Source organism: Pseudomonas hunanensis (assembly GCF_013393325.1).
Classification (GTDB): Bacteria; Pseudomonadota; Gammaproteobacteria; order Pseudomonadales; family Pseudomonadaceae; genus Aquipseudomonas; species Aquipseudomonas putida_P.
Window position 1 is genome coordinate 57672 of the sequence record NZ_QJRC01000066.1, and the last position, 57671, is coordinate 115342.

Genomic DNA, 57671 nt, shown 5'->3' on the forward strand with positions numbered 1-57671 from the left:
GAAGGTGGAAAAACCACCCGACTCTTCGATATCGGCAATCGACAGGCGCCAGCCAAAGCCATCCAGGCCCTCGCCACTGTCGCGGGTAATTTCTTCGGTGAAACCGCCACCGTTCTTCCACGGCATGCGCGGGTAATCCTGCGCACGCAACAACTGCAGCTGGCTCATTTACTGAAACGTCCTTCCAGGCGATGACGGGAACCGGGGTGGATCAGCCGTGCAGCGGTCACCGGCTGGCGACCGGACCAGGTACGGCGGCGAATCAGCAGGCACGGCTCGCCCCGCTCGATCTGCAGCAGGCGGCACTCTTCCGGCTCGGCCAGAATGGCCTCGACCACGTGCTCACCTTCGGTCAGCGGCGCCACCTGGGACAGGTAGGCGTAAGGCGTCTGCCGGGTGAAGTCCTGCTTGAGGTAGTCGGGGGCAATGGCCGCGTTGACGTAGCGGTCCTCGATCTGCACCGGCACGCCGTTCTCGAAATGCACGATCAGCGAGTGGAACACGCGCTGGCCTTCGCGCATGTCCAGGGCCAAGGCCCGCTCGGAGCCGGCGGCTTCCTCGTTGAGGGTGATCACCTGGCAGCTATGCTGGTGGCCGCGCGCGGCAATTTCGTCGGCAATGTTGTTGACTTCGAACAGCGCCGAACGGCCCTTGGGCTCGGCCACGAAGGTGCCGACCCCTTGCATGCGCACCAGCAGCCCTTCGGCGGTGAGTTCACGCAGGGCACGGTTGATGGTCATGCGGCTGAAGCCCAGCTCGCTGACCAGTTCACTCTCCGAGGGGACCCGGTGATGGGGTGGCCAGCTGCCGTTGTCGATCTGCTGGATGATCATCTGTTTGACCCGGGCGTACAACGGCGCCGGGCCCTCGCCCATCTGGGCAACCAGCGCGGAGACAGGAGGTGTCGGCACGGCGTTGGATCCTTGTGCATATGGAGTGAGCGGTAGCTTGCCGCAGTTTACCCGGCAGGCAAACGGCTGTATATGTATATACAAGTTAACAATAACAGGATTTGCACAGATGTCCGCCTACTTCGCCGAACGCGCCCTGCTCCCCACGGGCTGGGCCAGCCATGTCCGTATCGAGGTCGCCAGCGATGGCCATGTGGCCCGCATCGAGCCCGGCGCTTCGGCCGAAGGCGCCGAGCGCCTGGCCGGCCCGCTGCTGCCCGGCATGCCCAATCTTCACTCGCATGCCTTCCAGCGCGCCATGGCGGGCCTGGCGGAAGTGGCCGGCAACCCCAACGACAGCTTCTGGACCTGGCGCGACCTGATGTACCGCCTGGTCGGGCAGATCACGCCGGACCAGTTGCAGATCATCGCCCGCCAGCTGTACATCGAAATGCTCAAGGCCGGCTACACCTCGGTGGCGGAATTCCACTACGTGCACCATGACCAGGCCGGCAAGCCCTACGCGGACCCGGCCGAACTGTCCTGCCGCATCAGCGCGGCCGCAGCCGACAGCGGCATAGGCCTGACCTTGCTGCCGGTACTGTACAGCCACGCAGGCTTCGGCGGCCAAGCACCGAACGACGGGCAGCGGCGCTTCATCAACTCCACCGAACAGTACCTGAAGCTGCAGGCACAACTGGCCCCGCTGCTGGCCGCGCAACCGGCGCAGCAACTGGGCTTGTGCTTCCATTCACTGCGGGCGGTAACGCCTGGGCAAATCGCCGATGTGCTGGCAGCCAGCGCCCCACAATGCCCGGTGCATATCCACATCGCCGAGCAGCAGAAGGAGGTGGACGATTGCCTGGCCTGGAGTGGCCTGCGTCCATTGCAGTGGCTGTACGAACATGTGGACGTGAACCCGCGCTGGTGCCTGGTGCACGCCACCCACGCCGAGCCGGACGAGGTCACCGCCATGGCCCGCAGTGGCGCGGTGGCTGGGCTGTGCCTGACTACCGAAGCCAACCTGGGCGACGGGATATTCCCGGCGGTGGACTTCCTGGCCCAGGGCGGGCGCATGGGCATTGGTTCGGACAGCCATGTGTCGCTGAGCGTGGTGGAAGAACTGCGCTGGCTGGAGTATGGCCAGCGGCTACGGGACCAGCGACGCAATCGCCTGTATCGTGGCGACCAGCCGATGGTCGGGCGCACGCTGTACGACGCTGCACTGGCAGGCGGCGCGCAGGCGCTGGGGCAGGCGGTCGGGGAGCTGGCCGTGGGCAAGCGCGCCGACTGGCTGGTGCTCGATGGGCAGGACCCTTACATCGCCATGGCGGATGGCGACGCCATTCTCAACCGCTGGCTGTTCGCCGGTGGGGATCGCCAGGTACGCGACGTGATGGTGAACGGACAGTGGGTGGTGCGCCAGGGTCGGCATGCGCAGGAAGCGGAAAGCGCGCAGGCATTTGCCGGCGTGCTGCGCCAGCTCTTGGGTTGAGCGTATTGGGGCTGCAAAGCAGCCCCAAACATCAGTGCATTTTCACGATTTGCTGATCGGACGCTCGCCAGATCAACCGACTGGTGTCATACCCCTGCTGCCGCGCCTTGGACAGCAGGTTCTCGCGCTCCCAGGCCGGCAACGTCGGCGTGCGCGACAGAATCCACAGGTGCTTGCGGTCCGGGCTGCCGACCACCGCTGTGCGGTAGCGATCATCCACGTACAGAATCCAGTACTCACCCCGCGCCACGCCAGGCACCAGCTTGGTGAACCAGTTATCGAACTCTACCCACAGCTTGTCGGTATGCCCCGGCTCCTGGATGCTGGCATGCCCTTCGGCGCGCAGCCATTCATCACCCATGGTACGGCAGCGGTTGAGCACGCCAAAGGTGCCGTCCGGCTTGAGGTTGTAGTGTGCCTCGGACTGCTCGCAGCCGGTCTGGTAGCGCATGGGCAGGCGCGCCAGTTCGAACCATTTGCCCTGGTAGCGCTTGAGGTCGACATTGCCAGCGGTTTTCGGCGCCAGCGGGTCGTGCACGGAGCCTGCGCAACCACCCAGCAGCAACGCCAGGCATACCCCCATCAGCAGGTACAGGCGCCTCATTTGAGGCCCTGCCCGGAGTACATCAGTACCTTGTCAGCCGCGTACTGCACGCTGATGAAGCTCTTCTCGTCCCCCCAAGTGCAGCTGCTCATGCCCAGCGCGCCCGAACACTCGGTCGGCGTGCCGAGCAACTGCTCGACCTCGGCCTTGTTCATACCGGCCTTGATCTTGGAATAGTTTTCCTGATTGATCTTGCTGCAGGCAGTCAGAACGACGCACAGCGACAACAGGGCGAGGGAACGCAACGACATGAAGGACACTCCTGGAAGATGATACAGGCGAGTGGCCTGCAGTGATCTTCGACGGGAAAATCCCTCCCTGGTTCCCTGCCCCACCCCCTTTGCCCCTACACCATTGGTCGGATGGCCATTACTGTGCGATTAATCACAAAGAAATAGTCGTTCGCCCAATAAAAAGGCCGCCCTGAGGGCGGCCTTGCATCGCGATGGCCTGCGCAGCAGGCCCTTCGGGCATCAGAACCTGGAACCAGGCTCCAGCAAAAAGTCCATCTCTTCGCTGGTACTCGGGCGCTCCAGCACCAGGTTGCGGTGCGGGAAACGCCCGAACCGGGCAATGACTCGCTGGTGCTGCTCGGCATAGTCGAGGAAGCCTTCGAACAGCCGGCGGGTAGCCTCTGGCTGCTCATCCAGCAGCATCTGATAGCGCTCGACACACAGGTTCTGCCAGTCCAGCACCTCGGCATGCTCCAGCACCAGCAGTACGAACACCCGCTGGATGGGCAACAGTTGATAGTCCCAGCCCTTCTGCAGCCCCTGCATGGCCACCACCTGGGCACGCCGGTCGCCCTCGAAGGCGCGCGGCGTGTCGCGGTAAATCATGCGCGGCAGCTGGTCCAGCAAGATCAGCAGGCCCAGCCAGCCCTGCGGGCTTTGCTGCCACTCGTCGAGCCCGCCCGCCAGGGCCTGCTCGACCAGGTCGCCAAACAGCGCATGGGCGTCGGCATCATGATGCTTGCCGAACCACAGCGTGCTCTTCTCGTCAGCCACGGCCTGGGCACTGGTGCCCCAACCGAACCACCACTCCAGCAACGGCTGCCAAGGTGCGAGCATGACTTACTCCTTGTGGTAGGCGGTGACGCGCTCGACCTCTTCCTTCGAGCCAAGGATCACCGACACGCGCTGGTGCAGGCTTTCTGGCTTGATGTCGAGGATGCGATCGTAACCGTTGGTGGAAGCGCCGCCGGCCTGTTCGATGATGAACGACATCGGGTTGGCTTCGTACATCAGGCGCAGCTTGCCCGGTTTGCTTGGCTCGCGGGCATCACGTGGGTACATGAACAGGCCGCCACGGGTCAGGATGCGGTGCACGTCGGCTACCATCGAGGCAATCCAGCGCATGTTGTAGTTCTTCTTCAGCGGGCCGGTTTCACCTGCCAGCAGTTCGCCAACGTAGCGTTGTACCGGGGCTTCCCAGTGACGCTGGTTGGACATGTTGATAGCGAACTCGGCGGTGGTGGCCGGCACCTGGATGTTTTCGTGAGTCAGTACGAAGCTACCCAGCTCACGGTCCAGGGTAAAGCCCTTGACGCCGTTGCCCAGGGTCAGGATCAGCATGGTCTGCGGGCCGTAGATGGCATAGCCGGCGGCAACCTGCTCGGTGCCTGGCTGCAGGAAGGCTTCTTCGTTGAGGCTTTCGTTCTGGCTCAGGTACTGGTTAGGGCAACGCAGCACCGAGAAGATGGTGCCGACCGATACGTTGACGTCGATGTTCGACGAGCCGTCCAGTGGGTCGAAGACCAGCAAGTAGGCGCCTTTCGGGTACTTGCCCGGGATCTGGTAGGCGTTGTCCATTTCTTCGGACGCCATGCCGGCCAGGTGGCCGCCCCACTCGTTGGCTTCCAGCAGGATGTCGTTGGAAATCACGTCCAGTTTCTTCTGGACTTCGCCCTGCACGTTTTCAGTGCCCATGCTGCCCAGCACGCCGCCAAGGGCGCCTTTGGAGACGTGATGGCTGATTTCCTTGCACGCACGCGCCACCACTTCGATCAGGAAGCGCAGATCGGCAGGGGTATTGTTGCTGCGGGTCTGCTCAATCAGATAGCGACTCAGGGTAACGCGGGACATGTATGGCTCCGAATGGATGGGGGAGATAAAAAACCCCCGCAGTTTACAGGGAGAGTGGCGGGCTAGCGAGTGATGAGACTCGCCACGGCTCTCAGACGGCACAATAGGTCGGTAGTTCAGCCTTCGCCAGGCCGGTGGTCGGAGTGAGGGCCATTCGCGGGTGAACCCGCTCCCACAAGGATCTACACAGGCCTTGCAGCTGTAGATTTCCCTGTGGGAGCGGGTTTACCCGCGAAGAGGTCAGCACAGGCTTACATCAATCCAGAGCCTTCCAGATCTCGTTGGCATATTCGCGAATGGTCCGGTCCGACGAGAACCAACCCATCCGCGCGGTGTTCAGCACCGCCATGCGCCACCATTCCTGCGGCGTGTGCCACAGGTCTTCGACCCGTCGCTGGGCATCCCAGTAGGCATCGAAATCGGCGCATACGAGGAAACGATCGTAGGCCACCAGGCCATCGATCAACCCGGTGTAGCGTGACGGGTCGTCTGACGAGAACACGCCGCTGCGAATGGCCTGCAACACATCGCTCAAGCGGCTGGAGGCGGCTATGGCGGCATTGGCACCAAAATCACCGGCCCGCTTGCGTGCCTCGACCTGCTGCGCGGTCAGGCCGAAGATGAACATATTGTCGGCCCCTACCTGCTCGCACATCTCTACGTTGGCGCCATCCAAGGTGCCGATGGTCAGCGCGCCATTGAGGCCGAACTTCATGTTGCTGGTGCCAGAGGCCTCGTAACCGGCGGTGGAAATCTGTTCGGAAAGGTCCGCCGCCGGAATGATGCTTTCGGCCAGGCTGACGTTGTAGTTAGGCAGGAACACCACCTTCAGCAAGCCGCGCACGGTCGGGTCGTTGTTCACCACCCGGGCGATGTCGTTGGCCAGCTTTATGATCAGCTTGGCCTGGTGGTAACTGGCCGCAGCCTTGCCAGCGAAGATCTTCACCCGCGGCACCCAATTGGTGCCTGGGTCATTGCGCATGGCCTGGTACAGCGCAACGGTGTGCAGGAGGTTCAGCAGCTGGCGCTTGTACTCGTGAATGCGTTTGACCTGCACGTCAAACAGCGCCTCGGGGTTGACCGTAACGCCAATGCGGTCCTGGATGATGCTGGCCAGGGCGCGTTTGCTGTGCAGGCGCTGGGCCGCGAACTGCTTGCGGAAACCGGCTTTGTCGGCGAACGGCACCAGGCCGGCCAGAAGCGCCTCCGGGTCGTCCTTGAGTTCCGGGCCAAGCGCCTCGACCAGCATCTCGGTCAGCTGAGGGTTGGACTGGTACAACCAGCGGCGGAAGGTAATGCCATTGGTCTTGTTGTTGATCCGTTGCGGATAGAGCTTGTGCAGTTCGGAAAACACCGTGCTCTTCATCAGCTTGCTGTGCAGCGCCGACACGCCGTTGACGCTGTGCGAGCCAAGAAACGCCAGGTTGCCCATGCGCACCCGACGGCCGTTGTCTTCTTCGATCAACGACACCGCGCGCAGCACGTCGAAATCGTGCAGGCCTTTGGCCCGCAAGGCATCGATATGGAAGGCATTGATCAGGTAGATGATCTGCATGTGCCGCGGCAGCATGCGCTCCATCAACGCTACCGGCCAGGTTTCCAGGGCTTCGGGCAACAGGGTGTGGTTGGTGTAGGCGAGCGTACCGACGGTCAGCTCCCAGGCCTTTTCCCAAGGCACTTCGTGCTGATCCACCAGTAACCGCATCAACTCCGCCACGGCAATCGAGGGGTGGGTGTCGTTGAGCTGGATGGCCGCCGCATCGGGCAGGTTGAGCAGGTCCTTGTGCATGTTCAGGTGACGGCGCAGCAAGTCCTGCAGCGAAGCCGACACGAAGAAATACTCCTGGCGCAGGCGCAACTCCTGACCGGCCTCGGTACTGTCAGCCGGGTACAGCACACGCGAGATACTCTCGGCACGCGCCACTTCAGCCACAGCCCCCAGATGGTCACCGGCGTTGAAACGCTCCAGGTGCAGCTCTTCCAGCGCACGCGCACGCCACAAGCGCAGGGTGTTGACGCTGGCTCCGCGCCAGCCGACCACCGGCGTGTCGTATGCCACCGCCCGCACCGTTTCACCCGGCGACCATACCTGACGTGGGGTGCCGCTGGCATCGTGCACGGTTTCGACACTGCCGCCGAAGCTGATCGGGTAAATCACCTCGGCGCGTTCGAACTCCCAGGGGTTGCCGAAATCCAGCCAGTTTTCAGTCTGTTCCTGCTGCCAGCCATCGACCACCGCCTGCCGGAACAGCCCATGCTCGTAGCGGATGCCGTAGCCATGGGCAGCGATACCCAAGGTAGACATGCTCTCCATGAAGCATGCAGCCAATCGGCCCAAGCCACCATTGCCCAACGCAGCATCCGGCTCAAGCAGACGAATACGTTCAAGGTCCACATCCAGCCCTTCCAGCGCATCGCGCGCGATGTCCAACAAGCCCAAGTTGCTCAGGCTGTCGTACAGCAGGCGGCCGATGAGGAACTCCAGGGAAAGGTAGTAGACCCGTTTCTGGCTGCGCCGATAGGCCTGACGCGTATGATCCATCCAGTGATCGACCATGTGATCGCGCGCAGCCAGGGCAATGGCTTCGAACCAGTCATGGTCGAAGGCGTGCTCCGGGTCCTTGCCGACCGCGTAGGTCAGCTTGTTCAGTACAGCAGCGCGAAAATCCGCGACTTCGGCGTCACGAGCTTTAGGTTCCTGGGACATGCGGCATCCTCGGGCAAGTTGACGAAAGCGGAGGGAGATTGATGAGACTAGACCCTTCGACCGGGAGTGACAGTTACGGTTCGCAGTTTTCATGCCGACGCTGCGATTCCGGCAAAAGGTTGTTCATAAATTGAACAATTCCGGTATCATCGCGCGCCCCAAGACCGTGATCCACCCTATAAAGATGAAAACGACCCTGATCGCCGCGGCCGAAGTCGACCGCCTGGAGACCTGGCAGCGCTATACCAGCAACATGTGCCATGGCTGCCATTCGACCTGCTGCACCCTGCCGGTGGAGGTGAAGATCAAGGATCTGATCCGTATCGGCGTGGTCGACGAGTTCGAAAAAGACGAACCGCCGAAGAACGTGGCTAAACGCTTGCAGAAGGAAGGCATCATCGAGCGCTTCAACCAGAAGTCGGGGATTTTCACCCTGACCCGGATGAGCAACGATGACTGCATGTACCTGGATCGTAAAAGCCGCCTGTGCACCATTTATGACAAGCGCCCGGATACCTGCCGCAACCACCCCAAGGTCGGGCCGCGGCCGGGGTATTGTGCGTACAAGCCCAAGGTGGTTGGCCGTTGACGGCCACGCCAAGACTCAATAGACTTTTACTCGTCTTGATGTATACGGAGCTTCCTTCAGGAAGTGTCTAGACGCCGCCACCTGGTTCCGGCCGTGCCGGTTGACGGGAGAAATCCCTAAGGGCATCCGCGATACGACCCCCTTCATTGGGGGTTTTGTGTTTTTACAGCCTGCTTGAAACAAGCTTGAGCTCAACCAGCCTGAAAAAGCTTGCCCCGATGACGTATAGCTACGACCAAAGCCGCGACAGCGAGCCCAAATGACATCAGGCCTGCCAACACCACCTTGAACTTTATTGATTGATTGTTCCAAGCGATGACTTGCTGATGGAATCGATCATCGAAAAGGACACGGCCATCCAAGGTGGCCAGTTCACGCACTTGGCTGCCGTCGTCCAGGCGCTCCACCGTCAAGGATACCTTCTTGTTTATTCGCAGCCCTGACTCCTTGTACAACGCCGGATACGTGTAGATCCCTTTACCATACCGTACTCCATCCAGCGTGTATGCAACTGCGAAATGTATAATCGAACGATTATGCTCCCAAGTGTCCGGGTAACCCGATACACGCCCTTCAACAAACGTCAACCTGGAAAAATCAGGAGCTTTGTATACTTTTAAGTCACTGTAATACAGCGCTGCAAATGACAGCATTGTAACCAAAACAATTGATAGCAATTGAATACGTTTAAACGGAGGGGAGGCTCTGTATATTTTGAAAAAACCAGACATTGAATGCACACCTCCTCCTTATATCTTACCAAAACAATGCAGAACTACGCTCTTCAGTGATACCTGTCAACACCCCAATTACTACCGCCAGGCTCGATAATTTGTATGGGACCAATATCAATATTCCACCCTGGGTACTCTAGAGGACCGACGCCAATACCCCAACCGGAGCCAGTCAGTGGAATGACCTGACTCCCTCCACTGTCACCCTCTATATATCCGCCCCCACTTCCCGCGCTCACTCCAAATATGTAAACGGAGTTACTGCCAAGCGAAACATTATGTGTATCAGGATTCCACTGACTTACCGCAATGCCACCTGAGTAGCTCGCAATTATTTGATCAAGAGATGCCAGTGTCAAGTCCGGTGCAACCCAGTAATCTGGAAACACCGCGCTTGTATCCGCAACAAAATATTTTTCCAGAACAGGGATAATTGCAGAATGATACAATTTCTTCGCCACATCAGAATTAAAAATCCCAAACGCATTAGCCCCTACACCCACAGCTGTGAATGCCACTGCAGCTGAACTTGCACCAGCCAGCAAGGTAATTCCTCCAACAATCCCAGCATCATTCCCAATCAGACTTAAGACATCTCCGGTTTCAAATTCCTGCTTCGTCTTGTACCTCGCTGTAATCTTTAGAAGCACTGTAGTTGCCGCCAGGGTATTCGTTTTTATGTTCAGAAATGGTGTAAAACCCGCTGTCAGCTTTACAATCGACGTGACGCCTGCGACCGCAGCACCTGTCTGCGCACTCTGGTTCACCAAATCGAAACCAGACTTGTCGCTATCGTACTGATCCACTATGGAGGTCGAAGCCGCCCCCACCGCGACGGGTGCATCGACATAGCCCAGGATTATTTCAACTGTTTTAGCCATCTGCCATCACTCCTTTATCATCGTCTTGAAGGCAATACTCATACGCAGACGGTTACAGCTTGCTGCAGGTGCCCGTGCGGCGTGCGGTATCTCGCCATTGAAAACGACAACCCTTCTTGGCTTGGGCTGTACCGACATAATGATGGTCTCCTTGCCGGCGTCGTAGAACATTAACTCGCCTCCCCAGCAAGTGGCCCAATGTTCACTACAGAACAGCATGACAGTTCGTCCCGGCGCCTCCGCAGTATTATCCCGATGTATAGGTCCATCCTGACTGGTGGTTTGCCCGTTCGCGTACACACCCAGCAATACGGCTGAAGGCATGTGAGCGGCTTTAATGCGTGCCCAGATGTCCGCCAGGAAACCCCAGTCCGAGCGCTCACGCAGCTCCTGCTCGCAATCTTCCAACTTGTCTCTGCGAGAGCCGGCTATGAAACTGTGCCAGCAAGGGCGCTCAAGCGGCGAATAAGGATAAGGCCACCCATAGCGCCACACCGAATCAGTAAGGAGCTGCTAGATTTGCGCATGCTCTTTATCGGTAATGCCGTCATCGATAATGCATATATCCTTGCCGACAATCACATCAGACATATTCAGTCCCTCACCCTCAAATAAAGTAGGGAGATGAGACTAATGAATAATCAAACACCCAGACACATGGAGACATTTACTGATACAGTGGCATTTACCAGAAATCCACACACCTGAAATACTAACTTTTGATGAACGCAAGGCAAAAAAAACGCCCCCGGCCTTACGACCGGGGGCGTTTTCATTCAGCCTGAGCTAACTCAGTTCTTGGCTTTCTTGGCAGCGCGGGTACGCTCGCCTTCGTCCAGGATCTTCTTGCGCAGACGGATCGACTTCGGCGTCACTTCGCACAGCTCGTCGTCCTGGATGAATTCCAGGGCCTGCTCGAGGGTGTGGCGAACTGGCGGTACCAGGGCGATGACTTCGTCTTTGCCCGAAGCACGCATGTTGTCGAGCTTCTTGCCTTTGGTCGGGTTCACGCCCAGGTCGTTATCGCGGCTGTTCAGGCCGATGATCTGACCGTTGTAGATCTCCTGGCCGTGTTCAACGAACAGCTTGCCACGTGCCTGCAGGGTTTCCAGCGAGTAGGTCAGCGCCTTGCCGGTCTCGACCGAAACCAGTACACCGTTGAGGCGGCCGGACATTTGGCCCGACTTCATGGTGTCGTAGCGATCGAAGATCGAGGTCAGGATGCCTGCACCGTTGGTCAGGGTCAGGAACTGGTTACGGAAACCGATCAGACCACGGGCTGGAATGTTGTACTCCAGGCGAACACGGCCTTTGCCATCCGGAACCATGTTGGTCAGGTCGCCTTTACGCAGACCCATCTCTTCCATCACCTTGCCCTGGGATTCTTCAGGGATGTCGATGGTGACGTTCTCGAACGGTTCCTGCTTGACGCCGTCGACTTCGCGGATGATCACTTCAGGACGGCCCACAGCCATCTCGAAGCCTTCACGACGCATGGTTTCGATCAGTACCGACAGGTGCAGCTCACCACGGCCCGAAACCTTGAACTTGTCTGGGGAATCGGTTTCCTGAACGCGCAGAGCAACGTTGTACAGCAGCTCCTTGTCCAGACGGTCCTTGATGTTACGGCTGGTGACGAACTTGCCTTCTTTACCGCAGAACGGCGAGTCGTTGACCTGGAAGGTCATCGAAACGGTTGGCTCGTCAACGGTCAGCGGCTTCATCGCTTCTACCGCGTCCGGGGCGCACAGGGTGTCGGAGATGAACAGCTCGTCGAAACCGCTGATGCAGACGATGTCGCCAGCCTGGGCTTCTTCGACGTCGATGCGGTGCAGGCCATGGTGACCCATCAGCTTCAGGATACGGCCGTTACGCTTCTTGCCGTTGGTGTCGATGGCGACAACCGGGGTGTTCGGCTTGACGCGACCACGGGCGATACGGCCAACACCGATAACGCCGAGGAAGCTGTTGTAGTCCAGTGCCGAGATTTGCATCTGGAACGGGCCGTCACGGTCAACGGAAGGAGCCGGTACGTTGTCGATGATCGACTGGTACAGGGCGGTCATGTCTTCGCCCATTTCGGTGTGGTCCAGACCGGCAATGCCGTTCAGGGCCGAGGCGTAGACCACTTTGAAGTCCAGCTGCTCGTCGGTAGCGCCGAGGTTGTCGAACAGGTCGAAGATCTGGTCCAGAACCCAGTCAGGACGTGCGCCCGGACGGTCAACCTTGTTGATCACGACGATTGGCTTCAGGCCGGCTTCGAAGGCCTTCTTGGTCACGAAGCGGGTTTGCGGCATTGGGCCGTCCTGGGCGTCGACCAGCAGCAGCACGGAGTCGACCATCGACATTACACGCTCAACCTCGCCACCGAAGTCGGCGTGGCCGGGGGTGTCGACGATGTTGATGTGGTAGCCGTTCCAGTTGATGGCGGTGTTTTTCGCCAGAATGGTAATACCGCGCTCTTTTTCCTGGTCGTTGGAGTCCATGACGCGCTCGTCGTTGAGCTCGTTACGCTCCAGAGTGCCGGATTGACGCAGGAGTTTGTCGACCAGGGTGGTTTTACCATGGTCAACGTGGGCGATGATGGCGATGTTACGCAGATTTTCGATCACAAGTGTATCTCGATCAGAGGATTCGGTTGCCGCCCAGTGTAGGCGGCCAATATGTACTGTTTAAGGCTCAGCGGGCCCGGCGGTCGGGAGGGCGATGGCGGATACTGCCGCCATACAGCCCCGGCGTCTTATGTCGGACGATAAACACGCACATTGGCATGTCCCTCACTGAGCAGGTGGTGTGCGTGCAAACGGCTCATCACACCCTTGTCGCAATACAGCAAGTACTGGCGCGTGGGGTCCAGGTGCTTGAACTTGCTGTTGATGGCATAAAACGGCATGGCCTGGACTTCGATACCGTCCAGCACCAGAGGTTCGTCTTCCTGGGCATCAGGGTGACGAATGTCGATGACGATCTGCCCCGACAGAGCCTCGGTCACTTCCTCGATTTCGACGTCCTTGCCCAGCTCGTCGATCACATGGTCGATGGAGATGAGCTTGGCGCGTTCCAGGGCGCGCTCCAGCACCGCCATGTCGAACTGCTTCTCTTCATGCTCCATGCGGTGGCGCTTGGCATGGGTGGTCGGGTTCACCGAAATCACGCCGCAGTATTCTGGCATGTGCTTGGCGAAGTCGGCGGTGCCGATTTCGTTGGCCTGGTCGATGATGTCCTGCTTGTGGCTCGCCAGCAGCGGGCGCAGCACCAGCTTGTCGGTGGCCGAGTCGATGATCGACAGGTTCGGCAAGGTCTGGCTGGATACCTGGGAGATCGCCTCGCCGGTCACCAGTGCGTCGATTTCCAGGCGGTCGGCCATGCGCGCGGCACCGCGCAGCATCATGCGCTTGAGGGTCACACCCATGTAGCTGTTGTCGACCTTGTTGAGGATCTCGCCAACCACCTCTTCGAACGGCACGCTGATGAACAGCACGCGCTGGCTGCTGCCGTACTTTTTCCACAGGTAGTGGGCCACTTCCATCACGCCCAGCTCGTGGGCACGGCCGCCGAGGTTGAAGAAGCAGAAGTGGGTCATCAGGCCACGGCGCATCATCTGGTAAGCCGCCACGGTGGAGTCGAAGCCACCGGACATCAGCACCAGGGTCTGCTCCAGGGCGCCCAGCGGGTAACCGCCGATGCCCTGGTGCTGGTTGTGGATGACGTACAGGCGCTGGTCGCGGATTTCGATGCGCACCAGCACTTCGGGCTTCTTCAGCTCGATGCCGGCGGCGCCACACTGCTGGCGCAGCTGGCTGCCGACGTAACGGTCGACGTCCATCGAGGTGAAGTCATGGTGGCCACCGCGCTTGCAGCGCACGGCGAAGTGCTTGCCGGCCAGCAGGTGACCGAAGTGGTGCTTGCACTTGGCGACGATGTCGTCGAAGTCACCCAGCGGGTATTCCTCTACCTGCAGGAAGTGGGTGATACCCGGCGTGCAGGTGAGGCGCTCGATCATCTCGCGCTGGACTTTTTCGTCCTCGATGCGGGTGACCACTTCGAGATTGTCCCAGACACCATCGACCGCGAGCTCAGGATCGAGGTCCTTGAGCACGTTGCGGATGTTCTTGGCGAGCTGGCGGATGAAACGCTTGCGCACCGGCCGGCTCTTGATGGTGATTTCTGGGAAGACTTTGACGATAAGTTTCATTGGTTAACAGCGCGCGCAGGGCCTGCCGAAAATGAGGGGCGCGAATTATATCGGAAATTGCTCAGGATTTGACCAACTTTTGATCAGAAGCTTTGAGATAAATGCATGAGGCGGGTTTTGTGCCGCCTGTTCCGGCCTTTTCGCGTGCAAACCCGCGGAAAGCCCTCAAAGAAAGCACAAAGCCCAAATCGCGCACTGTATTGGTGCGCTAACACCAAAACTCGCATCTAAAGGGTGCATTTTTACCCGCCACCCCTACGCCAAATGCCCACAAACGCCCCCTTTTATCCCGCCTTCGCCATTTTCGGGCACTGGCATGCAATTTGCTCCCTTGTGAGGCAGGTAAGCTTGGCCGACTATCCGCGCCCGGCAACACCCTTTTTCCAGGGCAGCGGCCCACCGCGCTCTAGACCATCCGGAGGACAACATGTCGAAGTCGGTTCAACTCATCAAAGATCATGACGTCAAGTGGATTGATCTGCGTTTCACGGACACCAAAGGCATTCAGCACCACGTGACCATGCCGTCGCGTGATGCGCTGGACGAAGACTTCTTCGAAGTCGGCAAGATGTTCGACGGTTCCTCCATCGCTGGCTGGAAAGGCATCGAAGCCTCCGACATGATCCTGATGCCGGTCGACGACACTGCCGTCCTGGACCCGTTCACCGAAGAGCCAACCCTGATCATCACCTGCGACATCGTCGACCCGTCGAGCATGCAGGGCTACGATCGCGACCCACGCGCCATCGCCAAGCGTGCCGAAGAGTACCTGAAGAGCACCGGCATCGGTGACACCGTCTTCGCCGGCCCAGAGCCTGAGTTCTTCATCTTCGACGAAGTGAAGTTCAAGTCGGACATTTCCGGCTCGATGTTCAAGATCTTCTCCGAGCAAGGCTCGTGGATGACCGACGCTGACGTGGAAGGCGGCAACAAAGGCCACCGTCCAGGCGTGAAGGGCGGCTACTTCCCGGTTCCGCCGTTCGACCACGACCACGAAATCCGTACTGCCATGTGCAACGCACTGGAAGAAATGGGCCAGACCGTTGAAGTTCACCACCACGAAGTGGCGACTGCCGGCCAGAACGAAATCGGCGTCAAGTTCAACACCCTGGTGAAAAAGGCTGACGAAGTACAGGCGCTGAAATACGTCGTGCACAACGTTGCCGACGCCTACGGCCGTACCGCCACCTTCATGCCTAAGCCTCTGTACGGCGACAACGGCTCGGGCATGCACGTACACATGTCGATCTGGAAAGACGGCAAGAACACCTTCTCGGGTGAAGGCTATGCCGGCCTGTCCGACACCGCCCTGTACTTCATCGGCGGTATCATCAAGCACGGTAAGGCCCTGAACGGCTTCACCAACCCGTCGACCAACTCCTACAAGCGTCTGGTCCCAGGCTTCGAAGCCCCGGTAATGCTGGCCTACTCGGCTCGTAACCGTTCCGCCTCGATCCGTATTCCTTACGTCGGCAGCCCGAAAGCCCGCCGTATCGAAGCCCGCTTCCCGGACCCATCGGCCAACCCGTACCTGGCCTTCGCGGCCCTGCTGATGGCTGGCCTGGATGGCATCCAGAACAAGATCCACCCAGGCGACGCGGCCGACAAGAACCTGTACGACCTGCCACCAGAAGAAGCCAAGAACATCCCGCAAGTGTGCGGCAGCCTGAAAGAGGCTCTGGAAGAGCTGGACAAAGGCCGCGCGTTCCTGACCAAGGGCGGCGTGTTCTCCGACGACTTCATCGATGCCTTCATCGAGCTGAAGAGCGAAGAAGAAATCAAGGTCCGCACCTTCGTACACCCGCTGGAATACGAGCTGTACTACAGCTGCTGATCTGATCGGCGCCTCGTGCCGGTGACGTGATCATAACGGCCTCCCTCGGGAGGCCGTTTTCGTTTCTGCACGCCCTGCAGAAGCACCGCCACCCCGCCATCACGCTATGCTCTATCTTGGTGCACAAATTGACACCGTGCCCTCATTTGCTCCCCAATCTGGGTCAAGTTAAACGTTTCATCCAGACTTTCTGGTCCGAAGTTGCGCAGATCCAGGCCTTTATCGGCAAATTCCGCTTCTTTTCGGAGCTTTGGTTTGTTTCTTGCATTTTCTTGCCGAGAGTCTCGCACCAGCGGAACCACCCCGCGTCCGGCCCAGGCCAAAGCAGTGCCGGGCAAGCGCCAAAAGAGGTCAACGACGCCTTATGACCATCAGCGATGCACAGCACCGTCTGCTTCTGGACAACCTGACTACCGCCACGTTGCTGCTCAACGCCGAGCTGCGCCTGGAGTACATGAACCCGGCAGCGGAAATGCTGCTGGCCGTCAGTGGCCAGCGTAGCCATGGGCAGTTCATCAGCGAGCTGTTCACCGAATCGACCGAGGCACTCAGCTCGCTGCGCCAGGCGGTCGAGCAGGCGCATCCATTCACCAAGCGTGAAGCGCAGCTCACTTCGCTGACCGGGCAGACCATCACCGTCGACTACGCGGTAACGCCAATCCTGCATCAGGGCCAGACCCTGCTGTTGCTTGAGGTGCACCCACGCGACCGGCTGCTGCGCATCACCAAGGAAGAGGCTCAGCTGAGCAAGCAGGAAACCACCAAGATGCTGGTGCGCGGCCTGGCCCATGAAATCAAGAACCCCCTTGGCGGCATCCGTGGCGCGGCCCAGTTGCTGGCCCGCGAACTGCCCGAGGAAGGCCTGCGCGACTACACCAACGTGATCATCGAAGAGGCCGACCGCCTGCGTAACCTGGTCGACCGCATGCTCGGCTCTAACAAGCTGCCGTCGCTTGCCATGACCAACATTCACGAAGTGCTGGAGCGAGTCTGTAGCCTGGTCGACGCCGAAAGCCAGGGCTGCATCACTTTGGTGCGCGATTACGACCCTAGCCTGCCGGACGTATTGATCGACCGCGAGCAGATGATCCAGGCCGTACTCAATATCGTGCGCAACGCCATGCAGGCGATCAGCTCGCAGAATGAACTGCGGCTGGGCCGCATTACCTTGCGCAGTCGCGCCTTGCGCCAGTTCACCATCGGCCACGTGCGCCACCGCCTGGTGGCGCGGGTCGAGATCATCGACAACGGCCCGGGCATCCCGCCGGAACTGCAGGACACTCTCTTCTATCCCATGGTCAGTGGCCGCCCGGACGGCACTGGGCTGGGCCTGGCCATTACCCAGAACATCATCAGCCAGCACCAGGGCCTGATCGAGTGTGAAAGCCACGCAGGCCACACCGCCTTCTCGATCTACCTGCCCCTGGAACAAGGAGCCACCGCCTCATGAGCCGAAGTGAAACCGTATGGATCGTCGACGATGATCGCTCCATCCGCTGGGTCCTGGAAAAAGCCCTGCAACAAGAAGGCATGACCACCCAGAGCTTCGACAGCGCAGACGGTGTGATGGGGCGCCTGGCGCGCCAGCAACCGGACGTGATCATCTCCGACATTCGCATGCCTGGCGCCAGCGGCCTCGACTTGCTGGCACAGATCCGCGAGCAGCACCCGCGCCTGCCGGTGATCATCATGACCGCCCATTCCGACTTGGACAGCGCGGTGGCCTCGTACCAGGGGGGGGCCTTCGAGTACCTGCCCAAGCCATTCGACGTCGACGAAGCGGTCTCGCTGGTCAAGCGCGCCAACCAGCACGCCCAGGAACAGCAGGGCCTGGATGTGCCACAGAACCTGGCGCGCACCCCGGAAATTATCGGTGAAGCCCCGGCGATGCAGGAGGTGTTCCGCGCCATCGGCCGCCTCAGCCACTCCAACATCACCGTGCTGATCAACGGCGAGTCCGGCACCGGCAAAGAGCTGGTGGCCCACGCCCTGCACCGGCACAGCCCGCGCGCGGCGTCGCCGTTCATTGCCCTGAACATGGCCGCCATCCCCAAGGACTTGATGGAATCGGAGCTGTTCGGCCATGAAAAGGGTGCCTTCACCGGCGCTGCCAACCTGCGCCGGGGCCGTTTCGAGCAGGCCGATGGCGGTACGCTGTTCCTCGACGAAATCGGTGACATGCCTGCCGACACCCAGACCCGCCTGCTGCGCGTGCTGGCCGATGGCGAGTTCTATCGTGTGGGCGGCCATGTACCGGTCAAGGTCGACGTGCGCATCATCGCCGCCACCCACCAGAACCTGGAGTCACTGGTGCAAGCCGGCAAGTTCCGTGAGGACTTGTTCCACCGCCTGAACGTGATCCGTATCCATATCCCGCGCCTGGCCGACCGCCGCGAAGACATCCCCGCGCTCGCCCGCCACTTCCTTGCCCGGGCCGCTCAGGAGCTGGCGGTCGAGCCGAAGGTCCTCAAGCCTGAGACCGAAGAGTTCATCCGCAACCTGCCCTGGCCGGGCAACGTGCGGCAGATGGAAAACACTTGCCGCTGGATCACCGTGATGGCTTCCAGCCGCGAAGTGCTGATCGGCGACCTGCCGCCCGAGCTTCTGAACCTGCCACAGGACGCCGCACCGGTGACCAACTGGGAGCAGGCCCTGCGCCAGTGGGCCGACCAGGCGTTGGCGCGCGGCCAGACCAACCTGCTGGACAGCGCGGTGCCGAGTTTTGAACGGATCATGATCGAGACGGCGCTCAAGCACACCGCCGGTCGGCGCCGGGATGCGGCGCTGTTGCTGGGTTGGGGGCGTAACACCCTGACGCGCAAGATCAAGGAGCTGGGGATGAATGTGGCGGGTGGGGATGATGAGGAAGGTGAAGACCACTGAGTTCTGAGTAAACCCTCAAGATCCCGGGGGCCGCTTTGCGGCCCTTTCGCGACACAAGGCCGCTCCCACAGGGATAGCGCCGCCTCTGAACGGAGCGGCGTCCTGTGGGAGCGGCCTTGTGTCGCGATAGGCCTGCGAAGCAGGCCAGGCTTTTTCAGCCCCGATGCACCGATCCTGTGCCCGATGCACCTCGCGAAGGCACAAATCCCCTCAAAACCCGGCCAATTCCCCCTCAAAGCCCAACATTCACGGGCTTTGCAAAACTGGCACGCCCCCTGCAATAGCTAATACATACCCAGTTTCGGGGGCCCTGGTACAGGCAGGCCGGGTGAACCCCTCTTTTATTCGCAGCATCGCCCGTTTTGGGGACCTCGGTACAGGCAGGCCGGGAAATCCCCCCTTTATACGCAGCACCCCTTTTGGGGACCCTGGTACAGGCAGGCCGGGAAATCCCCTCTTTTATTCGTGCAATTTCACCTGCACACGCCAGCGCCCGTCGTCCTCTGCACCGCTCCACTCGCCGTGCAGGGGGCGCGCGGCCACCACCGTCAGCAACAACCCTTCCTGGCTGTTCTGTACCCGCCAGCTCACCGGCTTGCCCTGCAGGCTCAGTTGCCCCTGCTGGGCCTTGCCCTGGGCCTGGAACAGCAATGCCACTGTACCTTCCACGTTCTCGCCGTGCAGCTTGGGCTCTTCGTTGAACCACAGCTGCAGGCCGTCCTGCACCACTTGCACCTGTTGCAGCTCACGCTCGTCGGGCGTAGTCAGGCGACCGATCATCAGCCCCACCATCAAGCCGACGATCGCCAACGACAGCATCACCCGTGGGAAGGCCTTCGAACGCACGTCCGGTTCAGGGGTAGAATGCCCGTCATCTTCACGCTTGGAGCCGTGCATGTTTCACGTCATCCTTTTTCAACCAGAAATTCCGCCGAATACCGGCAACATCATTCGCCTGTGCGCCAACAGCGGCTGCCACCTGCACCTGATCGAACCCATCAGTTTCGAACTGGATGACAAGCGCCTGCGCCGCGCGGGGCTGGACTACCACGAGTATGCCACGCTCAGGCGCCACGAGAGCCTGGCCGGATGCCTGGAAAGCCTGGGCAACCCGCGACTGTTCGCCTTCACCACCAAGGGCTCGCACCCCTTCCACGAAGTGGCTTACCAACCGGGCGATGCGTTCCTGTTCGGGCCAGAGAGCCGCGGGTTGCCGGCCGAGGTGTTGGACAGCCTGCCGGCCGAACAACGCCTGCGCCTGCCGATGCGGCCGGGGTGCCGTAGCTTGAACCTGTCCAATACCGTGGCGGTGACGGTGTACGAGGCATGGCGGCAGAACGGGTTCGCTGGTAGCTGATCGCCCTTGCAGGCAACAAAAAAGCGCCCCTAGAGGCGCTTTTTCGATACCGGCAGAATTACTGCACGGTCGGCACTTCGCCCGCTTCCTGCATGCGCTGCATTTCTTGCGCGTACAGGGCATCGAAGTTGACAGGCGACAGCATCAGCGCCGGGAACGAACCGCGGGTCACCAGGCTGTCCAGGGTTTCACGGGCGTAAGGGAACAGGATGTTCGGGCAGAACGCGCCCAGGGTGTGGCTCATCGAAGGCGCATCGAGGTTGGCGATCAGGAAGATACCGGCCTGCTGCACTTCAGCGATGAAGGCCACTTCGTCACCGTTCTTGACGGTTACCGACAGGGTCAGCACCACCTCGTGGAAGTCGCCTTCCAGGGCTTTCTGCTTGGTGTTCAGGTCCAGCGCAACGCTCGGCTCCCAAGTCTGGCGGAAGATCTGCGGGCTTTTCGGGGCTTCGAACGACAGGTCACGCACATAGATGCGTTGCAGGGAGAACTGAGGGCTGTTGTCTTCTGCAGCAGCGCCGTTGGTCTGTTGGTCAGTCATGGCAGATCCTTATCCTAATGTTTTTGAATGCAGTGCAAATCAGGCCGCCAGCAGCGCGTCGAGCTTGCCGGCGCGCTCCAGGGCATAGAGGTCATCGCATCCACCGACATGGGTGCTGCCGATCCAGATCTGCGGCACCGACGTACGGCCGGCCTTCTGGCTCATCTCGGCGCGAACTTGCGGCTTGCCGTCCACCTTGATTTCCTCGAAGGCCACGCCCTTGCTCTCGAGCAGGTACTTGGCGCGCATGCAGTAGGGGCAGTAGTCGCTGGAATAGACGATGACGGGCTTCATATCACTTCACCAGGGGCAGGTTATCGGCTTTCCAGCTGGAAACGCCACCGCTCAGTTTGGCGGCGGTGTAGCCAGCCTTGAGCAGTTCGCGGCAGTGGGTGCCGGACTGCTGGCCCATTGCGTCGACGACGATCAGGGTCTTTTCTTTGTGCTTCTCCAGCTCGCTCATGCGGGCGGCCAGTTTGTCCTGCGGAATGTTGATCGCACCGACGATGTGACCGGCCGAATATTCCTTGGCCGGGCGAATGTCGACCACCAGGCCCTTCTCGGCATTGACCAGGGCCGTCAGCTGGCCATTGCTCAGGCTCTGGCCGCCGCGACGGATTTCGTTGATCAGCAGCAGGACCAGCAGAATGAGGAAGATCGCAACCAGGATGTAGTGATCTGTCGCGAATTGAATCAGGTGAGCAACCATCAGCGGTGTTCCAGGCGATTGAAAATGCCGGCCAGTATACACAGCCCCCCAGTGCCACCAAAGCCCGACGGGCCGGCCGGAAAGGTACCTTCATGTTGCCGCATTGGCCGCGCTGGTCAGGGAACAGGACGAATATTCGCCGCAGGTGGCGTATTTGCCCTAAAATGCGTGTCTTTATCATCTTTGAACAACCGTGAGTTTGATTGATGACGAGTACGCCCAAACCCCTGGTCCTGATCATCCTGGATGGCTTCGGCCACAGCGAAGTCCCCGAACACAACGCCATCTTTGCCGCCAATACGCCGGTCTATGATCGCCTGCGCGCTACCTTGCCGCATGGCCTCATTTCCGGCTCGGGCATGGATGTCGGCCTGCCGGACGGGCAGATGGGCAACTCCGAAGTCGGTCACATGAACCTGGGGGCCGGCCGCGTCGTCTACCAGGACTTCACCCGCGTCACCAAAGCCATCCGCGATGGCGAGTTCTTCAAAAACCCGGTGCTCACCGGTGCCGTGGACAAGGCAGCCAGTGCCGGCAAGGCCGTGCACATCCTCGGCCTGCTGTCCGATGGTGGCGTACACAGCCACCAGGACCACCTGGTGGCCATGGCCGAACTGGCTGCGCAGCGCGGAGCGGAAAAGATCTACCTGCACGCTTTCCTCGATGGCCGCGACACCCCGCCACGCAGCGCACAATCGTCGATCGAACTGCTCGACGCCACCTTCGCCAAACTGGGCAAGGGCCGCATCGCCAGCCTGATCGGCCGCTACTACGCCATGGACCGCGATAACCGCTGGGACCGCGTCAGCGCCGCCTACAACCTGATCGTCGACAGCACAGCCGAATACACGGCCGACACCGCCCAGGCCGGCCTGGAAGCGGCCTACGCCCGTGACGAAAGCGACGAGTTCGTCAAAGCCACGCGCATCGGCGAAGCGGTCAAGGTTGAAGACGGCGACGCCGTGGTCTTCATGAACTTCCGCGCCGACCGTGCTCGCGAGCTGTCCCGTGCGTTTGTCGAGCCGGACTTCACTGAGTTTGCCCGCGCGCGCCTGCCGAAAATGGCGGCCTACATCGGCCTGACCCAGTACTCGGCAAAAATCCCGGCACCGGCAGCCTTTGCGCCCTCCAGCCTGAACAACGTGCTGGGCGAGTACCTGGCAAAAAACGGCAAGACCCAACTGCGCATCGCCGAAACCGAGAAGTACGCCCACGTCACCTTCTTCTTCTCCGGCGGCCGCGAAGAGCCGTTCGAGGGCGAAGAGCGCATTCTGATCCCGTCGCCGAAGGTCGCCACCTATGACCTGCAGCCGGAAATGAACGCACCGCAAGTGACCGATCGCATCGTCGAAGCCATCGAGCAGCAGCGCTTCGACGTGATCGTGGTCAACTACGCCAACGGCGACATGGTCGGCCATACCGGCGTGTTCGAAGCTGCGGTCAAGGCCGTCGAAGCACTCGATACCTGCGTCGGCCGCATCGTCGATGCACTGGAGAAAGTCGGCGGCGAAGCCCTGATCACCGCCGACCACGGCAACGTCGAGCAGATGGAAGACGAATGCACCGGCCAGGCGCACACCGCGCACACCACCGAGCCGGTACCGTTCATCTATGTGGGTAAGCGCAACCTGAAAGTGCGCGACGGTGGCGTACTGGCCGACGTGGCGCCGACCATGCTGCAACTGCTGGGGCTGGAAAAGCCGGTGGAAATGACCGGTACTTCGATTCTGGTCGACGCCTGATCCCAGGCGCTGGGGCTGCCATGCAGCCCCAATGGCACATGAATTCCGGACAAACGCCCCTCTGCACCCGCAGCGAGGCGTTTTTTTTGCCGGCCCAGGCGGGCATACTAGGCCAGTCTCCATCCTTGGTACGCCAAACCCCATGCTTCGCGCCCTGATTCTCCTAGCCCTGTCTTGCCTGCTCAGCCCGGCTTTTGCCGATGAGCGTGCGCAGACCCAGCAGCAACTGGACGCCACCCGCCAGGACATTGCCGAGCTCAAGAAGACGCTGGGCAAGCTCCAGGAAGAAAAGGCCGGTGTGCAAAAGGACCTCAAAGCCACCGAGACCGACATCGGCAACCTCGAAAAGCAGGTGGAGGCCCTGCAGCAAGAACTAAAAAAGACTGAAGGCGAGCTGGAGCGCCTTGATACCGAGAAAAAAAAACTCCAGAGCGCCCGCGTTGAACAACAGCGGCTGATCGCCATTCAGGCCCGTTCGGCCTACCAGAACAACGGTCGCGAGGAATACCTCAAACTGCTGCTCAACCAGCAGAACCCCGAGAAGTTCGCCCGCACCCTCACGTATTACGACTACCTGAGCAAGGCGCGCCTGGAGCAATTGCGCACCTTCAACGAGACCTTGCGCCAACTGGCCAACGTCGAGCAGGACATTGCCAGCCAGCAACAACAGCTGCTGGCCCAACGCGCTGACCTCGACAGCCGTCGCCAGGCCCTGGAAACCGAGCGCAGCAAGCGCCAGCAGGTACTGGCCAAGCTCAACAGCGATGTCAAGGACCGCGACCAGAAGCTGCAATCGCGCGAACAGGACCAGGCCGACCTGGCCAAGGTGCTTAAGACCATCGAGGAAACCCTCGCTCGCCAGGCCCGCGAAGCCGAAGAAGCACGCAAGAAGGCCCTGTTGGCGCAGCAGGAAGCGGAAAAGCGCCGCCAGCAGGAAGCGCTGGCCGCCGCCGCCGCCGCACGCGACCGAGCCCGTGAGCCTGCAGAGCCTGTGGAGCCGCCGAAAAAAGCCCGCACCACCCTCGGCCCGCTGGTTTCCAGCGATGGCGCGAACTACGGCGGCGCTTTTTCTGCCGCGCGGGGCAAACTTCCATGGCCAGTCAATGGTCGACTGCTGGCACGCTTCGGTGATGCCCGTGGCAGCGATGCCCGTGCCAAGTGGGACGGGGTGATGATCAGCGCCAACCCAGGCACCCAGGTACGTGCGGTGCACGGCGGGCGCGTGGTATTCGCCGACTGGTTGCGCGGCGCCGGGCTTCTGGTCATTCTCGACCATGGCAACGGTTACCTGAGCCTGTACGGCCACAACCAGAGCCTGCTCAAGAGCGCCGGTGATATCGTCAAGGCTGGTGAAGCCATTTCCACCGTTGGCGACAGCGGTGGCCAGGACGCGGCAGGCTTGTACTTCGCCATTCGCCAGCAGGGTCGGCCTACCGACCCCTCGCAGTGGTGTCGGGGCTAGTCAAATTTCTACGGCGTAGCCTGAGTGCTGCGCCGATGCTCCCCAGGGAGCGCTTACAGGATCAGGAGTTCGTTCGACATGCTGCACTCGCCTCGTCTCACCCAGCTGGCCCTGTCCATCGCCCTGGCGGTCGGCGCGCCCCTGGCCACTGCCGCCGAGCCGGCCAAGGCTGCCGCAGTGCCCGCCACCGAGGTGACCGCCAAGGCACCACTGCCGTTGGAAGAACTGCGCACCTTCGCCGAGGTCATGGACCGTATCAAGGCCGCCTACGTCGAACCGGTAGACGACAAGACCCTGCTGGAAAACGCCATCAAGGGCATGCTCAGCAACCTGGACCCGCACTCGGCCTACCTTGGCCCCGAGGACTTCCAGGAGCTGCAGGAGAGCACCAGCGGCGAATTCGGCGGGCTGGGCATCGAAGTGGGCCAGGAAGATGGCTTCATCAAGGTGGTGTCGCCGATCGACGACACCCCGGCCTCACGTGCCGGCGTGCAGGCGGGTGACCTGATCGTCAAGATCAACGGTGCCCCGACACGCGGCCAGACCATGACCGAAGCGGTCGACAAGATGCGCGGCAAGGTCGGCGAAAAAATCACCCTGACCCTGGTGCGCGATGGCGGCAACCCGTTTGATGTGACCCTGGCCCGCGCGGTCATCCAGGTCAAGAGCGTGAAGAGCCAACTGCTGGAGAACGACTACGGTTACATCCGTATCACCCAGTTCCAGGTCAAGACCGGCGACGAAGTGGGCAAAGCCCTGGCCAAGCTGCGCAAGGACAACGGCAAGAAGCTGCGCGGGGTAGTGCTGGACCTGCGTAACAACCCAGGTGGCGTGCTGCAGTCGGCCGTGGAAGTGGCCGACCACTTCCTGACCAAGGGCCTGATCGTCTACACCAAGGGCCGTATCGCCAACTCCGAGCTGCGCTTCTCGGCCGACCCGGCCGACGCCAGCGAAGGCGTACCCCTGGTGGTGCTGATCAACGGTGGCAGTGCCTCGGCGTCGGAAATTGTCGCCGGCGCACTGCAGGACCAGAAGCGCGCCGTGCTGATGGGGACCGACAGCTTCGGCAAAGGCTCGGTGCAGACTGTGCTGCCGCTGGCTAACGACCGTGCCCTGAAACTCACCACCGCCTTGTACTACACCCCCAACGGCCGCTCGATCCAGGCCCAGGGCATCGTACCGGACATCGAGGTGCGCCCGGCCAAGCTCACCGCCGAAGTCGACACCGAAAACTTCAAGGAAGCCGACCTGCAGGGCCACTTGGGCAACGGCAACGGCGGCGCCGACCGCCCGACGGGCAGCAGCAAACGCAAGGAACGTCCGCAGGACGATGACTTCCAACTGAGCCAGGCGCTGAGCCTGCTCAAAGGGCTGAACATCACCTCGGGCAAATGATTCACGCGATGCGTTACCTGCTGTGTCTGTTGTTGTGCCTGTTGGCCGGGGTCGCGCAAGCGGCGCCGGCCGCCAAGGCCTACCTGAGCATCATCATCGACGACCTGGGCCAGAGCAGCGAGCGCGACAACCGCACCCTCGCCCTCCCCGGCCCAGTCACGATGGCGATCATGCCCGACACCCCCCACGCCAGCGATTTCGCCCGCCAGGCCCACAAGGCCGGCAAGACGGTGATCCTGCACATGCCCATGGACCCGGCCACCGGGCCCTACGCCTGGCACCCCGGCGCGCCATTGCCGGAACTTGCCAGCCGCTTGCAAGCCGCCCTGGCCAAAGTCCCCTACGCAGCGGGCATCAACAACCACATGGGCAGCCGCATGACGGCACAACGTGAACCCATGGCCTGGCTGATGGGCGAACTGCAGCAACGCCACCTGTTCTTCGTCGACAGCCGCACCAGCGCCGCCACCGTGGCGGCGGCCGAGGCCCAACGCATTGGCCTGGCGCACGTGTCGCGGGATGTATTCCTGGACGACGTGCGCACCCCGGAGGCCATCGCCGCCCAGTTGCAACAAGGCGTCGCGCTCGCCCGCAAGCAGGGGTCGGCTGTGCTGATCGGGCATCCCTACCCGCAGACGCTGCAAGTGCTGGAAAGCGCGATGCCTGGTCTCAAACACCAAGGCATCGAGCTGATCCCACTGCGCCAGATGATCGCCGAACGCAGTAACAAGGCGATGCCGGCACATGGCCGACAGGGCGTGTATCAGAACCGCTGAAGGCCGGTAGCACAAGCACTTGCCTGCAGTAAGTGCGCACCAGCTCTTCACTCGAAGGGAATCAGACCCTCGACATCCGCCCAGCGCAGATTACCGCGATAAATGGCCAGCAGTTCACCGGCGCTGGCAGCAGCGCGCAGCTGTGCCTCCCGCCCCAGCGTGCGCTGCGCCCACAGTTTGAGATGTCCCTTGCTGAACTGCCGCACAGGCGTGTCGGCGGCCGGGTAGTGGAAGTGTGCTTCCCATAACCCCGCACCCTTGGCCTTGCCGGGCGCGGGCACGCGTCGAATCTCGAACACATCGAGAAAATCACCGGCGCCCAGTGGCGTGCGGGTCACGGTCCGAGTGATCCGGACCTGCTCCTGCTCCACCAGAAACCGGAGGCTGTTGGCCGAAGGATGGCTGGTCGAGGTGTAAGTGGAAATCAGGTAATCCCGCTGCACCGATTCCAGGCGCTCGATGTCGTCGGCCAGGCGACTGCCAAACTCGCTTTCGATGCCAGCCCGCTTCAGCAGCTTCCCAGCCTCCTCCAGCTGGCTGACATGATGGTCGATGATGGTACGGATACCAAACGGGTCTTCTGCCTTGGCATACTTGCGCACAAGACGAATCACACCATCGACCTGCTTCAGCGCGGCCCTGGCCTTACCCCTGGCGAGCCCTGCATTGACGGCTGCTTCGGTGCCTTGCTCCTCCGCCACCGCAGGACGTTGCTCAACGAACCTATCGCCGTCCTGGCGGAACGTGCGCAGCACCTGACCCGTGACATCATGCTGCTGAACAACCCGCTCGCCAGAAACCTCGACTTCCTCGCCCACTACACTGCGCCCGTCATAGGTACGCGCTATGCGCAAGGTGCCAGGGCGCTGGGCATACAGACGCGTCTTGGGCTGCGCCGGAGTCGATAGCTCAAGCTCGCGCACCACCTGCGCAAGCAGCTGTTCGGCCTGGCTGGTCAGCCTGTGCAGCACGTCCTTGTATTGCGCGACCTTGGCCTCTACCAACAGCTCGGGAGATGTTTCGGCCAGATAATCCAAGCGTGCCCGGGTGCTCTGGTAGGTATCCAAGGTACTGCTCAGTACCTGCTGTTGAGTGGTCAATGGCAGGCCGTCGGCGGTGATCAACTCTTCATGGGCGGCGCCTGCACTCTTGAGCTCGTCACCAGCCAGATAATCCAGCGCCTGAATCAATTCCCGCTCGTCCACCGGGGCCTCACGCGTCAGGCTCAGTTCACCAAGGTCCAGCAAGCTCCGCAGGCGCAAGCCGATACCGCTGAGCTTGCGGCTATCCTGCAGAAACTTCAGGACGGCACGCTTCTCCACCCTCGTATCGAGCACCGCGTCCCATAGCACGAGACCGTCGCTCTGCAAGCTCTCGATCAGCACATCCAGCACCTCGGACACTTCGATCAGATCCAGCTGCCAGCTCAGCACCTTTTCCAAATTCGCCCTGGCAAATCGATAATGATTGAGCTCTTCGGCACTCTCCGGCTTGGCGGCCATGCCATTGAGCACATCAGGCAGATCCGCCTCGTTCACCTGCATCACGGCTTCGTTGTAGAACCCCACGCCGTAATCGATCAACTCATGACGTATGATGCCCCGCTGACGGGGCAGCACAGCGAACAACGCCTGAGACGCAAAGCGCTGCTCACTCATTGAAGTCATCACGTCATCCAACCTTATGGTGCAGTCCACCATCTTCTTGAGGTCATCCAGGGAAAGCGCCTTCGCAATGGCAACTTCCCCCTGGACGCTGGCAATCCGCTCATCGAACTTCGCTGCCAGGCTCGAATCGGTGATCGACTGGGCATGCTGGCGCAGCCGATCGAGCTCTGCTTCCTTGGCCTTGACCTTGTCCTTGCTCGCCTCGAAGAAATTGCCCAGGGTGTTGCGCTCTGCAAGCAACTCGTTCTGGCGCTGGTTCAACTGCTCGAAATCGCTCTTGTTCTTCCTTTGCGCCAGCTCCAGGCGACTCTTCGGCCCGCCCCCCACCAGTCTCAGCGCGGTATCGATGCGCCAGTTTCCCTGGCCCCGGACAAGCCAGGGCCCATGCGCATCCTGCGGCCCAACGATGCGTGCAGCGCTTCCCTGCAATTCGACCTGGTAGGTATCACCGGCAAGGATGACGTATTGACGGCCCTGCACCTGATAGACCCCCAAGGCATCCGGCGACACCCCCGTCAGTTCCACGGCCGAAGCCAGACGGCGAAGCGATGTGCGCTGCTGGGAGGTCAGTACATTGACCCCCTGTGCACCTCGCCAGGAGAAATCCAGCACCTGACTGGTACGATTGGCCAGCTGAGACGCCTCGCCTTGTACGGGCATTACCGCCAGCGCGCTGTCCGTGCTGGCCATGGCAAGCCGTGGCAGTGGTTTTGTCATGCGCGTCGGCCCGACAGGGTCGACCGATGGCAAGCGTACATGCACCAACGCCATGCCCAGATTCAGCAGCGCATCCACCACCGCCGCGCTGCGCTCGAATGCGCTGCCCTCGGAGAATGCCTGCGCATCGCGCATAGCCCCCAGCACCGACTGCGCCAGCCAGGCGACCGTGGCAATCGGCCCGCGCAGCAACAGTGTGGCCACATCGAACAACAGCCAGGCGCCCTGCTGTAACAGGGCCCAACGGCTTTGGCGAGTAGAGACCGATTGCCGGCCGGCCAACTCGACCAGCAAGCGGCGATTGCCGTCGTACATCAGCCGGTCGACTTCCGCTACCCAGGGCAGTTGGATTAAGGTCGGTGGATCTGCCCGGCCCGGCAACAGCGAAGTATCGATGATCGGCGCCCCCAGGTGTGGCTCGAAGAATCCACCATGGTCGTATACCGCGCGAGCCTGGGGATCGAGCCATTGCAGGACACTTTCGCGCAGCGCCTTATTGTCGCGAACCGCCTCCATCAGCGCCTCGAACCCCGAAAACTCGGTCAAGCCCTGCTGGCCGTACAGCGGCCGATAAAGTACCAACGAATACGGCTCGACCGAGTACAGCACGAACATGCCCATGACCAGATCCGGGGCCGGATGATCCACCGCACGCTGAAACGCCAGCGGCATGAGCGTGGTTCGGGGGCGCTGGGCATCCAACCGTCCGGCACAGTAGTCGACGATAGCTTGCAGACCTACCTCACTCAGCGTGCCGCCCAGCTTGGCGCTGAGGGCGCTGAACAGCAGGGAGCAGCGCCACTCGCGGGCAAAGCGGGTGACCCGCTCTGGCTGCAGGGCGGGGTCGAGCTGCTCGGATACATAGGTGGGATAGCGGCCGCCAATGTCTACACGCTCGACCAGTGATCGTAGATAGTCGCCGGTCAACCAGGGGGCGATCAGTTGCTCGTCACGATGCTCGATTTTCGTGATCACCGCATCGCCCAGCACGCTCAGGTTGCCGATGGCAAATTCGGTCAGCGTGATGCTGCGGGTTTCGATGACGCCATCCCCAGGCCCCACACCCACCCCTCCGGGCACGCCCCGCGCTGTGGTCAGGGTCAGCAGCAAATCGGCGGCGTAGTAGTTCGCTTCATCGGGTTGATCCCGCAGCATCTGCTGCCTGAGCTGCGCATCAGTGTAGCTGTGCAGGTCCTCGACACCCTCGAGGGCAGAGCTGCCTAGCGACTCGGCCTGCGCCAAAGCCAGCTCGAACAGCCCGCGCTGGAACGCGAATTTATCTTGTGCCTGTGCGCGGTAGAGCCCCAAAGGGGTCGAAACGTCGGCCTCGTCCGCAGCGTGATAACCCGCGATGAACCACTGCGCGGGGTCGCTGGCGCTCGAATAGAAATGCTCCAGCGACGCCACATCATTGAACGTCGAAACCTGCCAGCAATCCACCTGGCCCAGCATGCGCTCAAGCAACAGGGTGCACTGCACGGAAAACACGTCGCCAGTGCATTCATGGCGGCGCCAAGTCAACGAGGTAAAACGCTGGGTCTCGGCCAACTCATCGCGCAATGCGGTGGCGAAGGCATCGTAGCCGGAAAACCCTTTGACCACCCCACTGGGGGCACACCACAGCACCTGCTCGCCTTCGTCCCACTCACCACGCACAAGCAGTTGCGTCTGCAGCTGGGTGACGCTGTCAGCGCCATCATTCAGTTGCACCTCGACGCTGAACACCGAAGGTAGCTGCGCTCCACCCTTGAGCAGCCCCAATACGCAGTCACGTTGCTGGGCATCGAGGTCTTGCAGGGGCAGGCTTTGCAGCAGGGTCGACTTGATGACCTGCGCAAGCCAGCGATCCCGGCTAACGCCATGGAAGCCGACGTTCGCCCAATAGTCGACCTGGGCCTGGCGAAACCGCTCTGGCAGTGTCGACACCAGTCGGTTCAGCTCAGCCAGTACGCCGTCCGCAGCTACCGAGGTAAATTCCAACGGCTCGCCGGCGGTATTACGCATAACGTACGGCAGTGCAACCCGGACAGAGAAAGTTCCACCTGCCAGCCCCATCGCCTCCAACGTGCAGCCCTGGCGCAGGGCATCGAGCAAGGCATCGACCAGTGGCCGCGAAAACCAGGAATCATAAGGGCGGTACTGGCCAGTGACAGCCCCGTCGTAGGGGATATCCAGGATGACAGGGCCTGCATCCGGTAACTCGGCAGCGGCAATGCTACCTAGATGCGCAGCCAGCACTTGCAAGGCCTGCTGCGAGGCCAGCTGGCGCAGGGTCGGGCGATCAGCGAACGCCAGCGACACCGCGCGCTGGTAGTCCGGTGTGGTTCTGGTTTCGATTGGCATGCGAGGTCACCCTGGGTGATGAATGAATCACCCAGGGTGCGTTTTCGCGAAAGGCGGGAGGCACTAATTAATGCTGCACAAGTCATTCACCCGGCTCAACGATCACCTGCAGGAAACAAAAGAGGCCCGATTCCTTCGAACCGGGCCTCTGCCTCACAGCAACAGCAATCAGCTGTACACACGCCCCAGCAACTGGCGGTGGCTTTCGAACTGATCCAGCACATCACGCACGATTTGTTCGCGAGTGAAGCCCATCAGGTCGTATTCCTGGCTGCCGTCGTGCAGGTACACCTCGGCGCGGTAGAAGCGCTGCTGCACCTCCGGCTCGCCTTCGACCGGCGCCTCGCTCGGCGCGGCCAGGTAACCGTCCAGGCTGGCTTCGTAGACGAAGGGGTTACCCTCTTCCATCATCACCCGCAGGCCCATCATGTTGCGCGACTGGCCAACCCGGGTTTCTACCTCGAAGCCCAGGGTCTGCAGCTGTGCGGCCGCTTCTTTCAGCGCCGGGCTGACCTGCTTGTCCATGAACCGCTGCACCACGGCCTGGGTGGGCTGCAGTTCCAGCTGGCTCAGGCGCTCGCTGAAGCCGCGGCGACCGCGGGCGGCCAGCTCGGCACGCTCCTGCTCGACTGCCACGTCCTGCTTCATGGCCTTGTACAACCCGAACATGAACAGTACCAGCACCACCGAGAACGGCAGGCCCGCCAGCACCACCATGGTCTGCATGGCCTCGAAGTTACCGGCGAACAGCAGGCCGATGGTGACCAGGGTGATAACCACCGACCAGAACACCACCATCCAGTGCGGGGCGTCTTCGTCGACCTTGCCGCCTTTGCACGACAGGTTGGCCATCATCACCGCACCGGAGTCGGCCGGGGTAAGGAACAGCACGAAGCCGACGAACACCGCCACACCAATCACGATCTTGGCTGCCGGGAAGTATTCCAGCAGTTGGTAGATCGACATCGACGGCTGTTCCAGCGCAGTCTTGCCCAGCTCCACGGCGCCCTGGTTGATCACCAAGTCCAGTGCGGTGTTGCCGAAGATCGACAGCCACGCCAAGGTGAAGCCCAGCGGGATCAACAGCACACCCATCACCAACTGGCGCACGGTGCGGCCCTTGGAGATACGGGCAATGAACATACCGACGAATGGGCCCCAGGAGATCCACCAGGCCCAATAGAACACGGTCCACAGGCCCAGCCAGCGCTCGGACTTGCCGGCTTCGCCTTCGTACACATACAGGTCGAAGGTTTTCAGCACGATGCCGTTCAGGTAGTCGCCGACGTTCTGCACGAAGCCGTTGAGCAGGTGCAGGGTTTCACCGCCCAGCAGCACGAAGATCAGCAGGCCGCTGAACAGCATGATGTTCAGGTTGGACAGGCGGCGAATGCCGTTTTCCACACCCGACACCGCAGCCACGGTGGCCACACCGGCCATGACCAGGATCACCACCAGCAGGTTGGTCTTGCTGTGGTCCATGCCGAACAGGTATTCCAGGCCCGAGGATACCTGCATCGAGCCGATACCTAGGTTGGTCACCAGGCCCAGCAGGGTGACGAACATGCCAAAGATGTCGACGGCGTTGCCGGCAGCACCCTTGACCCAACGCTCGCCGACCAGCGGGTACAGCGCCGAACGCAGGGCCAGCGGCTGGTTGTGGCGGTAGGCGAAGTAACCCACGGCCAGGCCGACCAGGGCATAGATCGCCCAGCCGTGCAGGCCCCAGTGCAGGAAGGTCAGCTGCAGGCCCTGGCGCGCGGCCTCGAGGCTGGCCGGGGTGCCTTCCGGTGGGTTGAAGTAGTGGTCCAGCGGCTCGGAAGCGCCGAAGTACAGCAGCGAAATACCGATACCGGACGAGAACAGCATGCCGGCCCAGGCGCCATAGCTGAAGTCAGGCTGGTCATCCTTGCCACCCAGCTTGAGGCTGCCGTAGTCGGAGAAGGCCAGGTAGACGACGAACAGCAAGTAGCCGCAGATGACCAGCATGTAGTACCAGCCAAAGGTACGCGTCAGCCATTTCTGGGCCACGCCCAGCACTTGGCCTGCGGTTTCGGGTACAGCGATCAGCAAGGCAGTCAGAACAAGGATCATCAGCGCGGAGGTGAAGAACACCACGCGGTTGACCCGTACCCTCTCGGCGGGGGGCTTGGTAAGTGAGGCAGAACTCATTGCACGAATGCTCCGGGCAGTACGGCTGTGGAGGCTAATCAGTCTTTCCCGAGCAATTGGTGGAATATCCCCACTGCGTCAGGTGTTATAAAAGCACCCTGGAAACCGTGATCCCGAATCGATACGTTGCAAAAAAACAGACAGGTGGCCTGCTGAAAATGCCACGCATCCGCAGAGGTGCGCGCATTCGTCACAGATCACCCCGCCCGCTCCAAGGGCCTGCCGCAGGGCCAAAAGCCGCGCGGCAGAATCTGCATTTCGCATCGCTCATGCCCGTCAACGCCTTGTATTCCGGGGGTTACGCGATTTCCTGGGGTGTCAATCCGTGCCTTCTCGACCGCCTGAAAAACTGTCAATGGCACAAATTGTCGCAGAGCTTATTCTTTATTGATTGAACGTTCAATCAAAACAAAATAGACTGGCCTTCGCCGAGTCAGCCGCCTGTCGTCTGCTCGCAGGCCTGAGGAGATAGCAAGATGCCCAAGGTCGGTATGCAACCCATCCGCCGCCAGCAGTTGATCGAAGCCACGTTGCAGGCGGTCGATCAGGTCGGTCTGGGGGACGCCAGCATTGCGCTGATTGCCCGTTTGGCCGGTGTGTCGAACGGCATCATCAGTCACTACTTTCGGGACAAGAATGGCCTGATCGCAGCGACGATGGGTTACATCATGAGCATGCTCAACGAAGGCGTTAGAGCACGTCGCCAGGCCCTGACGGACGACAGCCCGCGTGCCCACCTGAAAGTGATCATCGAGGGCAACTTCGATGCCAGCCAGGTGAACGGCCCGGCAATGAAAACCTGGTTGGCCTTTTGGGCTTCCAGCATGCACCAGCCCGATTTGCACAGGTTGCAGCGGATCAACGACCACCGCTTGTATTCCAACCTGTGCTGCCAGTTCCGCCGCACCCTGCCGCTCTACCATGCGCGCAAGGCAGCCCGCGGCCTGGCGGCCTTGATCGACGGCTTGTGGCTGCGTGGTGCCCTGTCGGGTGATGCATTCGACACCGACCAGGCAATACGGATTGCTTACGAATACATGGATCTACAACTGGCTAAACAGCACACCCTGGGCACAAACGACCAGGCCGCTGAACAAGCGCGCACGGCCCTTGCCAACCCGGCAGGAGCGTGACGCGCTAGCCAAACCACACACTGCACTTGCGAGGACACTATGGCCCGTTTCGGAACGCAAAAACTCTACATTGATGGCGCTTACGTCGACGCTGGCAGCGATGCCACTTTCGAAGCCATCAACCCGGCCACTGGCGAAGTCCTCGCCCACGTACAGCGTGCCACCGAGGCCGACGTCGAGAAGGCCGTGGAAAGCGCCGAGCGTGGCCAGAAGGTCTGGGCTGCGATGACCGCCATGCAGCGTTCGCGCATCCTGCGCCGCGCTGTCGACATCCTGCGCGAGCGCAACGATGAACTGGCTCAGCTGGAAACCCTGGACACCGGCAAGTCGTACTCCGAAACCCGCTACGTCGACATCGTTACCGGCGCCGATGTGCTGGAATACTACGCAGGCCTGGTACCGGCCATCGAAGGCGAGCAGATCCCGCTGCGCGAATCGTCCTTTGTCTACACCCGCCGCGAGCCGCTGGGCGTGACCGTGGGTATCGGCGCCTGGAACTACCCGATCCAGATCGCCCTGTGGAAATCCGCCCCGGCCCTGGCCGCTGGCAACGCGATGATCTTCAAGCCGTCGGAAGTCACCTCGCTGACCACCCTGAAACTGGCCGAGATCTACACCGAAGCCGGCCTGCCGAATGGCGTGTTCAACGTGCTGACCGGCAGTGGCCGCGAAGTCGGTACCTGGCTGACCGAGCACCCACGCATCGAAAAAGTGTCCTTCACCGGCGGCACCACCACCGGCAAGAAAGTCATGGCCAGCGCCTCCAGCTCCTCGCTGAAGGAGGTCACCATGGAACTGGGCGGCAAGTCGCCACTGATCATCTGCGCCGACGCCGACCTGGACAAGGCCGCCGACATCGCCATGATGGCCAACTTCTACAGCTCGGGCCAGGTGTGCACCAACGGCACCCGCGTGTTCATCCCAGCTGAAATGAAGGCTGCCTTCGAAGCCAAGATCGCCGAGCGCGTTGCCCGCATTCGCGTTGGCAACCCGGAAGACGAAAACACCAACTTCGGCCCGCTGGTCAGCTTCGCGCACATGGAAAACGTGCTGAGCTACATCGCCAAGGGCAAAGAAGAAGGTGCCCGCGTCCTGTGCGGCGGCGAGCGTCTGACCGAAGGCGAATTCGCCAAGGGCGCCTTCGTGGCCCCGACCGTGTTCACCGATTGCAGCGACGACATGACCATCGTCAAGGAAGAGATCTTCGGCCCGGTCATGAGCATTCTGTCCTACGAGACCGAAGAAGAAGTGATCCGTCGCGCCAACGACACCGAGTACGGCCTGGCTGCCGGTGTGTGCACCAACGACATCACCCGCGCCCACCGCATCATCCACAAGCTCGAAGCCGGTATCTGCTGGATCAACGCCTGGGGTGAATCGCCGGCCGAAATGCCGGTCGGTGGCTACAAGCAGTCGGGCGTTGGCCGTGAGAACGGCGTCAGCTCGCTGGCTCAATACACTCGCATCAAGTCGGTCCAGGTTGAGCTGGGCGGCTACAACTCGGTTTTCTAAACCCTGTCTAGCCACGCCCGTGCCGCTGTGCACGGGCGTTCCCGCTCCCTGATCACCGCCAACACGAGGGTACTTTCATGTCCCAAGAATTCGATTACATCATCGTCGGTGCCGGCTCGGCCGGTAACACCCTGGCTACCCGCCTGACCGAAGACGCCGGCGTCACCGTCCTGCTGCTTGAAGCCGGTGGCCCTGATTACCGCTTCGACTTCCGCACCCAGATGCCAGCTGCCCTGGCCTTCCCGCTGCAGGGCCGCCGCTACAACTGGGCCTACGAGACCGATCCCGAGCCGCACATGGACGGCCGCCGCATGGAATGTGGCCGTGGCAAAGGCCTGGGTGGCTCGTCGCTGATCAACGGCATGTGCTACATCCGTGGCAACGCCATGGACTTCGACGGCTGGGCAGAACTGCCAGGCCTGCAAGACTGGACCTACCTGGACTGCCTGCCGTACTTCCGCAAAGCCGAAACCCGCGACATCGGCCCGAACGACTACCACGGTGGCGAAGGCCCGGTCAGCGTCGCCACGCCGAAGGCTGGCAACAACCCGTTGTTCCACGCCATGGTTGAAGCCGGCGTACAAGCCGGTTACCCACGCACCGAAGACCTCAACGGCTACCAGCAGGAAGGCTTCGGCCCGATGGACCGTTCGGTCACCAAGAACGGCCGCCGTTCCAGCACCGCCCGTGGCTACCTGGACCAGGCCAAGAAGCGCCCGAACCTGACCATCGTCACCCACGCTCTGAGCGACCGCGTGCTGTTCGACGGCAAGCGCGCCGTAGGCGTGACCTATCTGGTCGGCGACAGTGAAGAGCGCGTTGAAGCCCGCGCCCGCAAGGAAGTGATCGTCAGCTCCGGCGCCATCGCCTCGCCGCAGCTGCTGCAGCGCTCCGGCGTTGGCCCGCGCGCCCTGCTGGAAAGCCTCGACATCCCGGTTGTGCACGATCTGCCGGGCGTTGGCGAAAACCTGCAGGACCACCTTGAGCTGTACCTGCAGTACGCCTGCACCCAACCGGTATCGCTGTACCCATCGCTGCTTTGGTGGAACCAGCCAGCCATCGGTGCAGAGTGGATGTTCAAAGGCACCGGTATCGGCGCCAGCAACCAGTTCGAGGCCGGTGGTTTCATCCGTACCCGCCCTGAGTTCAAGTGGCCGAACATTCAGTACCACTTCCTGCCAGTCGCCATTAACTACAACGGCTCCAATGGCGTGAAGGAACACGGCTTCCAGGCGCACATGGGCTCCATGCGCTCGCCTGCCCGCGGCCGCATCCAGGCCAAGTCGAAAGACCCGCGCCAGCACCCAAGCATCCTGTTCAACTACATGTCCACCGAGCAGGACTGGCAGGAGTTCCGCGATGGTATCCGCCTGACCCGCGAAATCATGGCCCAGCCGGCGCTGGACCCGTACCGTGGCCGCGAAATCAGCCCGGGCGCCGACGTGCAAACCGACGAGCAGCTGGACAAGTTCATCCGCGAGCACGCCGAAACCGCCTTCCACCCGTCCTGCTCGTGCAAGATGGGCACCGACGACATGGCAGTGGTCGATGGCGAAGGCCGCGTGCATGGCATGAAGGGCCTGCGTGTGGTCGATGCGTCGATCATGCCGCTGATCATCACCGGCAACCTCAACGCCACCACGATCATGATCGCCGAGAAAATTTCGGACAAGATCCGCGGCCGCAAGCCGTTGCCGCGCAGCACCGCCAAGTACTATGTGGCGGGTGATGCACCGGTGAAAGGCAAGCCGATGCGTGAAGTGAAGCAGGCGTAAACCTGCACCGGCCTTTTCGCGGGTAAACCCGCTCCCACACGGACATCACAAATCTCAAGTATTGTGAAAATCCTGTGGGAGCGGGCGTGCCCGCGAAGAGGCCCGCCCAGGCAACACACGGAAAGGCACCCACTGCGGTGCCTTTTGCACATCTGCAGAAACGCTTTACATGCTGCCAATTCATCAGGTTAGAATCGATTGGCACGCGACCTGCTAGCGACACGCTATCAAGCCTCCTCCCGCCCGTTGTCCCGGAGTACCTGCCTTTGGATGCAAGCACCATCAACAGCCTGTTCCTGATCGGCGCATTGCTGGTGGGCGCAAGTATCCTGGTCAGTTCGCTGTCGTCGCGCCTGGGTATCCCTATTCTGGTCATCATCCTCGCGGTCGGCATGGTCGCCGGTGTCGATGGTGGCGGCATCATCTTCAACAACTACCCAACCGCCTACCTGGTGGGCAACCTGGCACTGGCCGTGATCCTGCTTGACGGCGGCCTGCGCACGCGGGTGGCAAGCTTCCGCGTGGCACTGTGGCCGGCGCTGTCGCTGGCCACGGTCGGGGTGATGATCACCACCGCCCTCACCGGCCTGGTTGCCGCCTGGCTGTTCAACCTGAGCTTGATCCAAGGCCTGCTGATCGGCGCCATCGTTGGCTCCACCGACGCCGCTGCGGTGTTCTCGCTGCTGGGCGGCAAAGGCCTGAATGAGCGGGTTACCGCCACCCTGGAGATCGAGTCGGGCAGCAACGACCCGATGGCGGTGTTCCTCACCGTTACCCTGATCGACATGATCGCCAGCGGCCAGACCGGCCTGCACTGGAGCCTGCTGGGCCACTTGCTGCGCGAGTTCGGCATCGGCGGGCTGTTGGGCCTGGGCGGCGGCTGGCTGATGCTGCAACTGGTCAACCGCATCAACCTGGCCGGCGGCCTGTACCCGATTCTGGTCGTGGCCGGCGGCCTGGTGGTGTTCTCGCTGACCAACGCCTTGCACGGCAGCGGCTTCCTCGCCGTGTACCTGTGCGGCCTGGTGCTGGGCAACAAGCCAATTCGCAGCCGCCACGGCATTCTGCACATGCTCGACGGCATGGCCTGGCTGGCCCAGATCGGCATGTTCCTGGTGCTGGGGCTGCTGGTCACCCCGCACGACCTGCTGCCCATTGCCCTGCCGGCATTGGGCCTGGCGCTGTGGATGATCCTGGTGGCGCGGCCACTGTCGGTGGTCGCTGCACTGCTGCCGTTCAAGGCCTTCCATGGCCGCGAAAAGGGCTTTATTTCCTGGGTTGGCCTGCGCGGCGCGGTGCCGATCATTCTGGCGGTGTTCCCGCTGATGGCCGGCCTGCCGGACGCCCAGCTGTTCTTCAACCTGGCATTCTTCATCGTGCTGGTGTCACTGCTGGTACAAGGCACCAGCCTGCCGTGGATGGCCAAGCTGCTGAAAGTGACCGTACCACCAGACCCGGCACCGATCTCCCGCTCCGCCCTGGAAGTGCACGTCACCAGCGAATGGGAGCTGTTCGTGTACCGTCTGGGCGCCGAAAAATGGTGTATCGGGGCCGCCCTGCGCGAGCTGAAAATGCCCGAGGGCACGCGTATTGCCGCCCTGTTCCGCAACGAGCAATTGCTGCACCCGTCGGGCAGTACCGTGCTGGAAGTTGGCGACATGCTCTGCGTGATCGGCCACGAGCACAACCTGCCAGCCCTGGGCAAACTGTTCAGCCAGGCGCCACAGCGTGGCCTGGACCTGCGTTTCTTCGGCGACTTCGTGCTCGAAGGCGATGCCGAACTGGGTGCGGTGGCAGCGTTGTACGGCCTGAAACTCGATGGCCTGGACGCGAAAATGCCGCTGGCGCAGTTCATCCGACAGAAGGTCGGAGGCGCTCCAGTAGTAGGTGACCAGGTCGAATGGCATGGCACGATCTGGACCGTGGCGACCATGGACGGGAACAAGATCCAGAAAGTAGGCGTCAGATTCCCCGAAGGAACGCGACCCGGACCAGGATTGTTCCTCTAAACTTCGTTTCTGCCGGATCCACAAGTAGTCTGCCTATGTCCCTGCGCGCGTACCTTCGCACAGCCCTGCTCGGGCTGTGCCTGTCTCTTCCTTTTGCGGCCTACGCGGCAGAAGCCCCGACCACCGCCAGCATTCAGAACAGCCTCGACAAGATCGCCGAGCGCAAGCTGCCCGAGGCCGACCAGAAAGCCCTGCAGCAGGTGCTCGAACAAACGTTGAGCCTGCTCGCCAGCAAGGAAGACAACGAAAAGAAGCTTGCCGCGCTCAAGCAGCAACTGACCAGTGCGCCGAAAGAAACCAGCGACAACCAGAAAGAACTGGCCAGGCTCAAGGAAAGCAAAGCCCTGCCTGTCGCGCAGCGTTACGCAACGCTGACCGTGCCACAGCTCGAACAGATGCTCAGCGAGCGCAACACCCAGCAGGGCGAGCTGCAAAAGGCGCTGTCCGAAGCCAACAGCCTGATCATCAACTCGCAAACCCGCCCCGAGCGCGCCCAGGCCGAAATCAGCAGCAGCCAGACCCGCACCCAGCAAATCAACAACATCCTCAAAACCGGCAAGGACGGAGGCAAGTCCATCAATGCCGACCAGCGCAACCAACTCAATGCCGAGCTGGCCTCGCTCAACGCACTGACGCTGCTGCGCCGCCAGGAACTGGCTGGCAACAGCCTGCTGCAAGACCTCGGCAATGCGCGTCACGACCTGCTGATCGAGCGCGCCGCGCGCCTGGAGCAGGAGATCCAGGACTTGCAGACGCTGATCAACGACAAGCGCCTGGCTCAGTCCCAGGAGGCGGTCACCCAGCAGTCGATCGAGGCGCAGAAGGCCGGCGGCAGCAGCCTGTTGGCCACCGAAAGCGCGGTCAACCTCAAGCTCTCCGACTACCTGCTCAAGAGCACCGACCGCCTCAACGAGTTGACCCAGCAGAACCTGCGCACCAAGCAGCAGCTCGACAGCCTGACCCAGGCCGACCAGGCGCTGGACGAGCAGATCAACGTGCTCAAGGGCAGCCTTTTGCTGTCGAAGATCCTCTACAAACAGAAGCAGACCCTGCCGCACCTGAAGGTAGACCGCGACCTGGCCGACCAGATCGCCGACACCCGCTTGTACCAGTTCGAGGTCAACCAGCAACGCGAGCAGATGAGCAGCCCGGTCACCTACGTCGACAAGCTGCTGGCCGCGCAACCGCAGGAAGATGTGACTCCGCAGCTGCGCAAGGCCCTGCTGGAAGTGGCCATCACCCGCAGCGACCTGCTGGAGCGGCTGAACCGCGAGCTGTCGGCGTTGCTCAATGAATCGATCACCCTGCAGCTCAACCAGAAGCAGCTGCTGGGCACCGCGCAGAGCCTGCGCACCACCCTCGACGAACAGATGTTCTGGATCCCCAGCAACAAGCCGCTGGACTGGGACTGGCTGCGTTATGTGCCGGAGCGTCTTGCCGACCAAGTTGCCAACCTGCCGTGGGGCTCGGGCCTGAAGGAACTGGCCGACGGCCTTAGCCAGCGCCCACTGTTGTTCCTGCCACTGCTGCTGGTGATCGGCGCCCTGCTGTGGCGGCGCAAGTACCTGTACCAACGGCTGGGCAAGGTGCACCAGGACATCGGCCACTTCCGCCGTGACAGCCAGTGGCACACGCCCCAGGCGATTCTCATCAACATCCTGCTGGCGATGCCGGTCAGCCTTGGCCTGGCACTGTGCAGCTACGCTTTGCAGATCGACGCCCGTGGGCAGAATGCCAACCTGGGCGCCGCGCTCTGGCAACTGGCCCAGGCCTGGCTGGTGTTCTACACCGCCTACCGCATTCTCGCCCCCGGTGGCGTGGCAGAAATTCACTTCCGCTGGCACAAGCCACAGGTCGAGTTCCTGCGCGGCTGGGTACGCCGCCTGGGCACCGTGGTGCTGGCGCTGGTTGGCGTGGTGGCAGTGGCCGAGCACCAGCCGTCGGCGCTGGCCGACGACGTGCTGGGCATCGGCGTGGTGCTGACCTGCTATGCGCTGATGGCCTGGCTGCTCAGCCGCCTGCTGCTCAGCAGCCCCGCGCACCGTGACACCTCGTTGTTCCGCAGGGCCGTGGGCGTAGCGTTCACCGCCCTGCCCATCGCCCTGTTCGTTGCCGTGTGCTTCGGCTACTACTACACCGCGCTGAAGCTCACCGACCGGTTGATCTACACCCTGTACCTGCTGCTGTTCTGGCTGGTGATCGAGGCCGCGTTCGTGCGTGGCCTGTCGGTAGCGGCACGGCGCCTGGCCTACCAGCGTGCGCTGAGCAAGCGTGCGGCGGCCAAGGAAGGGCTGGACGGCGAGGTCATCACCGAAGAGCCAACGCTGGACATCGAACAGGTCAACCAGCAGTCACTGCGCCTGATCCGCCTGGCCCTGCTCGGCGGCTTCATCGCCGGCCTGTACTGGGTGTGGTCAGACTTGATCTCGGTGTTCGCCTACCTCAACAACTTCGTACTGTACGAATACACCAGCGGCACCGGCGCGGCCGCCAGCATGGTGCCTATCAGCCTCGGCGACCTGCTGGGCGCGCTGGTGATCGTCGGCATCACCTTCGCCCTGGCCGGCAACTTGCCAGGCCTGCTGGAAGTACTGGTGCTGTCACGCCTGAACCTGGCCCAGGGCAGTGCCTACGCCACCACCACGCTGCTGTCGTACACCATCGTCGGTGTCGGGATCGTCAGCACCCTGTCGACCCTGGGGGTGAGCTGGGACAAGCTGCAGTGGCTGGTGGCCGCGCTGTCGGTGGGCCTGGGCTTCGGCATGCAGGAAATTTTCGCCAACTTCATCTCCGGCATCATGATCCTGTTCGAGCGCCCGGTGCGAATTGGCGACACCATCACCATCGGCAACCTGTCCGGCACGGTGAGCAAGATCCGCATCCGTGCCACCACCATCACCGACTTCGACCGCAAGGACATCATCGTCCCCAACAAGACCTTCATCACCGGCCAGCTGATCAACTGGTCGCTGACCGACACGGTCACCCGGGTGACGCTGAAGCTGGGCATCGACTACGGCTCCGACCTCGACCTGGTGCGCGAACTGCTGCTCAAGGGCGCACACGAGAACCCACGAGTGCTCAAGGACCCAGAGCCGATCGTGTACTTCCTCAACTTTGGCGAGAGCTCGCTGGACCACGAGTTGCGCATGCACGTACGTGACCTGGGCGATCGCAACCCGACGCTGGACGAAATCAACCGTTACATCAACCGCGAGTTCAAGGCACACAACATCAAGATCTCGGTGCGCCAGGTCGAGGTGTTCCTGATGGACCAGAAGGGCGGCAAACAGCAGCTTATTCCGCTGGAGCAACCTAAGCCGGATGGCACTGCACAGGCCTGAGTGGGCTCGAATGCTTTATTCTGTGCTGAACCCCAGGAGCAGCCCGTGAAAGCCCTCGACCAACTCAGCTTCGACAACCGCTTCGCCCGCCTGGGCGACGCGTTTTCCACCCAGGTGCTGCCTGAGCCCATCGCCGAGCCGCGGTTGGTCGTGGCAAGCGAATCGGCCATGGCGCTGCTCGACCTCGACCCCGCTCACGCCGAGCTTCCGGTGTTCGCCGAGTTGTTCAGCGGGCACAAGCTGTGGGAAGAGGCCGACCCTCGGGCGATGGTCTATTCCGGCCACCAGTTCGGCTCGTACAACCCGCGCCTGGGCGACGGCCGTGGCCTGCTGCTGGCCGAAGTACTGAACGATGCAGGTGAACACTGGGACCTGCACCTCAAAGGCGCCGGCCAAACGCCGTACTCGCGCATGGGTGACGGCCGTGCCGTGCTGCGCTCGTCGATCCGCGAATTTCTCGCCTCCGAAGCCCTGCACGCCCTCGGTATCCCCACCAGCCGGGCGCTGTGCGTGATCGGCTCCAGCACCCCGGTGTGGCGCGAAACCCGCGAAAGCGCCGCCATGCTCACGCGCCTGGCACAGAGCCATGTGCGCTTCGGTCATTTCGAATACTTCTACTACACCAAGCAACCCGAGCAGCAGCGTGTGCTGATCGACCATGTACTGGAGCAGCACTACCCCGAATGCCGTGATGCCGAGCAGCCCTACCTGGCCATGTTCCGCACCATTGTCGAGCGCAACGCCGAACTGATCGCCCGCTGGCAGGCCTACGGCTTTTGCCACGGGGTGATGAACACCGACAACATGTCGATCCTGGGCATCACCTTCGACTTCGGCCCGTATGCCTTCCTCGACGACTTCGATGCCAACTTCATCTGCAACCACTCCGACGACCGAGGCCGCTACAGCTACGCCAACCAGGTGCCCATCGCCCACTGGAACCTCAGCGCGCTGGCTCAGGCATTGACCACGGTGATCGAGGTTGAGCCACTGAAGGAAACGTTGGGGCTGTTCCTGCCGCTGTACCAGGCCCATTACCTGGACCTGATGCGCCGACGCTTGGGCCTGACCACTGCCGAAGAAGACGACATGGCGCTGGTCGAGCGACTGCTGCAATGCATGCAGCGTGGTGGCGTGGACTACAGCCTGTTCTTCCGCAAGCTGGGCGAACAGCCGGCGGCAGACGCACTCAAGGTGGTGCGCGACGACTTTATCGACCTGGCCGCTTTCGATGCCTGGGGCGCGGACTACCTGGCCCGTTGTGATCGCGAACCCGGTAATGCCGAAGGCCGCCGCGAGCGGATGCATGCGGTGAACCCGCTGTACGTGTTGCGCAACTACCTGGCGCAGAAAGCCATCGAAGCGGCAGAAGCGGGTGATTACAGTGAAGTGCGTCGGCTGCATCAAGTGCTTAGCCACCCCTTCGAAGAACAACCCGGTATGCAGGCCTACGCCGAACGGCCACCAGAATGGGGCAAGCACCTGGAAATCAGCTGCTCCTCCTGATTAACGCCAAACCCTGTGGGAGCGGCCTTGGGTCGCGATGGGCTGCAAAGCAGCCCCCAAAATATCAAGGAAACAACATGTCCGAACCGCTGGTAGTCCCCTGCCCCCACTGTAACGGCCTCAACCGCCTGCCCGCCGAGCGCCTGGGCGATACACCAAAATGCGGCCGCTGCAAACAGGACATGCTGCTGAGCACCCCTTTCGAGCTGACCGAAGCCAGCTACGCCAGCCAGATCAAGGGCGACCTACCGCTACTGGTCGACATCTGGGCCGACTGGTGCGGCCCGTGCAAGTCCTTTGCCCCCACCTTCGAACAGGCCGCCCGCCAGCTGACCGGCCGCTGCCGCCTGGCCAAGCTCGACAGCGAAGCCAACCGCAACCTTGCGGGGCAACTGGGCATTCGTTCGATCCCCAGCCTGCTGCTGTTCAAGAACGGCCGCGAAGTCAGCCGCCAGGCCGGGGCGTTTCCACTCCAGACGTTGCTGGAGTGGGTGCGTAGCCAAGGGGTTTAAGCGTTCTCTTCGAGCAACGAGTGCAACTCGACAAACTGCTGGGTCAGCTTGTGCTTGGGCTCCAGGTGAATCAGCGGCAGGCTGGCGTGGTGCGATTCACGCATCTTCACCGAGCTGCCCAGGTACACCGGCAGCACCGGTAACCCTTCGGCCAGCAGTTCGTCGAGCATCTGCTGTGGCAGGCTGGCACGGGACTGGAACTGGTTGACCACGATGCCTTCGACCATCAGGTCTTCGTTGTGGTCTTCCTTGAGGTCTTCGATCTCGGCCAGCAGGCCATACAGGGCCTGGCGCGAGAAGCTGTCGCAGTCGAAGGGAATGAGCACGCGATCAGCGGCAATCAACGCGGAAACCGCGTAGAAGTTCAGCGCCGGTGGGGTATCGATGTAGATACGCTCGTAGTCCTCGTCCAACTCGTCGAGCAGCTTACGCAGCTTGTTGATCTTGTGCTTGGCCTCAAGCTTGGGCTGCAGGTCGGCCAGCTCGGCGGTGGCGGTGACCACGTGCAGGTTGTCGAACGGCGTTTCGTAGATATCGACCTTGTTCTTCTTGCTGAACGGCCCGCTGGATAGGCTTTGCTTGAAAAAGTCGGCGATACCCATGGGGATGTCCTCGCCGGTCAGGCCAGTGAGGTACTGGGTCGAGTTAGCCTGGGCATCCAGGTCGATCAGCAAGGTCCGGTAGCCTTCATTGGCACTGACCGCCGCCAGGTTGCAGGCGATGCTCGACTTGCCCACGCCACCTTTCTGATTGAATACCACGCGCCGCATGATTGACCTCCGTGTTTCAACGAATGCCCGAGTATGTGGTGACGCTGCGGCAATGGCCAGTGCCATTTGACCGGCATCAGCCCTGGCCGACCACTTGCCCCGTCAACAGCTCGGCAAACGCTTTGGCCATCACCGAATTGCCGCGCTCGCGTTGCACCAGCCACACCGCCGACATCGCCCCTTCATCCAGCAGCGTGCGGTACACCACGCCTTCAATGCGCATGCGCTGGAACGACGCCGGCAACACCGACACGCCCAACCCCGCCGACACCAGGCCAATGATGGTCATCGCCTCCCCCGCCTCTTGTGCGAAGTGCGGGCTGAAGCCCGCCTGTCGCGCCAGGCTCAGCAATTGCGCATGCAGGCCGCTGCCATAACTGCGCGGGAAGAACACGAACGGTTCATGGGCCAGTGCCGCCATGTAAACACCCTGCTCAGTGCCCTCGGCCAGCGGATGCGAGGCATTGATCACCGCCACCAGCGGCTCGCGGAACAACTCGGTGGCCACCAGCCCTTCCGGTAGCGGCATCGGCCGCATCAACCCCACTTCGATCGATTCATCGAACACCCCTTCGGCAACATCACGGCTGCTCAGTTCCTTGAGGTTCAGGTGCACCGACGGGAAGCGCTGACGGAAGGCATGGATCGCCTTGGGAATTTTCGAGGTGAACGGAGCCGACGAGGTGAAGCCTATTTTCATCTCGCCCAGCTCTCCCAGTTGCGCACGCCGGGCCACATCTGCCGCCTTTTCTACCTGCGCCAGCACCTGCCTGGCCTCTTCAAGGAACAGCCGCCCCGCCTCGCTCAGCTCGACCCGACGATTGGTACGGTCGAACAGACGCGCCCCCAGCTCTTGTTCCAGCGCCTGGATCTGCTGGCTCAAGGGTGGCTGTGAAATACCCAGCTGCTGGGCGGCGCGGCCAAAGTGCAGCTCTTCGGCCACGGCGATGAAGTAACGCAGATGGCGCAGTTCCATGATGGGCTCCAAACAGGTCGTAAAACATCTTAAATAGGTCGAACAATATATTGGATCTAATCATTAGCCAGCTATATGCTTTTTTCATTGCGCCAGAGGTACCCGCCCGTGAAAACTGCTGTAGCCCCCCTTCCTGCCGAGCCCGAACCTGCCACCCTGAACGACATGTGGATCGAGAAAGGCACCCCCGCCTTCATGAAGACCGTGCTGGCCCTGTTCAGCGGCGGCTTCGCCACCTTCGCCCTGCTGTACTGCGTACAGCCGATGATGCCGCTGCTGTCCAAGGAATTTGCCATCAACGCGGCGCAAAGCAGCTTGGTGCTATCGGTGTCCACTGCCATGCTGGCGTTCGGCCTGCTGATCACCGGCCCCATTTCTGACCGCATCGGGCGCAAGCCGGTGATGGTGTTCGCCTTGGTCTGCGCCGCCCTGTCCACCCTGGCCAGCGCAGTGATGCCGAGCTGGGAGCTGGTACTGGCCACCCGTGCGTTGGTCGGCCTGTCGTTGAGCGGCCTGGCTGCGGTGGCAATGACCTACCTGAGCGAAGAGATCCACCCGCAACACATTGGCCTGGCAATGGGTCTGTACATCGGCGGCAACGCGATTGGCGGCATGAGTGGGCGGCTAATCACTGGCGTCCTGATCGACTTCGTCAGCTGGCACACGGCGATGCTGACCATCGGTGGCCTGGCCCTGGTAGCCGCACTGGTGTTCTGGAAGGTACTGCCCGAATCGCGCAACTTCCGCCCGCAGATGATGAGCCCGCGCAGCCTTCTGGATGGCTTTGTCATGCATTTCAAGGATGCCGGCCTGCCCTGGCTGTTCCTCGAAGCCTTCCTGCTGATGGGTGCGTTCGTCACCTTGTTCAACTATATCGGCTACCGGCTGCTGGCCGAGCCTTACCACATGAACCAGGCGCTGGTGGGCTTGCTGTCGGTGGTTTATCTGTCGGGCATCTACAGCTCGGCGCAAGTCGGTGCCCTGGCTGACAAGCTGGGCCGGCGCAAGGTGTTCTGGGCCAGTATCGTGGTGATGGCCGGCGGCTTGCTGATGACCCTGGCCAGCCCGCTGGCCATGGTGATCGTGGGTATGCTGGTGTTCACCTTCGGCTTCTTTGGCGCACACTCGGTGGCCAGCAGCTGGATCGGACGCAGAGCGCTGAAGGCCAAGGGACAGGCGTCGTCGCTGTACCTGTTCAGCTACTACGCAGGGTCCAGCGTGGCCGGTACGGCGGGCGGGGTGTTCTGGCACCAGTGGGGCTGGAATGGCATTGGGCTGTTCATTGGCAGCTTGCTGGCGGTGGCGTTGCTGGTGGCGTTGCACCTGAGCAAGTTACCCCCTAAATCGAGCTGACCCAGGGGCCGCTTTGCGGCCCCAAAATCTCAGATCAGTTGATGATCTCGACAATATCCACATCCACTTCACGGCTCATCAGGTGCTTCTCCACCTCACCGGTCAGCTTGACCTTGGTCTTGTCGTTGAACGGCGTCGGCGGCAGGTCTTCGTCATCGATCTCGACGGTAATGGTGCCGGTGTTGTCCTTGAACTCGTACTTGTCGTCGTTGTTGATCTTCTTGGTCACGAAGCCCTGCAGCACCACCGGGGTGTCATCGGCAGCGTCGTTGGCAGCGGCGACGGTGGTGACCGACTGGGCACCGGGGCCGGTATAGCCAGCAGCAAGTGCGGCAGTGCTGAACAGCGGGGCGAGGATCAGGGCGAGATAACGGGTTTTCATGAGGATCGGGTCCTGTTTCGGTTTCGATGGGACCAGATTAACGACGTTCGCTGAATTAAAACTTAATGCAACAAAAAGCCCGGCACAGGGCCGGGCTTTGCTTTCCAGCAATCAACTCACTGGTGGTACTGCGCCGACAGTTCATGCACGGCATTGATGAACACGCCAGCATGCTCCGGGTCGACTTCCGGGGTAATGCCATGGCCCAGGTTGAATACGTGGCCTGTGCCTTGGCCATAGCTGGCCAGGATGCGCGCCACTTCCTGGCGGATGGCCTCGGGCTTGGCGTACAGCACGGTCGGGTCCATGTTGCCTTGCAGGGCCACCCTGTCACCCACGCGGCGGCGGGCGTCGCCGATCTCGCAGGTCCAGTCCAGGCCCAGTGCATCGGCACCGGCTTCGGCGATGCTTTCCAGCCACAGGCCGCCGTTCTTGGTGAACAGGATCACCGGCACCTTGCGCCCTTCGTGCTCGCGGATCAGGCCGCTGACGATCTTGCGCATGTAGGCCAGGGAGAATTCCTGGTAGGCCGCCGCCGACAGGTTGCCGCCCCAGGTATCGAAAATTTGCACAGCCTGAGCACCGGCCAGAATCTGGCCGTTCAGGTAGCTGGTGACCGACTGGGCCAGCTTGTCCAGCAGCAGGTGCAGGGCTTGCGGGTTGTCGTAGGCCATGGCCTTGGTCTTGCGGAAGTCCTTCGACGAGCCGCCTTCAACCATGTAGGTGGCCAGGGTCCAAGGGCTGCCGGAGAAGCCGATCAACGGCACGCGGCCGTTAAGCTCGCGACGGATGGTGCTGACCGCGTCCATCACGTAGCCCAGATCTTTTTGCGGGTCGGGGATGGGCAGTGCTTCGATGTCGGCCGGGGTGCTGATGACCTTCTTGAAACGCGGGCCTTCGCCGGTTTCGAAATACAGGCCCAGGCCCATGGCATCAGGGATGGTGAGGATGTCCGAGAACAGGATCGCTGCGTCCAGCGGGTAGCGGTCCAGCGGCTGCAGGGTGACCTCGCAGGCAAACTGCGGGTTCATGCACAGGCTCATGAAGTCACCGGCCTTGGCGCGGCTGGCGCGGTACTCCGGCAGGTAGCGGCCGGCCTGGCGCATCATCCACACCGGGGTAACGTCTACGGGTTGCTTGAGCAGAGCACGCAGGAAACGATCGTTCTTCAGGGCAGTCATGTCGGCATCCGGAAAAATAGTGCGGGCATTTTCTCAGACGCACAAAGAAAAGGCACGGCTGTTTGCCGTGCCTTTTCTCTATGGGTATGTCTTGGATCAATAGATTTTGTATACAAAATCTAAAACAGTCAGACCTCGAGGTAGTCCAGAATGCCTTCGGCAGCTGTACGTCCTTCGAAAATAGCCGTCACTACCAAGTCCGAACCACGCACCATGTCGCCACCGGCAAACACTTTCGGGTTGCTGGTCTGGTGCTTGAACTTGCCCTTCTCCGGTGCCACGACACGGCCCTGACTGTCCAGCTGAATGCCATGCTGCTCGAACCACGGCGCCGGGCTCGGGCGGAAGCCGAAGGCGATCACCACGGCATCGGCCGGCAGGATCTCTTCGGAGCCCGGGATCGGCTCGGGGCTGCGGCGGCCACGGGCATCCGGCTCACCCAGGCGGGTCTCGACCACTTTCACGCCTTCGACCTTGTCCTCGCCGACAATGGCGATTGGCTGACGGTTATAGAGGAACTTCACGCCCTCTTCCTTGGCGTTCTTCACCTCTTTGCGCGAACCCGGCATGTTGGCTTCGTCACGGCGATAGGCACAGGTCACTGCCTTGGCACCCTGGCGGATCGAGGTGCGGTTGCAGTCCATCGCGGTGTCACCACCGCCCAGCACCACGACCTTTTTGCCCTGCATGTCGACGAAGTCTTCCGGCGACTTCTCGAAGCCCAGGTTGCGGTTGACGTTGGCAATCAGGAAGTCCAGTGCGTCATGCACGCCCGGCAGGTCTTCGCCCGGGAAGCCGCCCTTCATGTAGGTGTAAGTACCCATGCCCATGAACACCGCGTCGTACTCGGCGAGCAGCTGCTCCATGGTCACGTCCTTGCCCACCTCGGTGTTCAGGCGGAACTCGATACCCATGCCGGTGAACACTTCGCGGCGGTTGCTGAGCACGGTCTTTTCCAGCTTGAACTCGGGGATGCCAAAGGTCAGCAAGCCGCCGATTTCCGGGTTCTTGTCGAACACCACCGGGGTTACGCCAGCGCGCACCAGCACGTCAGCACAACCCAGGCCGGCCGGGCCGGCGCCGATGATGGCGACGCGCTTGCCGGTTGGCTTGACCTTGGACATGTCCGGGCGCCAGCCCATGGCGAAAGCGGTGTCGGTGATGTACTTCTCCACAGAACCGATGGTCACTGCGCCGAAGCCATCGTTCAGGGTGCAGGCCCCCTCGCACAGGCGGTCTTGCGGGCACACGCGGCCGCACACTTCAGGCAGGGTGTTGGTCTGGTGCGACAGTTCCGCTGCAGCCAGGATGTTGCCTTCGGAAACCAGCTTCAACCAGTTGGGGATGAAGTTGTGCACCGGGCACTTCCACTCGCAATACGGGTTACCGCAGCCCAGGCAGCGGTGTGCCTGCTCCACGGACTGCTGCGGCTTGAACGGCTCGTAGATTTCCACGAACTCCTTCTTGCGCTGGCGCAGCAGCTTTTTCTTCGGGTCCTTGCGGCCCACTTCGATGAACTGGAAGTCGTTGTTCAGACGTTCAGCCATTTTTCAAAACCTCTTTACCGCAGTTGCCAGCCCTAGGCTGCAAGCTGCAAGACGATCACTTGAGCACGACGGACCCCGCGCACGGGGCCGTCACTTGCAGCTGTTCTTACTGCGGGTTGGCACGGGTGCTGGACAGCAGTTGCTTCAGGTTGGCTGCCTTCGGCTTCACCAGCCAGAAGCGCCGCACGTAGTCGTCCAGGTTCTCCGAGAGCTCACGCCCCCACTCGCTGCCGGTCTCTTCCACGTACTCGGCAAGGACGCGCGCCAAGTGGCTGCGGTAAGCCTCCATCGCTTCACCACTGATGCGCTGAATTTCCACCAGCTCATGGTTGAGTTTGTCGACGAAGGTGTTGTCCATGTCGAGCACGTAGGCGAAGCCGCCAGTCATGCCAGAACCGAAGTTGTAACCGGTCTTGCCCAAGACGCAGACAAAGCCACCGGTCATGTACTCACAGCAGTGATCGCCAGTGCCCTCGACAACAGCGTGGGCGCCGGAGTTACGCACAGCGAAGCGCTCGCCCGCGGTACCGGCGGCAAACAGCTTGCCGCCAGTGGCACCGTACAGGCAGGTGTTGCCGACGATGGCGCTGTGCTGGGTTTCGAACGGGCTGCCGGCTGGCGGCACGATGGTGACCTTGCCACCGGTCATGCCCTTGCCGACGTAGTCGTTGGCATCACCTTGCAGGTGCAGGTTCAGGCCGCCGGCGTTCCATACGCCGAAGCTCTGGCCCGCAGTACCCTTGAAGCGGAAGGTGATCGGGTTGGCGGCCATGCCCTGGTTGCCGTACAGCTTGGCGATTTCGCCAGAGATACGGGCACCGATGGAACGGTCGCAGTTGCAGATGTCGAGGTCGAACTCGCCACCGGCCTGGTCGCGAATCGCTGGCAGGGCCATTTCCACCATTTTCTCGGCCAACTCGCCCTTGTCGAACGGCGGGTTCTTGTCGACTTCGCAGAACTGCGGCTTGTCTGCCGGAATGTGCGAGCTGCCCAGCAGCGGCGACAGGTCCAGGTACTGCTGGCGCTCGGTGTCGCCTGGCAGTACGTCGAGCAGGTCGGTACGGCCGATCAGTTCGCCGAGGCTGCGCACGCCCAGCTTGGCCAGCCACTCACGGGTTTCTTCGGCAACGAAGGTGAAGAAGTTGATCACCATGTCGACGGTGCCGATGTAGTGGTCCTTGCGCAGCTTGTCGTTCTGGGTGGCTACGCCGGTGGCGCAGTTGTTCAGGTGGCAGATACGCAGGTACTTGCAGCCCAGGGCGATCATTGGTGCGGTGCCGAAGCCGAAGCTTTCGGCGCCGAGGATGGCTGCCTTGATCACGTCCAGGCCAGTTTTCAGGCCACCGTCGGTCTGTACCCGTACCTTGCCGCGCAGGTCGTTGCCGCGCAGGGTCTGGTGGGTTTCAGCCAGGCCCAGTTCCCATGGGGCGCCAGCGTACTTGATCGAGGTCAGCGGCGACGCACCAGTGCCACCGTCGTAACCGGAAATGGTGATCAGGTCTGCATAAGCCTTGGCCACACCAGCGGCAATCGTACCGACGCCAGCCTCGGCCACCAATTTGACCGACACCAGCGCCTGCGGGTTGACCTGCTTGAGGTCGTAGATCAGCTGGGCAAGGTCTTCGATCGAGTAGATATCGTGGTGCGGCGGCGGTGAGATCAGGGTCACGCCAGGTACCGCATAGCGCAGCTTGGCGATCAGGCCGTTGACCTTGCCGCCCGGCAGCTGGCCGCCCTCACCGGGCTTGGCGCCCTGGGCAACCTTGATCTGCAGCACCTCGGCGTTGACCAGGTATTCCGGGGTCACACCAAAGCGGCCGGTGGCCACCTGCTTGATCTTCGAGCTCTTGATGGTGCCGTAGCGCGACGGGTCTTCACCGCCCTCACCGGAGTTGGAACGCGCACCCAGGCGGTTCATGGCTTCGGCCAACGCTTCGTGGGCTTCCGGCGACAGTGCGCCCAGCGAGATACCGGCGGAATCGAAGCGCTTGAGGATAGCCTCCAGCGGTTCGATCTGCTCCAGCGCCAGTGGCTGGTCGGCCACTTTCACTTTCAGCAGGTCGCGGATCATCGATACCGGGCGCTGGTCGACCAGCGTGGTGTATTCCTTGAACTTGGCGTAGTCGCCCTGCTGCACAGCGGCTTGCAGGGTGTTGACCACATCCGGGTTGTAAGCGTGGTATTCGCCACCGTGGACGAACTTCAGCAGGCCACCTTGCTGAATCGGCTTGCGCGCGCTCCAGGCTTCGGCCGCCAGCAGCTTCTGGTCGCTTTCCAGGTCAACGAAACGCGCCCCCTTGATGCGGCTGGACACACCCTTGAAGCTCAGACCGACCACTTCTTCGGCCAAACCGATGGCTTCGAACAGCTGCGCACCACGGTACGAGGCGATGGTGGAGATACCCATCTTCGACAGGATCTTCAGCAGGCCTTTGGAGATGCCTTTGCGGTAGTACTTGAAGACTTCGTCCAGGTCGCCCAGCACTTCGCCGGTGCGGATCAGGTCGGCCAGTACTTCATACGCCAGGTACGGGTAAACGGCCGAGGCACCGAAGCCCAGCAGCACAGCGAAATGATGCGGGTCACGGGCGGTGGCGGTTTCCACCAGGATGTTGCTGTCGCAACGCAGGCCTTGCTCGGTCAGGCGGTGATGCACCGCACCAACGGCCAACGACGCATGCACAGGCAGCTTGCCTGGGGCGATATAACGGTCGCTCAGCACCAGCTGGGTCTTGCCCGCGCGCACAGCCTCTTCGGCCTGGTCGGCGATGTTGCGAATGGCCGCTTCCAGGCCGATGCCCTGCTCGTAATTGAGGTCGATCAGCTGGCGGTCGAAGCCTTCGCGCTCCAGGTTCATCAGCGAACGCCACTTGGCGGGCGAAATGACCGGCGAGCTGAGGATGACCCGCGATGCGTGCTCCGGGGACTCCTGGAAGATGTTGCGCTCGGCACCCAGGCAGATTTCCAGCGACATCACGATCGCTTCACGCAGCGGATCGATCGGTGGGTTGGTCACCTGAGCGAACTGCTGGCGGAAGAAATCGTACGGCGACCGCACACGCTGCGACAGCACGGCCATTGGCGTGTCGTCACCCATCGAGCCAACGGCTTCCTGGCCCTGCTCACCCAGCGGGCGCAGCACCTGGTCACGCTCTTCGAAGGTGACCTGGAACATCTTCATGTATTGCTTGAGCTGGTCAGCGTCGTAGCTGGCCACACCCTGGTCGTCGGTCAGCGTCGCCTGAATGCGGGTAGCGTGCTGACGCAGCCAGCGCTTGTACGGGTGACGCGACTTAAGGCGGTTGTCGATGGCGTCGGTGTCGAGGATCTGGCCGGTTTCGGTGTCCACGGCAAGGATTTGACCTGGGCCGACACGGCCCTTGGCCAGCACCTCCTCAGGCTGATAGCCCCAAACGCCGATTTCCGAGGCGATGGTGATGTAGCCGTTGGTGGTGGTTACCCAGCGCGCCGGGCGCAGGCCGTTGCGGTCGAGCAGGCACACCGCGTGGCGGCCTTCGGTCATGACGATACCGGCCGGGCCATCCCACGGCTCCATGTGCATGGAGTTGTATTCGTAGAAGGCGCGCAGGTCGGCGTCCATGGTCTCGACGTTCTGCCAGGCTGGCGGTACCAGCATGCGCACGCCGCGGAACAGGTCGATGCCACCGGTGACCATCAACTCCAGCATGTTGTCCATGCTCGACGAGTCGGAACCGACGCGGTTGACCAGCGGGCCAAGCTCTTCGAGGTCGGGGATCTGGTCGTTGGCGAACTTGGTGCGACGGGCCATTGCCCAGTTGCGGTTGCCGGTGATGGTGTTGATCTCGCCGTTGTGGGCGAGGAAGCGGAACGGTTGCGCCAGCGGCCATTTCGGCAGGGTGTTGGTGGAGAAGCGCTGGTGAAACACGCAGATCGCGGTTTGCAGGCGCTCGTCACCCAGGTCTGGATAGAACGCCGCGAGATCGCGCGGCATCATCAGGCCTTTGTAGATGATGGTCTTGTGCGAGAAGCTGCAGATGTAGTGGTCGCTATCGTGGGCGTTGGCCACCGACGAACGGCGACGGGCACTGAACAGCTTGATGGCGAATTCCTGGTCGCTCAGGCCTTCACCGCCGATGAACACCTGCTCGATCTGCGGCAGACGCTCCAGGGCCAGGCGGCCCAGCACGCTGGTGTCGATCGGCACCTTGCGCCATCCGACCAGCTTCAGGCCAGCGGCGAGGATTTCGCGGTCCATGTTAGCGCGAGCCGCTTCTGCTTTGACCGGGTCCTGGTTGAAGAACACCATGCCGACGGCGTATTGCTTGGGCAGCTCGACGGCGAAGTGTTCCTGGGCCACGGCACGCAGAAATTGATCGGGCTTCTGCATAAGCAGACCGCAACCGTCACCGGTCTTGCCGTCGGCGTTGATGCCGCCGCGGTGGGTCATGCAAGTCAGTGCCTGCATGGCGGTTTGCAGAAGGTGGTGGCTCGGTTCACCCGTCATATGGGCGATCAGGCCAAAACCACAGTTGTCCTTGAATTCTTCGGGATGGTACAGACCTGTTTTCATAGACACATTCTCACCAGGTTCACCTCTCAACGGAGGCAAATCTCTTTTTTAACAACCACTTACCATCCACGCCGATCAAACGCCAGCTTTTTTGCGGTGGCCATGGAAAACCATTGTTGCACAGCGACAGCGATGCCCACAAATTTTCATGTCTCACCATTGAAAATTTATGTCGCAATTTTGAATGTTTTTGCGCCATGCGCCGTGATAGCGGCTTGGCTTGAGTCTGAAGCGTTTCAGCCATGACTGCAACTAGGGGCTTGTGGCCGGCAGTCTGGGACAGAAAAGCCTGCCGCGCTCGGGCGCAGCAGGCTAGTCGAAAGCTAGAATTCGCTTAGCTACAGGGCGGCGGGGTGATGCCGCCCGGAAGGTATCAGCGGGCCGTGGCCAGCTCTTGTTGGACGCTGCCCACGGTACGTGGCCAAGGTTTACCAGCCTGGACCTTCGCTGGCAAGTTCTTGATTGCTGCAACCGCTGCGTCGCGGTTGGCGAAGCTGCCGTAAGTGACTACATACAGTGGCTTGCCCTGCAGGTTTTTCTTGAAGTAGCGATAGTCGCTACCCTGGGCCTTGACGTATGCCTGGGCCGAAGCTTCGGAGCTGGTGCCGAGGATCTGCACCACATAATTACCTGGCTTCTGCCCCGCGTACCAACCACCACTGCCACCGCCAGCGGCCGCTGGTTTCTCGGCAGGTTTGGCGGCCGGCTTGGCCACGGCAACCTGGGTCGGCGCGGGAGCAGGCTTGGCAGGCGCAACCGGTTTTACGGATTGGGTTGCAACAGGCTTTGGCGCAGGTGCAACCGGCTGCACAGGCGCACTGGCGACTGGCTGAGCAGGCGCGGGGGCCGGGCCTGCCGGCACACCTTGCGGCGGCGCGATGGTAGTCACGGTAGGTGGTGGGTTGCCAGGCTGCAGGGCGGTATCACCTGCCGGGCTGCCTTCTTCGCCCTCGCCCATGCCTGCGGCCTGGGCCAACGGCTCGCGCATCACCGGCTGCGACTGGCCAACCAGCGGCAGCGGCATGGGCTGGGACGAGCCAGAGAACTCGATGGCAGCACCCTGCTTGCCGTCGCCCAGTGGCAACTGAGCCTGGGCGGCTGGCGCTTCGGCGGGGGCCTTGTCGCTTTTCTTGGGCATCAATACTGCAGCCGCAACGGCGACCACGACCACAGCGGACAGCGCGAGCACATGTTTTTTAGGCATCTTGAACCCCATGGATGGTCGCTTGGCCGTCGAGCGGCTGGCGATCATGGCTTCGATCAAAGTGTCACGGGCGACCTGGTTGATATTGCCAGGCCAACCGTCGGAGTTTTCATGGATATCGGCGATCTGTTCACG

44 protein-coding genes (2 of these 44 cut by a window edge) are annotated in these 57671 nt (G+C 61.7%); 18 read left to right on the forward strand and 26 right to left on the reverse strand.

All coding sequences use genetic code 11. The features are described from left to right. Together DM807_RS02985 and hutC are read right to left on the reverse strand one after the other, a co-directional pair. Window positions 1-168, reverse strand: partial view of a HutD/Ves family protein gene (locus tag DM807_RS02985; RefSeq protein ID WP_012274590.1) — the start only. It extends 405 nt beyond the left edge of the window; 168 of the gene's 573 nt are visible here — the first part of the coding sequence; it begins with the start codon at window positions 166-168; its stop codon lies beyond the left edge, outside the window. Next, window positions 165-875, reverse strand: coding sequence for a histidine utilization transcriptional repressor HutC (gene hutC, locus DM807_RS02990; protein WP_171577230.1), 711 nt, complete (start codon window positions 873-875; stop codon window positions 165-167). The genes DM807_RS02985 and hutC overlap by 4 nt, the downstream gene beginning before the upstream one ends. 145 nt (window positions 876-1020) lie before the next feature. Here hutC and DM807_RS02995 point away from each other — a divergent pair, with 145 nt between their 5' ends. Beyond that, window positions 1021-2385 (forward strand): formimidoylglutamate deiminase, encoded by a 1365-nt coding sequence (locus tag DM807_RS02995; protein ID WP_012274592.1) that lies wholly within the window; start codon window positions 1021-1023, stop codon window positions 2383-2385. Window positions 2386-2416: 31 nt separating this feature from the next. Here DM807_RS02995 and DM807_RS03000 read toward each other — a convergent pair whose 3' ends face one another. The 5 genes from DM807_RS03000 to DM807_RS03020 all read right to left on the reverse strand — a co-directional run bounded on the left by DM807_RS03000 (window position 2417) and on the right by DM807_RS03020 (window position 7780). Continuing rightward, complete coding sequence (locus DM807_RS03000; protein ID WP_012274593.1) at window positions 2417-2989, reverse strand: lipocalin family protein; 573 nt, start codon at window positions 2987-2989, stop codon at window positions 2417-2419. After that, window positions 2986-3240, reverse strand: a complete 255-nt coding sequence (gene bamE / locus DM807_RS03005; RefSeq protein WP_003249234.1) for an outer membrane protein assembly factor BamE domain-containing protein — start codon at window positions 3238-3240, stop codon at window positions 2986-2988. Before bamE ends, DM807_RS03000 begins: the two co-directional genes overlap by 4 nt. A 222-nt stretch (window positions 3241-3462) precedes the next feature. Further along, a complete protein-coding gene (locus tag DM807_RS03010; RefSeq protein WP_012274594.1) occupies window positions 3463-4059 on the reverse strand; it encodes a DUF924 family protein in 597 nt (198 codons plus the stop codon). A 3-nt stretch (window positions 4060-4062) separates the two neighbouring features. Then, a complete protein-coding gene (locus DM807_RS03015; protein ID WP_012274595.1) occupies window positions 4063-5073 on the reverse strand; it encodes a class 1 fructose-bisphosphatase in 1011 nt (336 codons plus the stop codon). Between the two features lie 256 nt (window positions 5074-5329). After that, complete coding sequence (locus tag DM807_RS03020; RefSeq protein ID WP_012274596.1) at window positions 5330-7780, reverse strand: glycogen/starch/alpha-glucan phosphorylase; 2451 nt, start codon at window positions 7778-7780, stop codon at window positions 5330-5332. Window positions 7781-7964: 184 nt separating this feature from the next. Here DM807_RS03020 and DM807_RS03025 point away from each other — a divergent pair, with 184 nt between their 5' ends. Beyond that, the gene (locus tag DM807_RS03025; RefSeq protein WP_003249225.1) at window positions 7965-8369 is read left to right on the forward strand and encodes a YkgJ family cysteine cluster protein; all 405 of its coding nucleotides are present in this window, start codon (window positions 7965-7967) and stop codon (window positions 8367-8369) included. A gap of 191 nt (window positions 8370-8560) precedes the next feature. Here DM807_RS03025 and DM807_RS03030 read toward each other — a convergent pair whose 3' ends face one another. From DM807_RS03030 to thiI, 5 genes are all read right to left on the reverse strand, one after another. Continuing rightward, a complete protein-coding gene (locus DM807_RS03030; protein ID WP_012274597.1) occupies window positions 8561-9100 on the reverse strand; it encodes a hypothetical protein in 540 nt (179 codons plus the stop codon). A 53-nt stretch (window positions 9101-9153) separates the two neighbouring features. Continuing rightward, window positions 9154-9984, reverse strand: coding sequence for a hypothetical protein (locus DM807_RS03035; RefSeq protein WP_179027037.1), 831 nt, complete (start codon window positions 9982-9984; stop codon window positions 9154-9156). A gap of 6 nt (window positions 9985-9990) precedes the next feature. Continuing rightward, window positions 9991-10308, reverse strand: a complete 318-nt coding sequence (locus DM807_RS27630; RefSeq protein ID WP_041166802.1) for a 2OG-Fe(II) oxygenase — start codon at window positions 10306-10308, stop codon at window positions 9991-9993. A gap of 467 nt (window positions 10309-10775) precedes the next feature. Next, entirely contained in the window at window positions 10776-12596 is a 1821-nt protein-coding gene (gene typA, locus DM807_RS03045) for a translational GTPase TypA (protein ID WP_012274600.1), read from the reverse strand. 128 nt (window positions 12597-12724) lie between these two features. Then, complete coding sequence (thiI, locus tag DM807_RS03050) at window positions 12725-14179, reverse strand: tRNA uracil 4-sulfurtransferase ThiI (RefSeq protein WP_179027038.1); 1455 nt, start codon at window positions 14177-14179, stop codon at window positions 12725-12727. Between the two features lie 427 nt (window positions 14180-14606). Here thiI and glnA point away from each other — a divergent pair, with 427 nt between their 5' ends. The 3 genes from glnA to ntrC all read left to right on the forward strand — a co-directional run bounded on the left by glnA (window position 14607) and on the right by ntrC (window position 18896). Beyond that, window positions 14607-16013, forward strand: a complete 1407-nt coding sequence (glnA, locus tag DM807_RS03055) for a type I glutamate--ammonia ligase (RefSeq protein WP_012274602.1) — start codon at window positions 14607-14609, stop codon at window positions 16011-16013. Between the two features lie 364 nt (window positions 16014-16377). After that, window positions 16378-17463 (forward strand): nitrogen regulation protein NR(II), encoded by a 1086-nt coding sequence (gene glnL / locus DM807_RS03060; RefSeq protein WP_003249215.1) that lies wholly within the window; start codon window positions 16378-16380, stop codon window positions 17461-17463. Continuing rightward, complete coding sequence (gene ntrC / locus DM807_RS03065; protein ID WP_012274604.1) at window positions 17460-18896, forward strand: nitrogen regulation protein NR(I); 1437 nt, start codon at window positions 17460-17462, stop codon at window positions 18894-18896. The genes glnL and ntrC overlap by 4 nt, the downstream gene beginning before the upstream one ends. A 459-nt stretch (window positions 18897-19355) precedes the next feature. Here the strand turns inward: ntrC and DM807_RS03070 are convergent, their stop codons facing one another. Continuing rightward, window positions 19356-19793, reverse strand: coding sequence for a hypothetical protein (locus DM807_RS03070; RefSeq protein ID WP_041166611.1), 438 nt, complete (start codon window positions 19791-19793; stop codon window positions 19356-19358). Between DM807_RS03070 and trmL the strand changes: the two genes are divergently transcribed. After that, the gene (gene trmL, locus DM807_RS03075) at window positions 19792-20253 is read left to right on the forward strand and encodes a tRNA (uridine(34)/cytosine(34)/5-carboxymethylaminomethyluridine(34)-2'-O)-methyltransferase TrmL (RefSeq protein WP_060514974.1); all 462 of its coding nucleotides are present in this window, start codon (window positions 19792-19794) and stop codon (window positions 20251-20253) included. The genes DM807_RS03070 and trmL overlap by 2 nt on opposite strands. A gap of 58 nt (window positions 20254-20311) precedes the next feature. Here trmL and secB read toward each other — a convergent pair whose 3' ends face one another. From secB to DM807_RS03090, 3 genes are read right to left on the reverse strand one after another with little or no spacing between them, the layout of a single operon-like run. After that, a complete protein-coding gene (gene secB / locus DM807_RS03080; RefSeq protein ID WP_012274607.1) occupies window positions 20312-20797 on the reverse strand; it encodes a protein-export chaperone SecB in 486 nt (161 codons plus the stop codon). Between the two features lie 39 nt (window positions 20798-20836). Then, window positions 20837-21091 (reverse strand): glutaredoxin 3, encoded by a 255-nt coding sequence (gene grxC, locus DM807_RS03085; RefSeq protein WP_003249204.1) that lies wholly within the window; start codon window positions 21089-21091, stop codon window positions 20837-20839. A 1-nt stretch (window position 21092) separates the two neighbouring features. Beyond that, on the reverse strand, window positions 21093-21506 hold the full coding sequence (locus tag DM807_RS03090) for a rhodanese-like domain-containing protein (protein ID WP_012274609.1): 414 nt from the start codon (window positions 21504-21506) through the stop codon (window positions 21093-21095). Window positions 21507-21712: 206 nt separating this feature from the next. On the opposite strand from DM807_RS03090, the gene gpmI reads away from it, so the two are divergent. The 4 genes from gpmI to DM807_RS03110 all read left to right on the forward strand — a co-directional run bounded on the left by gpmI (window position 21713) and on the right by DM807_RS03110 (window position 26881). Continuing rightward, entirely contained in the window at window positions 21713-23248 is a 1536-nt protein-coding gene (gpmI, locus tag DM807_RS03095; protein WP_179027039.1) for a 2,3-bisphosphoglycerate-independent phosphoglycerate mutase, read from the forward strand. 142 nt (window positions 23249-23390) lie between these two features. After that, a complete protein-coding gene (locus DM807_RS03100) occupies window positions 23391-24710 on the forward strand; it encodes a murein hydrolase activator EnvC family protein (RefSeq protein WP_179027040.1) in 1320 nt (439 codons plus the stop codon). 78 nt (window positions 24711-24788) lie between these two features. Continuing rightward, window positions 24789-26105 carry a S41 family peptidase gene (locus DM807_RS03105; protein WP_012274612.1) on the forward strand — a complete coding sequence of 439 codons (1317 nt, stop codon included), beginning with the start codon at window positions 24789-24791 and terminating at the stop codon, window positions 26103-26105. Window positions 26106-26113: 8 nt separating this feature from the next. Then, complete coding sequence (locus DM807_RS03110) at window positions 26114-26881, forward strand: divergent polysaccharide deacetylase family protein (protein ID WP_060514972.1); 768 nt, start codon at window positions 26114-26116, stop codon at window positions 26879-26881. 47 nt (window positions 26882-26928) lie between these two features. Here the strand turns inward: DM807_RS03110 and DM807_RS03115 are convergent, their stop codons facing one another. Both DM807_RS03115 and DM807_RS03120 read right to left on the reverse strand, forming a co-directional pair. Continuing rightward, window positions 26929-31608, reverse strand: coding sequence for a dermonecrotic toxin domain-containing protein (locus tag DM807_RS03115; RefSeq protein WP_179027041.1), 4680 nt, complete (start codon window positions 31606-31608; stop codon window positions 26929-26931). 168 nt (window positions 31609-31776) lie between these two features. Continuing rightward, complete coding sequence (locus DM807_RS03120; RefSeq protein WP_223296422.1) at window positions 31777-33723, reverse strand: BCCT family transporter; 1947 nt, start codon at window positions 33721-33723, stop codon at window positions 31777-31779. A gap of 533 nt (window positions 33724-34256) precedes the next feature. Between DM807_RS03120 and betI the strand changes: the two genes are divergently transcribed. From betI to trxC, 7 genes are all read left to right on the forward strand, one after another. Next, window positions 34257-34913 (forward strand): transcriptional regulator BetI, encoded by a 657-nt coding sequence (gene betI / locus DM807_RS03125; protein ID WP_012274616.1) that lies wholly within the window; start codon window positions 34257-34259, stop codon window positions 34911-34913. Between the two features lie 39 nt (window positions 34914-34952). Next, a complete protein-coding gene (gene betB, locus DM807_RS03130; protein WP_012274617.1) occupies window positions 34953-36425 on the forward strand; it encodes a betaine-aldehyde dehydrogenase in 1473 nt (490 codons plus the stop codon). 77 nt (window positions 36426-36502) lie between these two features. Next, entirely contained in the window at window positions 36503-38200 is a 1698-nt protein-coding gene (gene betA / locus DM807_RS03135; protein WP_012274618.1) for a choline dehydrogenase, read from the forward strand. A gap of 266 nt (window positions 38201-38466) precedes the next feature. Continuing rightward, window positions 38467-40209, forward strand: a complete 1743-nt coding sequence (locus DM807_RS03140; RefSeq protein ID WP_012274619.1) for a potassium/proton antiporter — start codon at window positions 38467-38469, stop codon at window positions 40207-40209. A 35-nt stretch (window positions 40210-40244) separates the two neighbouring features. Then, window positions 40245-43553, forward strand: coding sequence for a mechanosensitive channel MscK (gene mscK / locus DM807_RS03145; protein WP_012274620.1), 3309 nt, complete (start codon window positions 40245-40247; stop codon window positions 43551-43553). Window positions 43554-43598: 45 nt separating this feature from the next. Then, window positions 43599-45059, forward strand: a complete 1461-nt coding sequence (gene selO, locus DM807_RS03150; RefSeq protein ID WP_012274621.1) for a protein adenylyltransferase SelO — start codon at window positions 43599-43601, stop codon at window positions 45057-45059. A 77-nt stretch (window positions 45060-45136) separates the two neighbouring features. Beyond that, window positions 45137-45571: a thioredoxin TrxC gene (trxC, locus tag DM807_RS03155; RefSeq protein WP_012274622.1), complete on the forward strand. Its 435-nt coding sequence runs from the start codon at window positions 45137-45139 to the stop codon at window positions 45569-45571. Here trxC and DM807_RS03160 read toward each other — a convergent pair. Beyond that, window positions 45568-46341: a ParA family protein gene (locus tag DM807_RS03160; protein ID WP_012274623.1), complete on the reverse strand. Its 774-nt coding sequence runs from the start codon at window positions 46339-46341 to the stop codon at window positions 45568-45570. The two genes, trxC and DM807_RS03160, sit on opposite strands and share 4 nt — an antisense overlap. Before the next feature lie 76 nt (window positions 46342-46417). Further along, complete coding sequence (locus tag DM807_RS03165; RefSeq protein WP_179027042.1) at window positions 46418-47317, reverse strand: LysR family transcriptional regulator; 900 nt, start codon at window positions 47315-47317, stop codon at window positions 46418-46420. 165 nt (window positions 47318-47482) lie between these two features. On the opposite strand from DM807_RS03165, the gene DM807_RS03170 reads away from it, so the two are divergent. Further along, entirely contained in the window at window positions 47483-48670 is a 1188-nt protein-coding gene (locus tag DM807_RS03170) for an MFS transporter (protein ID WP_223296423.1), read from the forward strand. Between the two features lie 34 nt (window positions 48671-48704). On the opposite strand, the gene DM807_RS03175 is transcribed toward DM807_RS03170, so the two are convergent. The 6 genes from DM807_RS03175 to DM807_RS03200 all read right to left on the reverse strand — a co-directional run. Then, on the reverse strand, window positions 48705-49052 hold the full coding sequence (locus tag DM807_RS03175; protein WP_012274626.1) for a YgiW/YdeI family stress tolerance OB fold protein: 348 nt from the start codon (window positions 49050-49052) through the stop codon (window positions 48705-48707). Between the two features lie 116 nt (window positions 49053-49168). After that, window positions 49169-50233 carry a uroporphyrinogen decarboxylase gene (gene hemE, locus DM807_RS03180; RefSeq protein ID WP_012274627.1) on the reverse strand — a complete coding sequence of 355 codons (1065 nt, stop codon included), beginning with the start codon at window positions 50231-50233 and terminating at the stop codon, window positions 49169-49171. A 128-nt stretch (window positions 50234-50361) separates the two neighbouring features. Next, window positions 50362-51780: an FAD-dependent oxidoreductase gene (locus tag DM807_RS03185; protein WP_003249156.1), complete on the reverse strand. Its 1419-nt coding sequence runs from the start codon at window positions 51778-51780 to the stop codon at window positions 50362-50364. 106 nt (window positions 51781-51886) lie between these two features. Continuing rightward, window positions 51887-56332, reverse strand: a complete 4446-nt coding sequence (gene gltB, locus DM807_RS03190; protein WP_012274628.1) for a glutamate synthase large subunit — start codon at window positions 56330-56332, stop codon at window positions 51887-51889. Window positions 56333-56351: 19 nt separating this feature from the next. Then, a complete protein-coding gene (locus DM807_RS03195; protein ID WP_141729057.1) occupies window positions 56352-56576 on the reverse strand; it encodes a hypothetical protein in 225 nt (74 codons plus the stop codon). A 129-nt stretch (window positions 56577-56705) separates the two neighbouring features. Further along, window positions 56706-57671: the 3' portion of an AAA family ATPase gene (locus tag DM807_RS03200; protein WP_179027043.1), read on the reverse strand. Its footprint extends 639 nt past the window's final position; 966 of the gene's 1605 nt are visible here — the last part of the coding sequence; its start codon lies beyond the right edge, outside the window — the gene reads right to left on this strand; it ends in the stop codon at window positions 56706-56708.

Bases quoted from the DNA above. Each gene is read 5' to 3' on its own strand.
- hutC (WP_171577230.1), bottom strand. From the start codon at position 875: ATGGGCGAGGGCCCGGCGCCGTTGTACGCCCGGGTCAAACAGATGATC.
- DM807_RS02995 (WP_012274592.1), top strand. From the start codon at position 1,021: ATGTCCGCCTACTTCGCCGAACGCGCCCTGCTCCCCACGGGCTGGGCC.
- DM807_RS03000 (WP_012274593.1), bottom strand. From the start codon at position 2,989: ATGAGGCGCCTGTACCTGCTGATGGGGGTATGCCTGGCGTTGCTGCTG.
- bamE (WP_003249234.1), bottom strand. From the start codon at position 3,240: ATGTCGTTGCGTTCCCTCGCCCTGTTGTCGCTGTGCGTCGTTCTGACT.
- DM807_RS03010 (WP_012274594.1), bottom strand. From the start codon at position 4,059: ATGCTCGCACCTTGGCAGCCGTTGCTGGAGTGGTGGTTCGGTTGGGGC.
- DM807_RS03015 (WP_012274595.1), bottom strand. From the start codon at position 5,073: ATGTCCCGCGTTACCCTGAGTCGCTATCTGATTGAGCAGACCCGCAGC.
- DM807_RS03020 (WP_012274596.1), bottom strand. From the start codon at position 7,780: ATGTCCCAGGAACCTAAAGCTCGTGACGCCGAAGTCGCGGATTTTCGC.
- DM807_RS03025 (WP_003249225.1), top strand. From the start codon at position 7,965: ATGAAAACGACCCTGATCGCCGCGGCCGAAGTCGACCGCCTGGAGACC.
- DM807_RS03030 (WP_012274597.1), bottom strand. From the start codon at position 9,100: ATGTCTGGTTTTTTCAAAATATACAGAGCCTCCCCTCCGTTTAAACGT.
- DM807_RS03035 (WP_179027037.1), bottom strand. From the start codon at position 9,984: ATGGCTAAAACAGTTGAAATAATCCTGGGCTATGTCGATGCACCCGTC.
- DM807_RS27630 (WP_041166802.1), bottom strand. From the start codon at position 10,308: ATGCCTTCAGCCGTATTGCTGGGTGTGTACGCGAACGGGCAAACCACC.
- thiI (WP_179027038.1), bottom strand. From the start codon at position 14,179: ATGAAACTTATCGTCAAAGTCTTCCCAGAAATCACCATCAAGAGCCGG.
- glnA (WP_012274602.1), top strand. From the start codon at position 14,607: ATGTCGAAGTCGGTTCAACTCATCAAAGATCATGACGTCAAGTGGATT.
- glnL (WP_003249215.1), top strand. From the start codon at position 16,378: ATGACCATCAGCGATGCACAGCACCGTCTGCTTCTGGACAACCTGACT.
- ntrC (WP_012274604.1), top strand. From the start codon at position 17,460: ATGAGCCGAAGTGAAACCGTATGGATCGTCGACGATGATCGCTCCATC.
- trmL (WP_060514974.1), top strand. From the start codon at position 19,792: ATGTTTCACGTCATCCTTTTTCAACCAGAAATTCCGCCGAATACCGGC.
- DM807_RS03070 (WP_041166611.1), bottom strand. From the start codon at position 19,793: ATGCACGGCTCCAAGCGTGAAGATGACGGGCATTCTACCCCTGAACCG.
- secB (WP_012274607.1), bottom strand. From the start codon at position 20,797: ATGACTGACCAACAGACCAACGGCGCTGCTGCAGAAGACAACAGCCCT.
- grxC (WP_003249204.1), bottom strand. From the start codon at position 21,091: ATGAAGCCCGTCATCGTCTATTCCAGCGACTACTGCCCCTACTGCATG.
- DM807_RS03090 (WP_012274609.1), bottom strand. From the start codon at position 21,506: ATGGTTGCTCACCTGATTCAATTCGCGACAGATCACTACATCCTGGTT.
- gpmI (WP_179027039.1), top strand. From the start codon at position 21,713: ATGACGAGTACGCCCAAACCCCTGGTCCTGATCATCCTGGATGGCTTC.
- DM807_RS03100 (WP_179027040.1), top strand. From the start codon at position 23,391: ATGCTTCGCGCCCTGATTCTCCTAGCCCTGTCTTGCCTGCTCAGCCCG.
- DM807_RS03105 (WP_012274612.1), top strand. From the start codon at position 24,789: ATGCTGCACTCGCCTCGTCTCACCCAGCTGGCCCTGTCCATCGCCCTG.
- DM807_RS03110 (WP_060514972.1), top strand. From the start codon at position 26,114: ATGCGTTACCTGCTGTGTCTGTTGTTGTGCCTGTTGGCCGGGGTCGCG.
- DM807_RS03115 (WP_179027041.1), bottom strand. From the start codon at position 31,608: ATGCCAATCGAAACCAGAACCACACCGGACTACCAGCGCGCGGTGTCG.
- betI (WP_012274616.1), top strand. From the start codon at position 34,257: ATGCCCAAGGTCGGTATGCAACCCATCCGCCGCCAGCAGTTGATCGAA.
- betB (WP_012274617.1), top strand. From the start codon at position 34,953: ATGGCCCGTTTCGGAACGCAAAAACTCTACATTGATGGCGCTTACGTC.
- betA (WP_012274618.1), top strand. From the start codon at position 36,503: ATGTCCCAAGAATTCGATTACATCATCGTCGGTGCCGGCTCGGCCGGT.
- mscK (WP_012274620.1), top strand. From the start codon at position 40,245: ATGTCCCTGCGCGCGTACCTTCGCACAGCCCTGCTCGGGCTGTGCCTG.
- trxC (WP_012274622.1), top strand. From the start codon at position 45,137: ATGTCCGAACCGCTGGTAGTCCCCTGCCCCCACTGTAACGGCCTCAAC.
- DM807_RS03160 (WP_012274623.1), bottom strand. From the start codon at position 46,341: ATGCGGCGCGTGGTATTCAATCAGAAAGGTGGCGTGGGCAAGTCGAGC.
- DM807_RS03165 (WP_179027042.1), bottom strand. From the start codon at position 47,317: ATGGAACTGCGCCATCTGCGTTACTTCATCGCCGTGGCCGAAGAGCTG.
- DM807_RS03170 (WP_223296423.1), top strand. From the start codon at position 47,483: ATGTGGATCGAGAAAGGCACCCCCGCCTTCATGAAGACCGTGCTGGCC.
- DM807_RS03175 (WP_012274626.1), bottom strand. From the start codon at position 49,052: ATGAAAACCCGTTATCTCGCCCTGATCCTCGCCCCGCTGTTCAGCACT.
- hemE (WP_012274627.1), bottom strand. From the start codon at position 50,233: ATGACTGCCCTGAAGAACGATCGTTTCCTGCGTGCTCTGCTCAAGCAA.
- DM807_RS03185 (WP_003249156.1), bottom strand. From the start codon at position 51,780: ATGGCTGAACGTCTGAACAACGACTTCCAGTTCATCGAAGTGGGCCGC.
- gltB (WP_012274628.1), bottom strand. From the start codon at position 56,332: ATGAAAACAGGTCTGTACCATCCCGAAGAATTCAAGGACAACTGTGGT.
- DM807_RS03195 (WP_141729057.1), bottom strand. From the start codon at position 56,576: ATGGCTGAAACGCTTCAGACTCAAGCCAAGCCGCTATCACGGCGCATG.